A 57671-nucleotide genomic window follows, 5' to 3' on the forward strand; every position below is an offset into this window, starting at 1 on the left:
GGCGTTGAGCTGCGAGACATAGGCCATGCGCTGACGCACTGGAACCACGACATCCGCGGCAATCGGCAGAATCAGTTCGGCATTGCCCATGTCCAGCAGCCCGCGCTTGCCTTCGCGTTTGAGCACTTCCTTGGACAGCGCGGCGTACCTGCCCCAGCAAGCAACAGCCGCGACGACTTCGCCATCGACGACCCAGCCCAGGTAGTGCAGCTTGATGCCGACAAACGCCGACAGCCGCTCCACCACTTCAGGATGAGTTGCAAAACTGCCACCGAAGCGCCGCCATGCCTGTGCGTAGGCTGCCTGATCAATCTCGCTCCAGCCGCGCTCCCGCCAAACGCGAAACGCCGTCAGCATAGGTCGGTCACATGGGTCGGTTGCGGCTCGTCGCCTTCTTCGAACTCTTTGGCGTGCAAGCGTGCGTAATAGCCATTCTGCGCCAGGAGTTGAGTATGGGTGCCGCGCTCGACGATCTTGCCTTCGTCCATGACCAGAATGAGGTCGGCCTTTTCGATGGTGCTCAAACGGTGAGCGATGACCAGCGTCGTGCGGTTCTGCACCACATGATCGAGAGCCGCCTGGATATGCCGTTCCGATTCCGTATCGAGGGCCGACGTGGCCTCATCGAGAATCAACAGCGGCGCATCCTTGAGCAATGCACGTGCGATGGCGATGCGCTGACGCTGACCACCGGACAGCAACACACCATTTTCGCCGACCAGGGTTTCATAGCCCTGCGGCATCTTGACGATGAACTCATCGGCGTAGGCTTCGGTGGCCGCGCGTTTGACTTCTTCGAACGGCGCCCCGGCCAGGTCGCCGTAAGCGATGTTGTTGGTCACCGTGTCGTTGAACAGCGTGACCTGCTGGGTCACCAGGGCGATCTGCCGACGCAGGCTGCGCAGAGTGAGGTCTTGCACCTGCACATCATCGAGCAGAATCTGCCCGTGTTCCTGCTCGTGCTGGTAGAAGCGTGGAATCAGACCGGCCAAGGTGGACTTGCCACTTCCGGAACGACCGACCAGCGCGACCATTTGTCCCGGTTCGACGACGAAACTGATGTCATCAAGGACCTTCTTGTCACTGTCGGGATAACTGAAGCTGAGGTTGCGCACTTCGAGGCGACCTTGCAGGCGGTCGCGCTCGACCGTGCCGTTATCGACTTCTGCCGGCTCGTCCAGTTGCTCGAAAATGCTCTCTGCGCCTGCCACGCCCTTCTGGATCGTAGAACTGACTTCCGAGAGCTGGCGAATCGGTTTTGGCAGCAGGCCGGCCATGGTGATGTAGGCCACCAGATCACCAGGCGATGCATCACCACGAAGGTACAGGACCAGAAACATCACCACCGCCATGGCGCTATATGTCACCAATTGCAGCATCGGCGTATATACCGCACCGGTCTTGGTCATGGTCAGCTGTTTGTCGGTATTGCTCTGGCTGGCGTCGTGGAAGCGCACCTTTTCATAGGTTTCACCACCAAAGCTGCGAACCACGCGGTAGCCGTGAATCGTCTCGGAGGCAACGTGCGTGACGTTACCCATCGAGACCTGAATCTTTTTGCTCTGCTTGCGAAATTTCTTGCTGGTGCTGTTCACCATCAGGCCGATGACCGGCAGGATGGCGACCATCACCAACGTCAGCTTCCAGTTCATCCACAACAGGGTGCAGAACAGGAAAATCACCGTCATGCCCTCACGGATCACCACTTTGATCGCGTCGGTGGCCGCTCCGGTGACCATGGTCACGTTGAAGGTGATGCGGGAAATCAGGTGGCCGGAGTTGTTCTTGTCGAAATAGCTGTTGGGCAGATCCAGCAGCTTGTTGAACAGAACCACACGCAGGTCATGCACCAGGCCGAGAGAGACCCGCGCCAGAAAGTAGTTGCCCAGATACGAACCGACGCCTTGCCACACGGCAATCAGCACGATCAGCAACGGCACGCTTTCGAGCAACTGCAACTTGCCCAGATAAGGATTGCCGGGAAACAGGCTGGCCTCCGGATTAGCCAGGCCGTCGACGAAATATTTGAGGATGTAGGCAAGCATCGGTTGGGTCGATGCGAAGATCAGAAAGCCAACGATACTCAGAATGAACAGGCCGGCGTAAGGACGCACGTAAGCCAAAAGGCGGAAGTAGATCGCCAGCGTTGACTGGGCTTTCGGTTCAGGACTGCTCATGGGAATCCGCGTAAATCAGTGAGGCGGCGATGATATCACAGGCCCTTTTGCGCCGATCAACATCACCGGGCGCCAGCCATTGGGCAAGTCGGTTAAGATAGCCGGCTCACGATGGGGAGTCAGGCATGCAATCGATTGATCACAGCACTTACGAGGCACTGCGCAAGGGTGCTCAGGTACTCGAAGCCGACGGTTCCGGCGACAAGGTGCTCAGGTTGGCCGACGGTCGCATGCTCAAACTGTTTCGCCGCAAACGCCTGCTGAGTTCGGCACTGTTCTTCCCTTACGCCCAGCGCTTCGCCAACAACACCAAGGCGTTGCAGCAGCGCGACATCCTCTGCCCGAACGTGATCGCGGTTTATCGCATTCCAAGTATTCAGCGCGATGGCGTGTATTACGCACCGCTGGCGGGCGAAACCGTACGGCAATTGCAGGGCACGCCCGAAGAAACCGAGACGTTGCGCAGTCAACTGGGAGCATTCATTGCGCAACTGCACGAAAAAGGCGTGTACTTCCGGTCCCTGCACTTCGGCAATGTCGTGCAGACGCCGCAGAATCAGCTCGGATTGATCGACATCGCCGACCTGCGCTGCCAGAGGCGCGCCCTGAGCGACAGCAAGCGACTGCGCAACTTCGCCCACCTGCTGCGCTACAAACAAGACCGGCAATGGCTGCTCGGCGGCGACGCCGGGAGCACTTTTCTTGAGGGTTATCGCCAGGCATTGCCGAGCAAGCGACAAGCTGCGCTGATGGAACGCCTGCGCCTGCTGCTGAATTGAGCCTTACTTGCCGATCACCAGAATCGTCGCACCCTTGCGATTGGCGAAGCGCTCGATGATGCGCATCTTGTGCGCCACCAGCCATTGACTCAGCCACGGTTCATCACCCTTTCCCTCGATCAGGAAATAGCGATACTCATCGGCGTGCTCCGGCGACATGGCCTGCTCACGCGTGAGCGTCGGCAACACATAACCGCGCCCGGCGTAATAGCTGATGCGACCGTCTTCAAACCAGGCGCTGGCCTCAGGCTCGACGTGCGCGGACATCCAGCGCCCGGCGGCCACGTAATGGGTCTTGCCTGCGCCAGTCGAAATCACATTCGACAGCATCACCAGTAACGCCGCTACGACCAGCACTTTGGTCCAGCGCGGAAACTGCCGGGCAAATGCCGCCAGCGCCATCGCCAGCAGCGGCACGACCAGCAGATTGAGAAAGCTCAGATAACGGGCGTTCATGAATTGCTGCTTGATGAAAAACAGCATCAGCACAATGAGATACAGCAGCGCCGCCCAGGCGAAAGGACGATAGTCTCGCCAATAAACTCCCAAGACACCCCAGTTGCGACGCAGGATAAAGGGCACAGCGAACGGCCCCATCAGCTTGACGAATGTGATCGTCATCGTCGCCAGCAGGCCAAAGAACACGATGCGCCCGGCTTCATCCTGGGAATACTTGTTGATCAGCGAGTTGCCGAACTGTTCGGACAGCATCTGAAACGACTCGTAGACGCCCTGCGGTGCAATCATGTCCAGGTACAGAAGGAAGCGCGCCGACATGAAAAAACCGAAGGCCGATGCAACCAGCAGCCCTATTGCCGGCAACAGAGCAAACTGCAGCAGACGAGTGCGCTGGCCAGAGCGCCACAGACCCGGCAATTGCCACAGCCCGAGCGCCGGCAATAACAGCAATGCCTCCAGCCGGAACAGCGCAGCAGCCACGATCGCCAAGTGGATCAGACCCGCCCTGATCCAGCCGCCCAGGGCTTGCCAACGCAACGCCTGCCATAACGCCAGCGTGCAGAAAAACCAGAAACCGCATTCGCGGATGATGTCATTTCGAAAGGCATTGACCGCTGGCATCGCCAGCACAATCAGGCACGCCCAGCCGGCAAGCTCGGGAGAGGGTCGACGGATACAATCGACCATCAAGGCACTGGTGCCGGCAAAAAACAGACCGCACCAGAGATAGGCGCTCAACTCCAGCGGCAACAGCAGGAAGCGATTGGTCAGCGCCAGAAGGATGGAGAACCACGGCCAGTCGAAATGCGCCCAGGCCACGTCGGCCCCGTGCAAGACAACCTGATGGGCGATATCGATGTACAGCGCGGCATCGCGACCGACCGTTGCGGTACCCCACACGGCGATCAATGAAAGGAGAATGCTTGCCCAGAACGCGACACTGACCGGCCGCTCATCGATTACCCGAGCTGCCTTGACCGCCCATTTACTATCCGTACCTTTCACCCAGCCCCCTCAACATCACGCGCCACAGGTACGCAAAAAAACAACGATCGCTTTATTTGAACAGCAGACGCAAGGCTTTACGCATGTATGACCAGCGCCCGAGGATGCGCCAGTCGGCGCGTAACGCTTGCTTATAGAACGTTTGCGCTAAAGCATATTCGCCATGGGAATAGCAATCGCGGAACAACGACAGACAACGCTGCGCCAGATAAGCCTGGCGCAAATCATGGAACTCTTGTGGCATCCGTTGACTGGAAAAAACTTCAGCAACCACCTGTTCGGTACCCGCTGCCAGGCTCTGGCGCAGATCATGGCGCATGCTGTCGGAGTGCTTGTAAATGAGCGCCAGTGGCTGCTCGACCACCGTGCAGGGAAAGCGCGCCAACACCTGGGCAAACACCGGCAGATCTTCGACATTGCGCAGGTGCTCGGGGTAATTGCCCGGTGCGAATACCTCACGATGCATTGCGCAGGCCCCGTTGGAGATCGACACAGTCTTGTCCAGCAGATAGCCCCTGACCCGCTGTCGCACTGTGGCTGGCAAAGGCTTGACAGCCTGCAGGCTGCGCTTGCCATCGGAGAAAATCGACCAATGAGCGCCGATGATCATCTGCGTGTCAGGATGACTGGCGATGTGTTGCGATAGCGCCGCCAGAGCACCGGGAGCCATCTCGTCATCGGCATCGAGAAAAATCAGAAATTGCCCGGTGGTTTCCTCGATCCCGCGATTGCGCACTGAAGACAGCCCGCCATTGCTTTGGCGTATGGCACGAAAACGCCCGGCATGTTCGGCCAGCAACGCTTGCATTACCTCAGGCGTCGAGTCAGTGGACCCGTCATCGATAACCAGCAGATCCGCCGTCGCTTCATGCAACTGCAGCAACACCGACTCCACAGCCCGAGGCAGGGAGTCGGCGTAGTTATACGCGGGAATGACGACGCTGATCAGTGTTTCAGTCAAGACCGTTTCCTTGCACGCCTTCTTTGACGACAAGAATATCTTCCATGATCAGATATTGCAGGTCAGAGCCGAAAAACATGTTCAGCGCGTCGGTCGGCGAGCAGATCATCGGCTCGCCACGACGGTTGAGCGAAGTGTTCAGCGACACGCCGTTACCGGTGAGGTTTTCCAGCGCCTTCATCATGTCGTAGTAGCGCGGGTTGTATTCGCGCTTGAGCACTTGGGCCCGGGAAGTACCGTCTTCATGGACAACTTCCGGCACGCGGGTTTTCCATTCTTCGGCGACTTCGAAGGTGAAAGTCATGAACGGCGCCGGGTGATCGATCTTGATCATCTGCGGCGCGACGGTGTCGAGCATCGACGGGCAGAAAGGCCTCCAGCGCTCGCGGAACTTGATCTGATGGTTGATGCGGTCGGCGACACCGGCCACGCTCGGGCAACCGATGATCGAACGACCACCCAACGCGCGCGGACCGAACTCCATACGGCCCTGGAACCAGGCTACAGGGTTGCCATCGACCATGATCTGGGCGATCTGCTCGGGCATGTTGTCGAGCTTGCGCCAGGTCGGCTTGTTCTCGTGACGGGCGCAGGCGGCAATCACGTCTTCGTTGCTGTACGACGGGCCAAGGTAGACGTGTTCCATCTTCTCGACCGGCACGCCACGGGCGTGCGACACGTAAGCGGCAGCGCCGACCGCGGTGCCGGCATCGCCGGACGCAGGCTGTACGAACAGCTCTTTGATATCGTCGCGGGCGATGATTTTCTGGTTCAGCTTGACGTTCAACGCACAGCCACCGGCGAAAGCCAGTTTGCCGGTCTCCTTGAGCACGTCGCCCAGGTAGTGGTCGATCATCTGCAGCGCCAGCTTCTCGAACAGCGCTTGCATGCTCGCGGCGTAGTGGATGTAAGGCTCATCAGCGATGTCGCCTTCGCGCTTCGGACCTAGCCACTCTATCAGCTTCGGCGAGAAGTAGAAGCCTTTGCCCTTCTCCTTATAGCGACGCAGGCCGATGACGTTGGCGTAGTCGGTATTGATCACCAGTTCGCCATTCTCGAACGAGGCCAGACGCGAGAAATCATACTTGCTGGCGTCGCCGTACGGCGCCATGCCCATGACCTTGAACTCGCCGTCGAGCATCTCGAAACCGAGGAATTCAGTGATCGCACCGTACAAACCACCGAGGGAATCCGGGTCGAAGAATTCCTTGATCTTGTGAATCTTGCCGTTTTCGCCATAACCGAAAAAGGTCGTGGCGTATTCACCTTTACCGTCGATGCCGAGGATCGCGGTTTTCTCTTTGAAACCCGAGCAGTGATAAGCACTGGAGGCGTGAGCCAGGTGATGTTCGACCGGCTCGATCTTGATTTTCTTCGGATCGAAGCCCAGTTGCTCGAGGCACCAGACAATCTTGTTGCGATAGCGCTTGTAGCGACGGTTGCCCATCAGGATCGCATCGAGAGCACGATCCGGGGCGTACCAGTAGCGCTTGGCGTAATGCCAGCGGGCCTTGCCGAACAGGCTGATCGGGGCGAATGGAATCGCCACCACGTCAACGTCGGAAGGTTTGATACCGGCTTGCTCGAGGCAGAATTTCGCCGATTCGTAGGGCATGCGGTTCTTTGCATGTTTATCGCGTACGAAGCGCTCTTCCTCAGCCGCCGCGACCAGCTTGCCGTCGATGTACAAGGCTGCGGAAGGATCATGGCTAAGGGCGCCGGACAGGCCAAGAATCGTCAATGCCACAGGGGTCTAGCCTCTTTAGTCTGCATGCAGGCGCGAAGCGCCTTGAAAATTGATGTGCCCTCGCACAGGGCGAGTGACAGCTAAAGGGCGGGATTATAGCGTAAACATGACGGGAATTACCTTGTGCGAATTGCCACCTGCACGATTGGTCCGAATCAACAGGTTCAACGACTCAATAGCCGTCTCTGCGCCAGTAAATACTCAGATTTGAATCGGTAATCTGCCGATATACCGTGTAAGGCAGCGAAAGCGTATCGAACACGGCGGACAGCGGAAGATCGAACAAAACAAACGGCGCCAGCATACCCGTAGGATCGGGCGGCGCATTCAAAGTGCAAAAATCGAAGGCCACGCCACTGTAGATGCGCGGAATCGATTGGCAGTAGGTCTTCTTTTTGCGCAGGTCACGGGCAGCATCGGCGTCCCCCTGTAACACGGTTGAGACACTGCCACAGCCTGAGAGCACCACAGAAATTACGCCGAGCATCAGAATTTTTTTCATGCTCAAGATTCGCCCTCCGAGATCGTCAGGCAAATTAGCATCGAGCCCGAGCAGGGCACAGTTCATGGCTTCTGGAGAAGTCGTAGGACAGATCGCTGTATTTTGTCCGTTACTGCCCACAGACTCCGTTTCGCAGTGGACCAGGCCCATTGCAAGAACGAGCCTGCTCGTGAGAAGAACTCACCCTGCGCTGGAAACTCCCTTCGGCAACCGCTGATCAATGACTTGGTACAACGCGCTGCTTTCAGGCCAGTTGCGCATGAACCGCGCGCGATCGCGGGCGTAAGCCGGGGCGAAACTGCCGATCGATGAGTGCTGACACATCGAGTCGAGGTCGATCAGCGCCCAGCGATCCGCCTGCCAGAACAGGTTGTGGCCTTTGAAGTCGCCATGGCTGATACGCTCGGCGATCAATCGGGCAAACAGTTGATCCAGCGCCTGCAACTCGGCTTCCGGCGCCTGACCGCTCTCAACGTAGGGTGCAAAGCGCTCGATGATGTCTGGTCCCGGCAGGAATTCGGTCATCAGATAGGCACTGCGACGCAGCCAAAGGAAACGCCTTTCCAGTACCGCCAGCGGTTTCGGCGTGGCGATGCCAAGGAACGCCAGGCGATTGCCTTCACGCCAGGAATGCCAGGCCCGACTCGGGCGCCAGAAGCGTTTGAGCCAATGGGCGAAATTCTTGATGTTGTAGCGCTTGATAACCAGAGCCCGCCCGGCTATCTCGACTTTGCCGACGCTGGCCGCGCCGCCGGTCTTGTACAGGTGCCCCTGATCAAGCAAGGCGTCAGCCTGCTCAAGCACCGGCAGCATGGCCGCTTCTTCTTCACGGCGAACGGCGCGCAGGGCAAATGCGCCGCGCTGCACGGCGAACAACGTGCAGTCGCGGCCAACCTTGATCAGGTAATCCCTGAGTCGCCAGTTGCGCACCTTGTCGATCTGTTTCTGCAACGCCTCCAGCGGCAACGCATGCTCGCTGTTGCTCAGCAGGTAATACACCAGCAGTTCTTCGGTGAACGGTTCGAGTGATTTTGGCAACTGGGCGAAAAACACGCCGAGATTTTCCAGCACTTTCTGCCGGGACAAGGGCTGCCCCGCCGTTTCCGCATGAACTCCGGCGCCATCGATCAGGTACAACTGACCGCCGTGGCGCAGCAGATTGTCCAGATGCAAGTCTTCCTGCCAGAGCCCTTTGCCGTGCAGCCGACCGATAGCATCCAGTGCTTCGGCCAGAACGGCGGTCTGCTCATCGGCCAGTGCCGGCAGAGACTCGACCTCGGCCCAGGCATCACCGAGGCTCTCGGAACCCTCGAGAAATTCGAACAGCAGCCAGCCACCCTCGCCGTCCTTCAGCCCATCGGCCAATAACAGCGGCGTCGTCATGCCCTGCGCAGCGAGCAAGCGCACGCCTTGCAGCTCACGCTGAAAATGCCGCGCAGCTTTGCTGCCGACCAATAACTTGGCCAGCACCGGCCGACCGCGCCAGACACCTGCGCCAACGTAACGCTGCCCGGGCAACACCCGCAGCAGGCTGAGCAATTGCAGATCCGCCGCACCGGCGGCGTCCGCCAGGGTCACGGTCAGTGGCAGTGAAGGTGCACGCCCGGAGCGGGCCAGCTCGGACAATTGCATCAGCGGGTCTCCTTGTGGCTGCGCCGCGCTGTCAGTCGGCTCAGCCAGCTGTCGAGCAACGAGCTGTCAGTCGGCTGGTTGAGATAAGCCGCAAGCAATTGGCGCAAGTCGGCCTCGCTCCACTGCGGCGCGCGACGTTGCAACGGTTCCAGATCCTTGACCCGATCACGCATGCCGAACAGCAGCGGCCGGGTTTTCTCCAGATCGATCAGTTGCGCCTCATAGCAGTCGCCGGTGGCGCGCAGGAATATGTGCTTGGGATAGAAACAGCCATGCACCTGACGTGCACCGTGCAGCTGCCGCGCCAGCAAACCGCAAGCCCTGAGGATGGCCGAATGTTGCGCGGCACCGAGCTGTGCCCAGCGCGCCAGCAACGAATCCAGGTCACTCCAGCCATCCAGGGCGCGGGTGAGCAGAATGGCGCGCACTTCCCCGGCAACCTTGCGCTCACCGAAAAAAGCCGCCTGCAACGCCGGAATGCCCAGCTTGCGGTAACGGCTGATGTTGCGAAACTCACGGGCAAAACTGGGCTCGCCAAACGGCGCATGCAAGGTCCGCGTCAGATAATTGCTTTGGCGCTTGAGGTAATAGCCCTGGCCTTCCAGGTCCAGGCGGAACACGCTGCTCCAGCCGCCACCGGCAGTGTTGGGCTCATCCACAGCTTCAAGCTGTTTGGCCCACAGTGCGTCGAAATTGCCGAGACCGTGGCGCTCCAGCAGAGCGCGGTCCTGTACGGCAAGAAAATCAGTCATTCACGTCCCTCAAAAAATCTCACCACGTGCCGAATCCGTTTCTTGTCGGCGACATCGAGCCGATCACACTGGCGATACTGCTTATAGAAGCGCAGGCGCTGGGTATTGGACAGGTGATATTTGGCCAGTTTGTCGAGACAGGCGAGGTCCTTGGTGATCCGGTACTTGAGCCAGAAGCCACGCCAGAATTCGCCGTTGGGGCAGTCGATGAGGAAGATGCGCGCCTGATCGTCGATCAGCAGATTGCGCCATTTCAAATCGTTATGCGTAAACCGATGGTCGTGCATGGTCCGGGTGTAGCCGGCCAATTGCTGGCTGACACCGTCGACCCAGGCGCGATCCTTGAGCCGGGGATCCTTGCGCTCGGCCAGCGCCGAGAGGTCTTCGGTATTGGGCAGCTCACGGGTGATCATCGCACCCCGATCGTAGGCCGCGCCCCGCCGCTCCAGACCCCAGGCCACCACCTCGGCAGTGGGGATGCCCCACTTGGCGAAGCGCTTGAGGTTCTGCCATTCCATTTTTACCCGCGGCTTGCCGAGGTAACGGCGCAGGCCCTTACCGGCGCCGACGTAGCGTTTGACGTAGTAATTGACGCCGTCGCGCTGCACCCGAACGACTTCCGACAGCGGATCGCGGGTCAGGCGTTCGCCCTGTAACGCAAACACCGCTTCGAGGCTGCCGAAATCTTCCGCGAGTTCGCTGTACTGCGGTTCAAGTGTCCAGCCCGCCATCAGAGCGCATCCCCGTAACGCTGTTTGCGCGCGTAGAGTTTGTCGGCCTTGCCTTGCAGCCAGCTCAGCAGTGGCGCTTCTTCCGCCAGAATCTGCCGCAGCGGTTGCTGGAAGTAGCCCTTGAGGAAACGCAGTTTGTCGCGGCGGGTCAGGCCGATGTCCAGCGCGGAGAAGTACAGCGCCGCCAGATCCTTGTTGCGCCAGCGCTGAGTGATCTTTGCGCGGGTCTGGGCTCGGTGCAGATCGATCACCGAGAGTTTGAAATCCTGCGGCGTGACCGGTTTGTCGGTGTGCAACAGGAAATGGCAGATGTAGCAGTCGCGGTGATTGACCCCGGCGCGGTGCATCATCCCGGTCATCCGCGCGACTTCGGCAATCAATGCGCGCTTGAGTGTTGGCTCCGGCGGCTGCTTGCCCCAGTCAATGCTGAAGTCTTCGAGGCTGATGGTCGGCGCCAGCTCTTCGGTGACGATGAACGAATGCTGATCCGCCGGGTTGCTGCCCTTCTCACCGTAGGCGACGGCGGTCATGGTCGGCACGCCAACTTCCTGAAGGCGCTGGATGGCCTTCCACTCTTGCCCGGCGCCGAGCACCGGCAGCTTGGCGGTCAGCAGATTCTTGAAGATTTCGCCCCAACCGATGCCACGGTGGATCTTGACGAAAAAACCATGGCCGTCGACTTCCGTGCGCAATGTCCGGCGCGCTTCCAGCTCGCGGTATACCTCGCCCTGCAAGCCTTCGACTTCGGCGAACGGGTCGCGTCCGGCCCAAAGGCTTTTGAACGGTTCAGCCAGCATCAACTTCATTAAGCGTGCTCCGCCAGAATCACATCCGCCGCGTGCTGCGGCATGCTGTAGAGGTCGGCCGTCTCGGCGAAGGCCAGACCGTTGCGGCTCCAGGCCGCCCGTGCAGCGTCGTTGCTCAACATCTCGGTCAGGTATTGCGTCAGCTGCGCCTGCTCGAACGGCTCGTCGAGCACGCGCCCGGCATCGGCTTCGGCGATGTAATGGGCGTAACCGCAGACCGCACTGACCAGCACCGGCAACCCGGCCACCAGCGCTTCAAGCAGCACGGTGCCGGTGTTTTCGTTGTAGGCCGGGTGGATCAACAGGTCGGCGCCGAGCAGGAAACGCGGGATATCGCTGCGCCCTTTGAGGAAGGTCACATTGTCGCCCAGGCCCAGCGTCGCACTCTGCATCTGGAACAATTTGGGGTCATCCTGGCCGATTACAAACAGCCGGGTGCGTTTTCTCAACTCGGCCGGCAGAGCGGCCAGCGCCTTGAGGCTGCGATCGACACCCTTGGTCTTGAAGCCGGAGCCGATCTGCACCAGCAGCAACTCGTCGTCCTTGAGATTGAATTCAGCGCGGAAACCGGCGCGAATCTCGTCGGCATTCGCCGGACGCCGACGATCTTGGGCAATGCCCGGCGGCAGCAGGTGGAAACGCTCAAGCGGCGTGTCGTAGTACTTGATGAACAGTGGTTGCTGCACTTCGGAAATCATCAGCACTTCGGTCTTCGCGTCCTTGGCGAACACCGCGCGCTCGTACTCGGCGAAGTGGCGATAACGACCCCAGCGGCGATACAGCGAGTTGCGCAGGTTCTGCGCCTTGTCTTCGAAGCAGCCGTCGGCGGCGTAGTAGACGTCCAGGCCCGGCATCTTGTTGAAACCGATCAGACGATCGACCGGACGCTTGGCCAGATCCGCGGCCATCCACGCGCTGAGCTTTTTATTGCGACGGTGATTGAAGAACGCCTTGACCGGCGCTACCAGCACCTCGAAACCAGGCGGCACGTCGCCTTCCCAGATCAGCGTGTAGACGCGAATCTGATGGCCGCGCTTCTGGCATTCGAGGGCGATGCGCATGAAGTCGCGCTGCAAGCCACCGAACGGGAAATATTTGTACAGGACAAATGCCAATTGCATCAGCGCAGCTCCTCAGCCATTAACAACGTGCTCAGTCGGCTGGCGACACGCTCGGGGTTCACACGCGTGAAGCACAAAGGCTGCTCGCGTTTCAGGTCAAACTGACGGGCATCCTGCTCGGTCGGTTGATAGGTACATTTTTTCTGCATGCAGGGCGCGCACGGGAAGTCGCTGGCCAGATGAATCTGCAGCTTGCCGTAAGCGCCGGTCAGGCCCGGGTTGGTCGGGCCGAACAACGAGATGGTCGGCACATCCAGCGCAGCGGCCAGATGGCCGAGCCCGGTGTCCACTGCCACGCAGGCTTGCGCGCCGGCGAGGACTTTACCGACGCCGGCCAGATTAAGTTTCGGCAGCACTTCGGCGTGTTTGAAGCCAGCGGCGATGCGTTCGGCGCGGGCCTTTTCCTGTGGGTTGCCCCACGGCAGCTTCACGCCAACGCCGAGGTAGCCGACCCGCTCGGTCAGCTCGCGCCAGTAGAGTTCCGGCCAGTGCTTGGTGTCCCAAGTGGTCCCGTGGAGGAACACCACGTAAGCGTTCTTGCGCGGCAACTCGACCAGTCGCTCGACGTTGAGGCCGTAATCGCCGAGGCCTTTGGGCAAGTCGTAACCCAGAGCGATGGCGAATAACTGGCGTACGCGCTCGACGGCGTGCTGGCCTCGGGCGACAGCGAGTTTGCGATCGTAGAAGCGCGCAGCCACCGGCTCGCGCGCGGAAGTTTTATCGAGGCCGGCCACCGGGGCTTTGACGTAGCGGGTCAGCCAGGCACTTTTCAGCAGGCCTTGAGCGTCGATCACCAGATCGTATTTATTGGCGCGCACGCTTTGCTTGAAGCGTTTCCACTCGCCGCTGGTGATGGTTTTCCACAAACTCTTGCGCCAGCGGCGGATCGCCACCGGAATCACTTTATCGACCGCCGGGTGCCAGCTCGGAATCTCGGCGAAGCCCTCTTCCACCACCCAGTCGAACTTGATGCCCGGGATCGCCCGTGCGGCGTCGGTCAGCGCTGGCAACGCGTGAATCACGTCGCCCAGCGATGAAGTCTTGATCAGCAATACCCGCAAGTTAATGAACCTCGACCACGGAGCCCTGCAACTTCTGCAAGGCATCGTTGACCGCGTCCGGCATCAGCTGGCGCAGGCAGTTGTAATGGCCGAACCGGCAAGTTCGATCGAAGCACGGGCTGCATTCGATGCCCAGGCGCACGATCTCGACCTGCTCGGCCAGCGGCGGGGTGAAGCCCGGCGAGGTCGAGCCGTACACCGCGACCAGCGGACGATTCAATGCCGCAGCGACGTGCATCAGGCCGGAATCGTTGGATACAACCGAATCAGCGCATGACAGCAGGTCAATGGCCTCGGCCAGCGAGGTGCCGCCGCTGAGGTTGACCGATTCTTCGCGCAGGCCCGGGATCAACCGGGCGCGGATGTCTTCGCCGACCGCGTGATCGTTTTTCGAGCCGAACAGCCATACCTGCCAGCCTTCGCGGATGCGCGCTTCGGCGACCTTGGCGTAGTGCTCGGACGGCCAGCGCTTGGATTCGCCGAACTCGGCGCCGGGGCACAAAGCCAGGACCGGGCGATCAAGGGTCAGGCCGAATTTGGCCAGTGCCGCTTCGCGGGTCACCGGGTCGATTTGCAGACTCGGGCGCGGGTACGGCTTCGGCAGCTCGGCGTTCGCTTCATAGGCCAGCGCCATGAAGCGCTCGATCATCAGCGGGTAGCGTTCTTTGTCGAGAGTGCGCACGTCGTTGAGCAGGCCATAGCGGAACTCGCCACGCCAGCCAGTGCGTTTCGGAATGCCGGCAAAAAACGGCACCAGTGCCGATTTCAGCGAGTTGGGCAGCAGGATCGCCTGATCGTACTGACCGCGCAGGGACTTGCCGATGCGTCGGCGCGTCGCCAGTTCCAGCGCGCCGTGGCCGAGCGGGAAGCTCAAGGCCTTGCGCACTTCGGGCATGCGCTCGAGGATCGGCCGGCTCCATTCAGGCGCCAGCACGTCGATTGCGCATTGCGGGTGGCGTTGCTTGAGACACTGAAACAGTGTCTGCGCCATCACCATGTCACCGACCCAACTGGGCCCAACGATCAGAATATTCATGTGGTTTCCAAAAACGAACCGGGGAGGCATTTACGCCTCCCCGCCTCGATAATTCTACAAACACTGTAGATCTACTGTGGGAGCGGGCTTGCCCGCGATGGGGTCTTCACATTCAACACTATTGTCGTCTGATACTCCGCTATCGCTGGCAAGCCAGCTCCCACAGGGTTTTGCATCTGTTTCAACATCTGCATTTCAGCGCAGATTACTGTGGGTGCTGCATAAACCGCTTTCAGCTTAGCCCCATCTCTTTCCATATCCGCAAAACCTGCCGGCGTTCGTCGGCAAACTGGTCGCCCGGTATCACCCCGGCGTCCTTCTGCAAGGCCTGCCGGTGGGCGGCGGAGCGATAGGCCTTGTAGGCCTCGCGCAACAGACTGGCATCTTCGGCGGGCATCAGCCCTTCGTGTTCCAGCTCTTCCAGAATGCGGATGTTATCGGTCCAGCGCAGCAGCGGTGGATGGCTGTGCGACCACGCCAGGGCCGCGTATTGCACCATAAATTCAATATCGACGATACCTCCGGCGTCCTGCTTGAGGTCAAACGGCACGCCCGCGTCGAACGCATTCGCCGCCGTGCCGGCTGCGGTGCTGCGGGTGCCGAGGTTGTCGCGCATCTTCGCGCGCATCTCGCTGACTTCCTGCTGCAGCCTGGCCAGATCCCGTGGTTTGCCCAACACCTGCGCGCGGACTTTTTCAAAAGCCTGGCCAACATCCTGACTGCCCACCAGCACCCGCGCGCGCACCAAGGCCTGATGCTCCCACGTCCATGCTTCGTTTTCCTGATAGCGCGCGAACGCGCCGAGGGAACTCACCAGCAACCCGGAAGCACCGGAGGGACGCAGGCGCATATCCACTTCATACAGCTGGCCGGAGTTGGTCTGCGCTGTGAGCAAATGAATGATCCGCTGCCCCAAACGCGTGAAGAACTGCGCGCCGTCGATGGATTTCGGCCCGTCGGTTTCCGCCTGCGGATCGCCGTCATGGATGAACACCAGATCCAGATCGGAACCATGCCCCAATTCGATACCGCCGACTTTGCCATAACCGACAATGATGAAGCCGGGATCGCACAGCGTGCCGTCGGTGCGCAGCGGCGTGCCGTACTTGGCCACGGTCTGCCGCCAGGCCAGGGCCAGCACCTGTTCGAGAATCGCTTCGGCCAGCCAGGTCAGGTAATCGCTGACTTTCATCAGCGGAAGGCTGCCTGCAATTTCCGAAGCGGCGACGCGCAAGCGGTGCGCCAGTTTGAAATGGCGCAGGGCTTCCATTTGCTGCTCGAGGTCGTCTTCGGGAATTCGCGTCAGGCGTTCGCGCAACTCGGCCGCCAGTTCCGGCGCCAGCGGCGGCTTGAACAGCCGACCTTCGTTGAGCAATTCGTCGAGCAGCAGCGGGAAGCGCGTGATCTGCTCGGCAATCCACGGGCTCGCCGCACACAAGGTCAGCAGGCGGCGCAGCGCGCCCGGGTTTTCCGTGAGCAACACCAGATACGCCGAGCGCCGCGCCACTGCTTCCACCAGCGGCAGCACGCGCTCGAGCACCAGATCGGGATTGTCATGCTCCACCGCTTGCGCAAGCAGTCGCGGAATAAAAGCATCGAGACGCTCGCGCCCCAGCCGCTGCATCGCGCGCAATTGCGGACTGCCACGCAAACCGGCCAGCGCTTTGAGGGCTTTGCCCGCATCGACGAAACCGCCTTCCTGCAACTGCCGGCACGCGGCCTCCTCGTCCTGTTCTTCCTCCCACAGCGGCAGCCATTCACCACCGACCACCACTTCGCTTTCGCTGCCCTCTTCCTCATCGGGATCGGCGATCACCTGGGCGAAATGCCAGGCCACGCGCCCGCGCCAGTACATCAGCTGTTCGTGGAACGCCGACCAATCGGCGAAGCCCAGCATGAAGGCGATGCGCGCCTGATCCTGAGCGCTGTCCGGCAGCATCTGCGTCTGGCGATCAGCAATCGCCTGAATGGCATGTTCGGTGTAACGCAGAAACTCGTACCCTTCGCGCAATTCACTGACCACCGCCGGCGGCAGATAGCCCTGCCCTTCCAGCGTGCTCAGCACCTTTAATAGAGGACGCTGTTGCAGGCTCAGGTCGCGGCCACCGTGGATCAATTGAAAGGCCTGAGCGATAAACTCGACCTCACGAATGCCGCCGGAGCCGAGCTTGATATTGTCGGCCATGCCCTTGCGCCGCACTTCCTGCTGGATCAACTGCTTCATCGTGCGCAGCGCTTCGATCGCCGAGAAGTCCAGATAGCGCCGATAAACGAACGGCCGCAGCATATCGAGCAACTGCGCGCCGGCGACCTGATCGCCAGCCACCACCCGCGCCTTGATCATCGCGTAGCGTTCCCAGTCGCGGCCCTGATCCTGGTAATACTGCTCCAGCGCGTTGAAGCTGAGCACCAGCGCACCGGACGATCCGTATGGACGCAGGCGCATGTCGACGCGGAAGACGAAGCCGTCGACGGTCATCGGATCCAGCGCCTTGATCAGACGCTGGCCGAGGCGGATGAAGAATTCCTGATTATCCAGCGAGCGTTTCACGCCGACGGTTTCGCCGCCTTCGGGGTAGGCGAAGATCAGGTCGATGTCGGAAGACAGATTCAGCTCGACCGCGCCGAGTTTGCCCATGCCGAGGATGACCATCTGCTGCGGCTCACCGCTGCGCCGCCCGGTCGGCGTGCCGAACTGCTCGCAGTGGCGGCTGTACAGCCATTGATAAGCCTGATCGATGGTGGCGTCGGCCATGTCCGAGAGGTCGCGGCAGGTCTGCACCAGATCGGCCTGGCGGGTCAGGTCGCGCCAGATGATCCGCACCTGATGGCGTGCGCGCTGGCGGCGCAAGGCGCGGCCGAGTTCGTCTTCGCTCTGCGCGCTGTTCACGGCGGCGGCGATCTGTGCGCACAGCTCGCCGGGCGCAAACGCTCGATCAAGTTCGCCGGACGCGACCAGCGACAACAACATCAAAGGGTCACGAATGCTCTGTTCAATGACAAATTCGCTGGCGGCGCTGACGCGGGCGAATTGCGCCCAGCGCTCCGACGTCCAGTTCGACAGGCCGTGATCGTCTTCAAGGGCGGCGACGGACGTACGGAACGACTGCTCGGATCGGCTGACCAACGGCAGGAGAATGGCGGGCAGTTCGGCAAGCACGGGCAGGGTCATGGTCTATCCTTGATCGGCGTAATAAGGGCCGCTTGTAGTGAATGATGAAAACCCGCTACGTGAAGGACTGTCGAACAAAAGTTAGAAATAGCTGAAATTTCTTCTTCTTTGGCATCCAGCATCAAACTTTCACCTTATTCGGATGGAAATCGACCCGCCTTAACGATTATTCTCACAACGCAGTCGGAGGCCACAAGCCTTTCATCTGTAGTTTTACTACTCGTCTATACATTCGAAAGGCTGAAATGCCGGAAGATTTGTAGTAAAACTACACGCCGCCGGAACAACCTGTCGGCAATCCAAGAATTTTAAATCGTCTGCCCACAAGGCCAGTCGCAAACTCAGGCAACCGATTCTGGAAGCCTTTCCGCCCTGGAGCAAGCCATGCAAGACCTCGATCCCGTCGAAACCCAGGAATGGCTGGACGCCCTGGAATCGGTTCTCGACAAAGAAGGCGAAGACCGTGCTCACTATCTGATGACCCGTATGGGCGAACTCGCGACCCGCAGCGGCTCGCAGCTCCCTTACGCGATCACCACGCCTTACCGCAACACGATCCCCGTTACCCACGAAGCACGCATGCCTGGCGACCTGTTCATGGAACGCCGCATTCGCTCGCTGGTACGCTGGAACGCGATGGCCATGGTAATGCGCACGAACCTGCGAGATTCGGACCTGGGTGGTCACATCTCCAGCTTCGCTTCCAGTGCGACCCTGTATGACATCGGCTTCAACTATTTCTTCCAGGCCCCGACCGACGAACACGGCGGCGACCTGATCTACTTCCAGGGCCACACCTCGCCAGGCGTTTACGCCCGTGCATTCATGGAAGGTCGCATCACCGAAGACCAGATGAACAACTTCCGTCAGGAAGTCGATGGTCAAGGCCTGTCGTCCTATCCGCACCCTTGGCTGATGCCTGACTTCTGGCAGTTCCCGACCGTATCGATGGGTCTGGGTCCGATCCAGGCGATCTACCAGGCGCGCTTCATGAAGTACCTGGAGCACCGCGGTTTCATCCAGCCGGGCAAACAGAAAGTCTGGTGCTTCCTGGGCGACGGCGAGTGCGACGAGCCGGAATCCCTGGGCGCGATCTCCCTGGCCGGCCGCGAGAAGCTGGACAACCTGATCTTCGTCATCAACTGCAACCTGCAACGCCTCGACGGCCCGGTTCGCGGCAACGGCAAGATCATCCAGGAACTCGAAGGCGTGTTCCGCGGCGCTCAGTGGAACGTGACCAAAGTCATCTGGGGCCGTTTCTGGGACCCGCTGCTGGCCAAAGACGTCGACGGTATCCTGCAACGCCGCATGGACGAAGTCATCGACGGCGAGTACCAGAACTACAAAGCCAAAGACGGCGCGTTCGTTCGCGAGCATTTCTTCAACACGCCTGAACTCAAGGCAATGGTTGCCGATCTGTCCGACGACGAGATCTGGAAACTCAACCGTGGCGGCCACGACCCGTACAAGGTCTACGCGGCGTACCACGAAGCGGTCAACCACAAGGAACAACCGACCGTCATCCTCGCCAAGACCATCAAGGGTTATGGCACCGGTGCCGGCGAAGCGAAAAACACTGCGCACAACACCAAGAAAGTCGACGTCGACAGCCTGAAGCTGTTCCGCGACCGCTTCGACATCCCGGTCAAGGACGAAGAGCTGGAGAACCTGCCGTTCTTCAAGCCGGAGCCAAACAGCGCCGAAGCGCGTTATCTGGCCGAGCGCCGTGCCGCACTGGGCGGTTTCGTGCCGCAGCGCCGCGCGCAGAGCTTCAGCGTACCGACTCCGGATCTGGACACCCTCAAAGCCATCCTCGATGGCTCGGGCGACCGTGAAATTTCCACCACCATGGCTTTCGTGCGGATCCTCGCGCAACTGGTCAAGGACAAGGAAATCGGCCCGCGCATCGTCCCGATCATCCCGGACGAAGCCCGTACCTTCGGTATGGAAGGCATGTTCCGTCAGCTGGGTATCTACTCCTCCGTCGGCCAGCTCTACGAGCCAGTCGATAAGGACCAGGTGATGTTCTACAAGGAAGACCAGAAAGGTCAGATCCTTGAGGAAGGCATCAACGAAGCAGGCGCCATGAGTTCGTTCATCGCTGCCGGTACTTCGTACTCCAGCCACAACCAGCCGATGCTGCCGTTCTACATCTTCTACTCGATGTTCGGCTTCCAGCGTATCGGCGACCTGGCCTGGGCCGCTGGCGACAGCCGTACCCGTGGCTTCCTGATCGGCGGCACCGCTGGCCGTACCACCCTGAACGGTGAAGGTCTGCAGCACGAAGACGGTCACAGCCACTTGCTGGCCGCGACCATCCCGAACTGCCGCACCTACGATCCGACCTACGGCTACGAGCTGGCGGTGATCATTCAGGACGGCATGAAGAAGATGACCGAAGAGCAACAGGACATCTTCTACTACATCACCGTGATGAACGAGTCGTACCAGCAGCCAGCCATGCCGGCCGGTGCCGAAGAAGGCATCAAGAAAGGCATGTACCTGCTCGAGGAAGACACCCGCGATGCGGCGCACCACGTTCAGCTGATGGGCTCCGGCACCATCCTGCGCGAAGTGCGTGAAGCGGCGAAGATCCTGCGTGAAGAGTTCAACATCGGCGCTGACGTGTGGAGCGTTACCAGCTTCAACGAACTGCGTCGCGACGGCCTCGCTGTAGAGCGCAGCAACCGTCTCAAGCCTGGCCAGAAGCCTAAGCTGAGCTACGTCGAAGAGTGCCTGAACGGCCGTAAAGGTCCGGTCATTGCTTCTACCGACTACATGAAGCTGTTCGCCGAGCAGATCCGTCAGTGGGTACCGTCCAAGGAATTCAAAGTCCTGGGCACCGACGGTTTCGGCCGCAGCGACAGCCGCAAGAAACTGCGTCATTTCTTCGAAGTCGACCGTCATTTCGTGGTGTTGGCAGCCCTGGAAGCACTGGCTGACCGTGGTGATATCGAACCTAAGGTTGTGGCCGAAGCCATCGCCAAGTTCGGCATCGACCCGGAAAAACGCAACCCACTGGACTGCTGAGGAGACATTTTGTGAGCGAACTCATTCGCGTACCTGACATCGGCAGCGGTGAAGGTGAAGTAATTGAACTGTTTGTGAAGGTCGGCGACCGCATCGAAGCCGACCAGAGCATCCTGACCCTGGAATCGGACAAGGCCAGCATGGAAGTGCCGGCCCCGAAAGCCGGCGTCATCAAGAGCCTGAAAGTGAAGCTGGGCGACCGTCTGAAAGAAGGCGACGAACTGCTCGAGCTGGAAGTCGAGGGCGCCGCTGAAGCGGCCCCTGCACCTGCCGCCGCACCTGCTGCGAAAGCCGAAGAGAAACCGGCTGCGGCACCTGCTGCTGCCGCGCCTGCCGCTGCCCCTGCTGCCGCTTCGGTACAGCAAGTGCACGTGCCGGACATCGGTTCGTCGGGCAAGGCGCAGATCATCGAGATTCAGGTCAAGGTCGGCGACAGCGTCGAAGCTGATCAATCGCTGATCACTCTGGAATCCGACAAGGCCAGCATGGAAATCCCGTCGCCTGCCGCTGGCGTGGTCAAAGCCATCAGCGTCAAGCTCAACGACGAAGTCGGCACTGGCGATCTGATTCTGGATCTGGAAGTGGCGGGTGCTGCGGCCCCGGCTGCGGCCGCTCCGGCTCAGGCTGCTGCGCCTGCTGCTGCCGCTGCGCCAGCCCCGGCTGCTGCTCCGGCTGCACCGGTTGCCGACAGCGTTCAGGACATCCACGTCCCGGACATCGGTTCGGCCGGCAAGGCGAAGATCATCGAAGTGCTGGTCAAGGCCGGCGACACTGTCGAAGCCGACCAGTCGCTGATCACCCTGGAATCCGACAAGGCGAGCATGGAAATTCCATCGCCTGCCGCTGGCGTGGTTGAAAGCGTTTCGATCAAGCTCGATGACGAAGTCGGTACCGGCGACCTGATCCTCAAGCTGAAAGTCAAAGGCGCGGCCCCTGCTGCTGCCCCGGCTCCAGCTGCCGCCGCTGCTGCTCCGAGCGCTCCGGCACCTGCCGCTGCTGCTCCGGCCGCTGCACCTGCTGCTGCCGCTCCAGCCGCCGCACCGGCCAAGCCGGGCGCCAAAGTTCACGCCGGTCCTGCCGTGCGTCAACTGGCTCGTGAGTTCGGCGTCGAGCTGAGCGCCGTTGGCGCCAGCGGTCCGCACGGTCGCATCCTCAAGGAAGACGTGCAGGTTTACGTCAAGGCGATGATGCAGAAGGCCAAGGAAGCACCGGCCGCTGCTGGCGGCGCTACCGGTGGCGCGGGCATCCCGCCGATCCCGGTGGTCGATTTCAGCCGTTTCGGCGAAATCGAAGAAGTGCCGATGACCCGCCTGATGCAGGTCGGCGCTGCCAACCTGCACCGCAGCTGGCTCAACGTGCCACACGTCACGCAATTCGACTCGGCGGACATCACCGAGCTGGAAGCCTTCCGTGTAGCGCAAAAAGCCGTGGCCGAGAAGGCTGGCGTCAAGCTGACCATCCTGCCGCTGTTGCTCAAGACCTGCGCGCACCTGCTCAAGGAGCTGCCGGACTTCAACAGTTCGCTGGCACCAAGCGGCAAGGCGATCATCCGCAAGAAATACGTGAACATCGGCTTCGCCGTCGACACCCCGGATGGCCTGCTGGTGCCGGTGATCAAGAACGTCGACCAGAAGAGCCTGCTGCAATTGGCAGCCGAAGCGGCTTCGCTGGCTGAAAAAGCCCGCACCAAGAAGCTGTCCTCGGACGAGATGCAGGGCGCCTGCTTCACCATTTCCAGCCTCGGTCATATTGGCGGCACCGGCTTCACGCCGATCGTCAACGCGCCGGAAGTGGCGATCCTTGGTGTTTCCAAGGCAACCATCCAGCCAGTCTGGGACGGTAAAGCCTTCCAGCCGAAGCTGATGCTGCCACTGTCGTTGTCCTACGATCACCGCGTGATCAACGGCGCTGCAGCTGCACGCTTCACTCAGCGTCTGGGCAGCCTGTTGGGCGACATCCGCACCATCCTGCTGTAACCCAAACGGCCCTCCGGCGACGGAGGGCCGCTTGCTGCACCCTTTCGAGCGCCACACGCTCGTACCTCAACCCCGTCAATTGACGGGGCTTTTTTTTGCCTGAAATAAACCGGATCGCGGCTCTTTCCTACAACCTGCGCTGACATCGGCCACAGGTCTGGTCCACTTAACGCCAATATTTTCTGCCGCCGGCCAACTAACCTCTGCTCAGGAAAGTTGCTTCAATGCGCTCCGCTTATTTAATTCATCTTATTAAAATCTCGAACGGAATCGATCATGTTCAAACCGACTATCGGCCCCATCGTGGGCCATACCACAACTAACGAAGTGCGCATTTTCATGCGCGGCGAACAACAGGACAAAAAACGCGTATTTGCCGGAGTTCGCGCCCGCAAGGCCGGAACGGAAAAATGGTCCAACAGCGTATTTGCACTTTTGCATCCAGCCACCGATATGTCGGGCGTACTGGTATTACAGGATCTGGACGCCGATTGTGAATACGAATATCAAGCCGGCTGGTTAAGCCCGATGAATCCGGTACACACCATCGACACAGTGGTGGAGTTTCCACTGCAATGGCCGCGACAGCTCTACCGCTTTCGCACCCGCACCGCGCAAGCCAGCCAGCCCCGGGGCTTTATCGTCGGATCTTGTCGTTATCTGCGGATCACCGCGGGCATCGCTTCCTTGCCGCAACTGGGCGATCGCATCTTTGGCTCGATCAATCAACTTGTCGAGAACAGTCATCTACCCGTCAGCGCGGTGATCATGACCGGCGACCAAGTGTATGTAGATGATTTGAATATCGTTGCACCGGATCGCGAAGCCAAGGACATTCTGAAGAAGTATCGAACGGCATTCTCGCAACCGAATATTCAACGATTGATGTCCAATACATCGACTTACATGATGCTCGACGATCATGAAATAGAAGATAACTGGCCCGCCAATGCAAAAGATGCAGACAATGACTTGTATCGCAACGCCATGGCCGCTTATGAACTTTATCAAGCCAGCCACAGCCCGGTTTACGCATATAACAGCGAGGGCCAGATAGACCGGAATACCTTGAAGCATTATTGGTATCAGTTCGGCGACAGCGATATCGCCTGGTTCGTCACCGACAGTCGCACCCGACGCAACTTGTCGAAGGATGACCGGCGCATTCTCGACATCGAGCAAGATCAGGCCCTGCTGCAATGGCTGATCCATAGCCCGGCACGGGTGAAGTTCGTGGTGACCAGCGTGATGTTCTATCCCGATCGCAAGTTCAACGGTGACGATGCCTGGAAAGCTTTTCCCGAGCAGCGTCTGCGCCTGCTGGAAACCATCCGCACTCACCGGATCAAGAACGTGGTGTTCGTTTCCGGCGACGTCCATGGCTCGCTGACCAGTCGCCTGTCTCACAGCGAGGACACCGATTTCGAGGTGCACACCATCGTGTCCTCGCCGCTGCACAACAGCAAATTGCTGCCGTATGCCAAGGCTTCAACGTTTATCCTCGATCAACCGCTGGTGCGCACGGCGGCCGGGGATTATCGGCACGAGCTGACCAGTGCGGTAGTGAGTCAGGACAATTTTGCGCATGTGGTCGTTGAGGCTGATCAGATATTGGTCAATTACCATGACCGCGATGGCAAGAAGTTGCAGTCGATCAGTATGAAATTGCGTTGAAACACCAAAAGATCGCAGCCTTCGGCAGCTCCTACACAAGGCGCATTACCCTGTTGGGGCTGCGTGAAGCTGCGATCTTCTGCTCATTTCAGTTGTGCACTGGAGAAATGTTCACTGCCGCCGACATATTCTTATAGCACTTGGCCTTCATCTCTCTTGTCAGTCGGTGCCGCAATGATGCAACCTTGCCGCAGCCAACAGACAAGAGGGCGAGAGCCCGGCGCATTCAGCATATTTCCAAGCGAGTTTCCTTCATGAAGAGCCAGCCCGATGCCGCCAGCCGTATGGCGGCCGAGGTAGTGACGCAGTTGCCTGTGCCCTCGCGGCTCGGCATGCTGCGTTTCGAGCGCTTGAATGAAGCCAGTTGGGCGATGCTGTTCCTCGATCCCAACTGCGAACGCCAGTTTGGCCAGCCGGCCGTCGAGCTCTGCGCGCTGGTCGGCTCGCCCTACGCCAGCCTGATGGAGCCCGAAGCGCGCTACCAACTGCATGACGCGATCCAGCAGCAGTTGAGCAAAAGCGCGCATTACGTGGTGCGCTACACCCTGCACACCGCCGCCGGCGCGTTGAACATGCTCGAGCTGGGCGAAGCCTACAAACAGCACAACCGGCATTTGCTGCGCGGCTACCTGCTGGCCGTCGACGAGGTGTTCGACGAAACCCAGGCGCTGCCTTCGGTGGATCTGGAAACCCAGAACTCGCGCCTGCAAATCGCCCTTGAGCTGAACCAGCGTGCCCAGCAGGAACAACTGCAGCATCTGGAACGCGTACGCGCCCAGCAGGATCTGATTCTGCTGCTCGCACGCCAGCGCTACAGCACACACAACTCGCTGCAGGAAGCCGCTGAACTGATCACCCGCTGCGCCTGCGATATCTACGAGATCGACTGCGCCAGCCTGTGGAACCTCGAAGGCCAGCGCTTGCTGCCGATCTCCGCCTACCATCGCGCAACTCAGGAATACATCCTGCCGGAGCCGATCGATATCAGCGGCTTCCCCGACTACATGGAAGCCCTGCACAGCAGCCGCGCCATCGATGCAAACAACGCCATGCATGACCCGCGCACCCGCGAGATGGCCGAGGCGATGCGTCCGCGTGACGTCAACGCCATGCTCGACGCCAGCATCCGCGTCGACGGCCAGGTTGTCGGCGTGTTGTGTCTGGAACAGACCGGCGCCACTCGCGCCTGGCAGTCCGACGAAATCGCCTTTGCCGGCGAACTGGCCGACCAGTTCGCGCAGGTGATCAACAACCACAACCGGCGCACCGCCACCAGCGCCCTGCACCTGTTTCAACGCGCGGTCGAGCAAAGCGCCAACGCCTTTTTGCTGGTCAACTGCGACGGCGTAGTCGAGTACGTCAACCCGAGCTTCACTGCGATCACCCAGTACACCACCGAGGAAGTCCACGGTCAGCGCCTGTCGGAATTGCCGGCGCTGGAAAACCTCAGCGAACTGCTGTTCGACGCGCCCTCGGCGCTGGCCCAGAGCAACAGCTGGCAGGGCGAATTCAAAAGCCGCCGCAAGAACCTCGAACCGTACTGGGGCCAGCTGTCGATTTCCAAGGTCTATGGCGATAACCGTGAGCTGACGCATTACATCGGCATCTACGAAGACATCACCCAGACCAAACTCGCGCAGCAACGTATCGAGCGCCTGGCCTACACCGACAACCTGACCAACCTCGGCAACCGTCCGGCATTCATCCGCAATCTCGATGAGCGTTTCGCCCGCGACAACGATACGCCGATCAGCCTGTTGCTGGTGGACATCGACAATTTCAAGCGGATCAACGACAGCCTCGGTCACCAGACCGGCGACAAACTGTTGATCAGCCTCGCCCGGCGCCTGCGCAACAGCCTCAGCCCGAGTGGCAGCCTGGCGCGTTTTGCCAGTAACGAATTCGCCGTGTTGCTCGACGACACCGACCTTGAAGCCGGGCAGCAGATTGCCAGTCAGTTGCTGATGACCCTCGACAAGCCGATGTTCGTCGACAATCAGTTGATCAGCGTCACCGGCTCCGTCGGCCTGGCCTGCGCGCCGCTGCACGGGCGCGACCCGCAGACCCTGATGCGCAACGCCGGCCTGGCGCTGCACAAGGCCAAGGCCAACGGTAAACACCAATTGCAGGTGTTCACTGAAGCGCTGAACGCCGAAGCCAGTTACAAACTGTTCGTCGAGAACAACCTGCGCCGCGCCCTCACGCAGAACGAACTGGACGTGTTTTACCAGCCGAAACTGTGCCTGCGCAGCGGTCGCTTGCTGGGCATGGAAGCGCTGTTGCGCTGGAACCATCCGGAACGCGGCATGATTCGCCCGGACCAGTTCATCAGCGTCGCCGAGGAAACCGGCCTGATCATTCCGATCGGCAAGTGGATTGCTCGTCAGGCGTGTCGCATGAGCAAATCCCTGACCGCTGCCGGCCTGGGCAATCTGCAGGTGGCAATCAATCTGTCACCGAAACAGTTCTCCGATCCGGACCTGGTCGCCTCGATCGCCAACATCCTCAGGGAAGAAGCGCTGCCGGCCAGTCTGCTCGAACTCGAGCTGACCGAAGGCCTGCTGCTGGAAGCCACCGAAGACACGCATTTGCAGCTCGACCAGCTCAAACGCCTGGGCCTGACCCTGGCCATGGATGACTTCGGCACCGGGTACTCGTCGCTGAGCTATCTGAAGAAATTCCCGATCGACATCATCAAGATCGATCGCAGCTTCATCCATGAAATCCCCGACAACCAGGACGACATGGAAATCACCTCCGCCGTGATCGCCATGGCCCACAACCTGAAACTCAAAGTTGTCGCCGAAGGCATCGAAACCGCCGAGCAACTGGCGTTCCTGCGCCGGCATCGTTGCGACGTCGGCCAGGGTTATCTGTTCGACCGACCGATTCCGGGCGATGAGCTGATCAAAGCGCTCAAGCGCTATCCGCGTGGGCCGCTCTGCCTCTAACGCCGGCTTCTATGAAGATCCCTTGTGGGACAGTTTTGATAGTGCGAATTCCGGCATCATTCGGCACACTGGCGGTCTGACTTTTTACCTCCAACCTGACTGAGAGGAACGCTCATGGTTCTGCGCTCGGAAATTCTGGTGAACAAAAACGTGCTTCCAACCAAAGAACAAGCCCTGCCCGGCCGCGAAACCCCGATGACCCTGCCGGAAAAACACTTCGTCTTCGAAGACACCCCGCTGCTCGGTCCATTCTTTCAGGACGTCGACTTTGCAATCTTCGGTCTGGGTTGCTTTTGGGGCGCGGAACGACGCTTCTGGCAGCGCGAAGGCGTAGTCAGCACCGTGGTAGGTTACGCCGGCGGCTTCACGCCGAACCCGACGTACGAAGAAGTCTGCTCGGGCCTGACCGGCCACGCCGAAGTGGTATTGGTGGTGTATGACAAGGCTCAAGTGAGTTACGAAGAACTGCTGGCGATGTTCTGGGAACTGCACAACCCGACTCAGGGCATGCGTCAGGGCAACGACATCGGCACTCAGTACCGCTCGGTGATCTACGCGACCACCCCGGAGCAACTGGATGCGGCACTGAAAAGCAAAGACGTGTATCAGGCGGAACTGGCCAAGGCCGGTCTGGGTGAAATCAGCACCGAGATCGACCAGGCGCCGACCGTGTACTTTGCCGAGGCTTATCACCAGCAGTATCTGGCGAAAAACCCTGAAGGTTACTGCGGGATTGGCGGCACCGGCGTGTGCATGCCGAGCTAAAAGCTGCTAGCGGCAAGCTTCAAGCTGCAAGCGCTGTTTTCGCTTCAGCTTGTAGCTTGTAGCTTCATTCCGCTATTAACCAATCCATCTGCCAGCCACCCTGAGTCTGCCCCAGCTTCTTCGACAACCACGGCAGCAACTCACGCAATTCATCTTCCAGCCCCCACGGCGGATTGGCGATCGCCAGCCCGGAACCGTTCAGGCTGTTCGGCGTGTCCAGCCGATGCACCAGCAACTCGACGCGCAACAACTTCGGTGCACCCGTGCCTGCCAGGTCCTGATAGAAACGCCGCAGTGCACGCTGATCCTTCACCGGATACCAGATCGCAGCCACAGTCTGGCGCATGCGGCCGATGGCTTCTTTCATCGACGCCGCGCAACGCTGCATCTCGTCCAGTTGCTCGAACGGCGGATCGATCAGCATCACCGCGCGCTTTTCCTGCACCGGCAACATCGCCCGCGCCACGTGCCAGCCTTCGCCCAAATGGACCTTCACCCGACGATCGCCAGCCATATTGTCCTTGAGCAGCACGCCGTCTTCCGGGTGCTTCTCGTTGAGCATCACCCGGTCCTGCGGCCGCGTCAGGCGCCGCGCCAGCTCGGGCGAACCCGGGTAATAGCGCAACTGGCCATCCGGGTTCATCTCGTGCAGCACCTTCATGTAATCGGCGGTCAGCGCCGGCAGGTCCGGCTGATCCCACAACCGCGCAATGCCTTCCAGGTACTCGCCGGTGCGATTGGCCTGATCGCCCTGCAAGTCATACAGACCGATGCCGGCGTGCGTGTCGAGATAGGCAAACGGCTGCTCCTTACGCGACATCAGAGCGATGAGGCGGGTCAAGGTCAGGTGTTTGAACACATCGGCGTGATTGCCGGCATGGAAGGCGTGACGATAATTCATGGCTGCTCCTGCGAGGGCCGCAAAGTTTACCTTTTACCGGTCGGCAAGTCAGGGGTTGGCGGCCGAGCGGACAAAAAGCCTGCCCTCACCCTAGCCCTCTCCCGGAGGGAGAGGGGACTGACGGTGGCGATCTTGCGAGTTACATCGACCTGAATGATCCACGTGATCTCAGGCTTGGCCAAGCGAAGTTCACCACTGAAGTCGCAGGTCGGCGTACATCACCCAGACAACTCGGTCAGTCCCCTCTCCCTCTGGGAGAGGGCTAGGGTGAGGGGCTTTGCTTTTATGGCGTTAAACTGGCTAACCATGAACGACAGGAAGTCAAAAACTCATGCGATATCTGATCATCTGTTTACTCAGCCTTCTTAGTCCATACCTCGCCCTTGCCGACGAAACCCACATTGAACAGGCACGCCAGACACTAAAGAACTACGGGCTGAGCCACTGCATCCTGGCGCCATTCAATGAGCAATCAGCCCTGAGAAAAGACATTGCACTATCCGCCAATGCCTACTCATTCATGGGCAACGGCCTGCATTCCATCCTGCAAAACGAAGACACGCTGCAAGTGCTGCACGACCCCTATAAAGAAACACTGAGCTACGTGTTGGCGGCTTACGACCAGACATCTTCACGCAGCAAACTCTCAAATGAAAAAGTGGTGTTCCTTGCGTGCCTGAAGATCTACAACTCCGAAGCGTTCAACCGCTTTATCAAAATCCAAGATGCCTACATCTCTGACTGACCCCCCGATTTCAATCAATCAAAAGATCGCAGCCTTCGGCGGCTCCTACATGGGATAGGCGCTCACTCTGCCGAAGGCTGCGGCCTTTCGATCTTCAGGCGGGCAAGCTGCGCAAGCGCTTGCCGATGACATCGAGCACATCACAGCCATCGCGCAATGGGATGGCGCACAGCAGGGCGAAGTCGCTGAGGATCACGGAGTCGCATTCGATCGAGCCGCGCATGCACATGTTTTCCAGGACCTGGACCACGGCGCGGATGCGATGGTTGGCAGCGTCCATGAGGATGTCGAGGGGCACGTGGGTGTCGACGAACAGGCTGGGCATGTCGCTGCAATTGCCGGTGAGGGCCATGACGCGGTTGTCGGGGTGAGGCGTGATTTTTTCGTAGGGTGAATCAGTATGCATATTGGTCATTTTCCGGGCCCCATGATTGATAAACGTGAGCCGCCATCACACCTTCCTACGGGTTAGGGTGGCAGCTGTGCGCAGGAGTAGGAACCGAGCAATCATGGACCTCGGCCACGCCGAAGCGTGCCCCACGCACAGCCGCCGCGAACGATCTTACGGACTTGAACCAAGTGCCGCAAAAAGCCAACGAACTGTAACGTCATGAATGCGGGAATCCTTCACCCTGCCACCACTCTCGTGGCGACAACGAAAAGACTATCCCTGCAACTCACCACGCACCAGTTCATGAAAGCCGCCGCGATTCGAAGGAAACGTCCGAAGCGTTTGCCCCGAAATTTCACTCTGCCTCTGCCAGCAAAAACTCCAGAAGCGCCGATCGTGACGAATCTTCCGACATCGATAATTTGAAAAACTGCCCGACCTTGCAGCGCAAAACAGCCTCGGGAAACGCCTCGAACACGGCCGGTTGCTCCTCGCTCAGCCATTGCAAAGCATTGGCGATGCGTACGCTTGCATCAGTCTGCGCCAACAGCGATTGCGGCACGCTCCACCACGGAAAGACCCGCCCCGAAACCAGCGCACGGCCCCCGATTTCAATGGCCTGGCCATTGATCAAGGCTCGTGAAACGACTGGCAGCCATTGCGCGGGAATGACCTCGTCAGAGTGCAAAAGAGGCAGCAGAAACCGACCATCCCAAAAGCGAAAAAACACCGCTTTACCGTCCGGCATCAGCACTTGAGTCAGGCTGCGGAAATGTTCGACCAGCACATCCAGATCTGCCGAAGACACCGCCAACCATCCCCAATCCCGGGATTCTGTTTCCGCCACCCAACGTAAAAACTCACTGTCCGCAGCGACAATTCCCACATAGGGCATCACCGCGTCCCACTCGGCATAAATCGTCTCGGCCCAGACTGGATTCGCTGTGCCCTGCCAAGCTTTGAATGCATTGGCGTCGCTGGCGCGGCTGAAAATGGCGAACAGTTGCTCCGACGCATGCAGCGGCTGCCGTGCCAGCCATTGTTCGGGTGTCAATTCCTCACGCTGCACAAACACCATCCTTACACCGCTCACACTCTTCGCAGAAAGGCGCATCACCTTTGAGACTCATGATCTGTGCAGCAGTGAGAATCGCCGCCGGCGCAGCGGCCAGTTTCTCCGGCAACCCCGGCACCACCGGCGCAGCGCTGGTCGCCGCCATCGGCGCGCCACCCACAACAATCGGCACGCTGCTGAAAATTCCGCCGGGGCCGATGTTGATCCACTGTCCCCCGGCCTGAATCGTCGCGCTCGCGCCGCCATCAATGACCACTTGCTGGCCTGCGCTGATATGGATCTGCGCCGAGGCGCTGGTGGCCTGGCTGTTCACCCGCACCTGCCGGTCGCCGAGCACGGACAAATGATCATCCTGCCTGACTTCGGTCTGGCGCTGGCCGTGGGTGATGCGTTGCTCGTCGGCCTTGAGTTCATGGCGGGCAGTCCCTGTGACCACCACACTGCGCTGATTATCAACCTGCAACTGCTGATCGTTGAGCACATGCTGGGTCCAGTTGCGCTGGGCACGCAGGTAGATTTCCTCGGCGCCTTTTTTATCCTCGATGCGCAGTTCGTTATAACCGCCACCGCCAGGACTGCTCTGGCTGCGGAAGATACTGCGGGTCTTGTCTGCCGGCAGATCCAGCGGCACCGGGGTCGCCGCATTCGGCAGGCAACCCATGACCAGCGGCTTGTCGGCATCGCCATCAATGAAGCCGACCAAAACTTCCATGCCGACGCGCGGAATCAACACGCTGCCGTAGTGATCGTGAGCCCAACCGGTCGCGACGCGCAGCCACAAACTGGAGTGCTCGTTGAGTTCGCCATCACGATCCCAGGCCAGTTGCACTTTGACCCGGCCATATTCATCGCAATGGATTTCCAGGTCTTTCGGGCCGGTGACCACGGCAGGTTGGTAGCCCGACATGCGCGGTTTTTCCGGGCACAGCGCCGGACGAAAGACCACGTCCCACGGCGTGGCGACGAAAGTATTGCGGTAGCCCTGGAAGGATTCGCCATCGCTGGTCACCGATTCCTCCAGCACCTGCGGCTGACGCCCGCGATGCTCGACACAGGTGAGCAACCACAGATCATTCCAGTCGCTGCGCGGATGCTCGGTGAGTTGCAGGAAATGGCCGCAGACCAATGAAGACTCGTCGCTGCTGCCCTCGGCCTGACGGTAATCGGCGACGTGCCGTTCCAGCGCTCGCCGAGTCAGCTGTTTGCCGGTTTCACGATCACTGAATTGGCCGGGGAAGTGATAGTCCTCCAGCACCGGACGCTGCTCGCCGTCACTGCGACTTTCCAGTGACAGCCGTGGTTTCTCGAAATTGTAGTCGCGCCGGGTGACAACGCTGGTGCGGGTTTCCACGCGCACGTTGAACCGTTGAATCGCCGGCGCGCCCGCCGACATGCCGCTGCCCGGCAGATACAGCGTCGGCTCGGGCAGCTTGGGGAACACGGTCTGGTCGTCGCCGAACACCAGCAAATGGCCTTCGGGGCTGTGTTGAAAGTGGTAATGAATGCCGACTTCGGCACACAGGCGCTGGATGAATGCCAGATCGCTTTCGGCGTATTGCACGCAGTACTCGCGCTCCGGGTATTCGCTGCCCAGGCGAAATTCAAAGGCATCGCGCAGGATCGAATGGTCCTTGAGGATCTGCGTGACAATTTGCGGCACGCTCTGATGCTGAAAAATACGCTGGTTGATGCGATGCCCCAGATACGTCAGACGCGGGACAAGGCTGAGGTGATAGCGTGTCAGACGTTTCCCGGAATCGCCCTGCCCGACCTGATAAATCTGACCATGAATACCGCAACCCTGAGCATCGAAACTCAGAAACGCCTGACCATGCAGCAGGCTTTCCAGATCCAGGTCCGGCCGCTCGCTGACCAGTTCCAGCTCGAAGCGAAAGGGTTGGCTGATGGCTTCCCTGCCCGTGAACTCAAGGACTTTGAGGTCATGCCGGGCGCCTTCGAGGGTCAACGTGAAACGCGGTTGATTGGCAGGCGCGAACATCCGATGTCTCTCTGCAGTGTGAGGGCGGGCGATTCTGCATGAGGGGCAAGGGGTGCCGAGCAGGTGACGGGAAATTCAGATTTGCCCTACGTGGTTTGCTGAAAGGACCTTGTTAATTCGGCCGTTCGACTACAGACAATTCAATCAAACCTGCCACCCACCCTGTGGGAGCGAGCCTGCTCGCGAAAGCGGCATGTCAGTCGACACATTCATTGAATGATCAATCGCATTCGCGAGCAGGCTCGCTCCCACAATGGATTTCCACAGAATTCGAGAAATCACAGGCACAAAAAAACGGCCCGCTTCCTCTAGGAAGCGGGCCGTTTTCATGTGAGCCGAAGCTCAGTCCATCACTTGTTCAGATGGAAGTCTTTTTCCGCTGCCTCGAAACGCTCAACCATGCCGCGAGTCGGCTCACCCGCCTTGCTGACAAAGTAGATGGCCAGGCTGGCGAAGATGAAGCCCGGAATGATTTCGTACAGACCCAGCAGTTCGAAATGCTTCCAGACCACCACGGTGATCGCGCCGACCAGAATACCGGCCAGTGCGCCGTTGCGGGTCATGTCTTTCCAGACCACCGAAATCAGCACCACCGGACCGAATGCAGCACCGAAACCGGCCCAGGCGTAGGACACCAGGCCCAGTACGCGGTTTTCCGGGTTGGCAGCCAGCGCGATAGCAATCAGGGCTACCAGCAGCACCATGGCACGACCGACCCAGACCAGCTCCAGTTGCGAAGCGGATTTGCGCAGGAAGGCTTTATAGAAGTCTTCGGTCAGGGCGCTCGAGCACACCAGCAACTGGCAGCTCAGGGTGCTCATCACCGCCGCCAGAATGGCCGACAGCAGTACACCGGCAACCCATGGGTTGAAGAGGATTTTCGCCAGTTCGATGAACACGCGCTCCGGGTTCTCGGTCACAGGACCGGCGACTTCCGGGTGCGCCGAGAAGTAAGCGATACCGAAGAAGCCCACCGCAACGGTGCCGCCCAGGCACAGGATCATCCAGGCCATGGAAATGCGACGCGCCTTGGCGATCGACTTCACCGAATCCGCCGCCATGAAACGCGCGAGGATGTGCGGCTGGCCGAAGTAGCCCAGACCCCAGCCCATCAGCGAGATGATGCCGATGAAGGTGGTGCCTTTGAGCATGTCGAAGTTGCTAGGATCTTGCGCTTCGATGGCGAGGAACGTGGTGTCAACGCCGCCAGTGGCCAGCAGGACGATGATCGGCGTAAGGATCAGCGCGAAGATCATCAGCGTGGCTTGTACGGTGTCGGTCCAGCTCACCGCGAGGAAACCGCCGATGAAGGTGTAGGCAATCGTCGCCGCAGCACCGGCCCACAGCGCCGTTTCGTAGGTCATGCCGAACGTACTTTCGAACAGACGGGCACCAGCGACGATGCCGGAAGCGCAGTAGATGGTAAAGAACACCAGAATCACGATCGCCGAGATAATCCGCAGCAAGCCGCTTTTATCTTCGAAACGGCTGGAAAAATAATCCGGCAGAGTCAGGGCATCGCCGTTGTGCTCGGTCTGCACACGCAGACGGCCGGCGACAAACAGCCAGTTCAGGTAGGCACCGACGATCAGGCCGATGGCGATCCAGCTTTCGGACAGACCGGACATGTAGATGGCGCCCGGCAGGCCCATCAGCAACCAGCCGCTCATGTCGGAGGCACCGGCAGACAGCGCGGTGACGACGCTGCCGAGGCTGCGACCACCGAGAATATAGTCGGAAAGGTTGTTGGTGGAGCGATAGGCCATCAAGCCGATCAGCACCATTGCTGCGATGTAGATCACGAACGTGATCAGGGTTGGATTGCTTACGCTCATTGAGTTACGCCCTGGCTTTGTTTTTATGTAGCGGCGGTGGTGAACCGCTCGCAAACGACGACGTTTGGCAGACGATCCGGGATCCCGCGCATTTAAGACTGATGTTTCCCCAGGAAAGCCATCAGCCGATGCACCGGGTTATTCCCGGTTGCACCTTGGCGGCGAATGCTATGCAACAAAGCAAATAAGGTGCAACCAGTTTCGCGAGAATTAGTTGCACCCAGTCGGATTAATCGACAATCACCCCGTTTTTGCTCCCTTTTGTGGCAGTCATGGCTCGTTGCTAGAAGCAAAAGCACCAAGCAGGAGCAGCACTTTCGTACCAGAAATTATTTCCTGACGAGCTGCGTATTATTCCGGCAAAAAAAGGGTTGCACCCGGTTGCACCTCATTCAACGCACGGCTAATCTTGCGGCCAGCTGATGCCACGCAACTGTGGCAACCATGAGGATAAAAATATGGCTACCACCACCCTTGGGGTCAAACTCGATGACCCGACCCGCGAGCGCCTGAAGGCTGCCGCAACCTCGATTGATCGCACGCCGCACTGGCTGATCAAGCAGGCAATTTTCAATTACCTGGAAAAACTCGAGGGTGGTGCAACCCTGACCGAGTTGAACGGTTTGACCGCCAAAGACGCCGATGACGCAGGCGAAGTGCAGACCGATCACGCTCACCAATGCTTCCTCGAATTCGCTGAAAGCATCCTGCCGCAATCGGTTCTGCGTGCTTCGATCACCGCCGCCTACCGCCGCCCTGAGCCGGAAGTGGTGCCGATGCTGATCGAGCAGGCGCGCCTGCCGGCACCGATGGCCGAAGCCACCAACAAACTCGCCGCGACCATCGCCGAAAAACTGCGTAACCAGAAAAGTGCCGGCGGTCGTGCCGGTATTGTTCAAGGTCTGTTGCAGGAATTCTCCCTGTCGTCCCAGGAAGGCGTGGCGCTGATGTGCCTGGCCGAAGCGCTGCTGCGCATCCCGGACAAAGGCACCCGCGATGCGCTGATCCGCGACAAGATCAGCACCGGCAACTGGCATCCGCACCTGGGCAACAGCCCTTCGCTGTTCGTCAACGCTGCGACCTGGGGCCTGCTGCTGACTGGCAAACTGGTTTCCACCCACAACGAAGCCGGCCTGACCTCGTCGCTGAGCCGCATCATCGGCAAGAGCGGCGAGCCGATGATCCGCAAGGGCGTCGACATGGCCATGCGCCTGATGGGCGAGCAGTTCGTGACCGGCGAAACCATCGCCGAAGCGCTGGCCAATGCGAGCAAGTTCGAAGCCAAGGGCTTCCGTTATTCCTACGACATGCTCGGTGAAGCGGCACTCACCGAAGTCGACGCGCAAAAATACCTGGCGTCGTACGAACAAGCGATCCATTCGATCGGCAAAGCGTCCCACGGCCGTGGGATTTATGAAGGCCCGGGCATTTCCATCAAGCTCTCGGCACTGCACCCGCGCTACAGCCGTGCGCAGTACGAGCGGGTTATGGACGAGCTGTACCCGCGCCTGCTGTCGCTGACCCTGCTGGCCAAGCAATACGACATCGGCCTGAACATCGACGCCGAAGAGGCCGACCGCCTCGAGCTGTCGCTGGATCTGCTTGAGCGTCTGTGCTTCGAGCCGCAACTGACCGGCTGGAACGGCATCGGTTTCGTCATCCAGGCTTACCAGAAGCGTTGCCCGTACGTGATCGATTACGTGATCGATCTGGCCCGCCGCAGCCGCCATCGCCTGATGATCCGCCTGGTGAAAGGCGCGTACTGGGACAGCGAAATCAAACGCGCTCAGGTCGAAGGGCTGGAAGGCTATCCGGTCTACACCCGCAAGGTGTACACCGACGTTTCCTACATTGCTTGCGCACGCAAACTGCTGTCGGTGCCGGAAGCCATCTACCCGCAGTTCGCCACGCACAACGCCCACACCCTGTCGGCGATCTACCACATCGCCGGGCAAAACTATTACCCGGGCCAGTACGAATTCCAGTGCCTGCACGGCATGGGCGAACCGCTCTACGAGCAGGTTGTAGGCAAGGTTTCCGAGGGCAAGCTGAACCGTCCATGCCGCGTGTACGCACCGGTCGGCACCCACGAAACCCTGCTGGCGTACCTCGTGCGTCGTCTGCTGGAAAACGGCGCCAACACCTCGTTCGTCAACCGTATCGCCGACCAGTCGATTTCGATTCAGGAACTGGTGGCCGATCCGGTGGCACAGATCGAGCAGATGGCCACCGTGGAAGGCGGTTTCGGCCTGCCGCACCCGCGCATTCCGCTGCCGCGTGATCTGTACGGTGCCGAGCGCGCCAACTCCAGCGGCATCGACATGGCTAACGAACATCGTCTGGCCTCGCTGTCCTGCGCTTTGCTCGCCACTGCACACAACGACTGGAAAGCCGCGCCGATGCTCGGTTGCGCCTCCAGCAACGAAACGCCGGTCGCGGTGCTGAACCCGTCCGATCACCGCGATGTGGTCGGTCACGTTCAAGAAGCTACCGTCGAAGACGTCGACAACGCCATTCAATGCGCGCTGAACGCCGCGCCGATCTGGCAGGCCACCCCGCCGGCCGAACGTGCTGCGATTCTGGAACGTGCCGCTGACTTGATGGAAGGCGAGATCCAGCCGCTGATGGGCCTGTTGGCTCGCGAAGCCGGCAAGACCTACGCCAACGCCATCGCCGAAGTCCGCGAAGCGGTCGACTTCCTGCGTTATTACGCAGTGCAGGCGCGCAACGATTTCAGCAACGACGCCCACCGCCCACTCGGTCCGGTGGTGTGCATCAGCCCCTGGAACTTCCCGCTGGCGATCTTCAGCGGCCAGGTCGCTGCGGCATTGGCCGCCGGTAACCCGGTACTGGCCAAACCGGCTGAGCAGACTCCGCTGGTCGCCGCTCAAGCCGTGCGCCTGATGCTCGAAGCCGGCATCCCGGAAGGCGTGCTGCAACTGCTGCCGGGTCGCGGTGAAACCGTCGGCGCCGGTCTGGTTGGCGATGAGCGCGTCAAAGGCGTGATGTTCACCGGTTCCACCGAAGTCGCGCGCTTGCTGCAACGCAACATCGCCGGCCGTCTCGACAGCCAGGGCCGCCCGATTCCGCTGATCGCCGAAACCGGTGGCCAGAACGCGATGATCGTCGATTCCTCGGCACTGACCGAACAAGTGGTGATCGACGTAGTGTCGTCGGCCTTCGACAGCGCCGGTCAGCGCTGCTCGGCACTGCGCGTATTGTGCCTGCAGGAAGATTCCGCAGATCGCGTCATCGAAATGCTCAAAGGTGCCATGGCCGAAAGCCGTCTCGGCAACCCCGAGCGTCTGTCCGTGGACATCGGCCCGGTGATCGACGCCGAAGCCAAGGCCGGCATCGACAAGCACATCCAGGGCATGCGCGATAAAGGTCGCAATGTTTACCAGGTGGCGATTGCCGACAGCGAAGAGGTCAAGCGCGGCACCTTCGTCATGCCGACCCTGATCGAATTGGAAAGCTTCGACGAACTGCAACGCGAAATCTTCGGCCCGGTACTGCACGTGGTGCGCTACAAGCGCAAGGAGCTGGATCAACTGATCGGCCAGATCAACGCCTCCGGTTATGGCCTGACGCTGGGCGTGCACACGCGCATCGACGAGACCATCGCCAAGGTGATCGACAACGTCAACGCCGGTAACGTCTACGTCAACCGCAACATCGTCGGTGCCGTGGTCGGCGTGCAGCCGTTCGGCGGCGAAGGCCTGTCGGGTACTGGCCCGAAAGCCGGCGGCCCGCTGTATCTGTACCGCCTGCTGTCGACGCGCCCTAGCGACGCAATCGAGCAATCCTTCGCTCGCGGTGACGCCATCAGCGCCCCGGACGTGCGCTTGCGCGATGCCATGAGCCAATCGTTGAACGCGCTGAAAGCCTGGGCCGACAACAACAAGTTTGCCGATCTGAGCACCCTGTGCGTGCAATACGCTGCGCAATCGCAGAGCGGCATCACCCGCGTGCTGGCTGGCCCGACCGGCGAGAAAAACAGCTACGCCATCCTGCCGCGCGAGCACGTGCTGTGCCTGGCGGAAGTTGAAGGTGATCTGCTGACGCAACTGGCGGCGGTGCTGGCGGTGGGCGGTTCGGCGGTGTGGCCGGAAACCGAGCTGACCAAGGCGTTGTTCGCCCGTCTGCCGAAGGAAGTCCAGGCGCGGATCAAACGCGTTGCCGACTGGAACAAGGACGAAGTGGTGTTCGATGCCGTGCTGCATCACGGCCACTCCGACCAGTTGCGCGGCGTCTGCCAGCAGATCGCCCAGCGTGGCGGTGCAATCGTTGGCGTTCAGGGCCTGTCCCAAGGCGAGACCAACATTGCCCTGGAGCGTCTGGTGATCGAACGGGCATTGAGCGTCAACACCGCTGCGGCGGGGGGTAATGCCAGCTTGATGACGATCGGATAAAAGCAGCTGCAAGCTGCAAGCTGCAAGTAGAAGCCAACTGCTCTTACTTGCAGCTTGAAGCTTGAAGCTTGAAGCTTGAAGCTTGAAGCTTGAAGCTTGAAGCTTCCAGCTTGCGGCTTGTGCCGCCCCATCACCCTTATCTATCTTCCTTCCCCATTTTTATGGGCCTACCTAGACTGCGGCATACTTTCTTTAAGGTAGGCCGCCATGTCCGAGACGCTGCTCAGTTCCCGCAATCTGGCTTTCGAGCTGTACGAAGTCCTCGATGCCGAGGGCCTGACCCGGCGCGAGCGCTTTGCCGAGCACAATCGCGAGACCTTCGACGCCGCAATCGGCACCGCGCGCAACATCGCCGAAAAGTATTTCGCCCCGCACAACCGCAAGGGCGATGAAAACGAGCCGCGCTATGAAGATGGCCAGGCCATTCTGATTCCCGAAGTGAAACCGGCGGTGGATGCCTTTCTCGAAGCCGGATTTCTTAACGCCGCACGCAGTTTTGAAGCGGGCGGCATGCAATTACCGACCCTGCTGTCGCAAGCCTGCTTCGCGCACTTTCAGTCCGCCAACGCAGCGTCGACCTCGTACCCGTTCCTGACCATGGGCGCGGCCAACCTGATCGAGAGCTTCGGCAGCGAAGAGCAGAAACAGCGCTTCCTGCAACCGATGATCGACGGGCGTTTCTTCGGCACCATGGCCCTGACCGAGCCGCATGCCGGTTCATCGCTGTCGGACATTCGCACCCGCGCCGAGCCTGCGTCCGATGGCACCTATCGCCTCAAGGGCAACAAGATCTTCATTTCCGGCGGCGACCATCCGCTGTCGGAAAACATCGTGCACATGGTTCTGGCCAAACTGCCCGACGCCCCGCCGGGGGTGAAAGGTATTTCGCTGTTTATCGTGCCGAAGTTTCTGGTCAACGACGACGGCAGCCTCGGCCAGCGCAACGACGTGCTGCTCGCCGGCTTGTTCCACAAGATGGGCTGGCGCGGGACCACATCGACGGCGCTGAACTTCGGCGATAACGGCGAGTGCGTCGGCTATCTGGTGGGCAAACCGCACCATGGTTTGAGCTACATGTTCCAGATGATGAACGAAGCGCGGATCGGCGTCGGCATGGGCGCGGTGATGCTCGGCTATGCCGGTTACCTGTATTCGCTGGAATATGCGCGCGAACGTCCGCAAGGTCGGGTGCCGGACAGCAAGGATCCGACCACGGCGCCGGTGGCGATCATTCAGCACGCGGACGTCAGACGCATGCTGCTGACGCAGAAATCCTACGTCGAAGGCGCATTTGACCTCGGCCTGTACGCCGCGCGGTTGTTCGATGACACCACCACGCTGGAAACCGAAGCCGAACGCAAACAGGCTCATGAACTGTTGGACCTGCTGACGCCGATCGTCAAATCCTGGCCTTCGGAGTTCTGCCTCAAAGCCAACGAACTGGCGATCCAGATTCTTGGCGGCCACGGCTACACCCGTGAATATCCGGTGGAGCAGTACTACCGCGACAACCGCCTGAACCCGATCCACGAAGGCACCCACGGCATCCAGTCGCTGGATCTGCTTGGGCGCAAACTGGCGCAGAACGGTGGCGCCGGTCTCAAGCAGCTGATTCGATTGATCGCCAACACGGCCGAACGTGCCACTGCGTACGATTCGTTGACCACCCTGCGCGAACCGCTGGAAAAACTCGTGGCCCGCTTGCAAACCGTGACCATCGGCCTGCTCACCGATCTGGCCCAAGGCAAGGTCAACAGCAGCCTGGCGAACTCGGCGTTGTACCTGAAAGTGTTCGGTCACGCAGTGATCGGCTGGCGCTGGCTGGAGCAGGCGATCCGCGCCGAGGAAGGCCTGGCCAAAGGCAATTCGGCGGATGTCGACTTCTATAAGGGCAAGTTGCAGGCGGCGCGGTATTTCCTGACATGGGAAGTGCCGGGTTGCCAGCATGAGCTGGACTTGCTGGAGGCGCGGGATGATACGTGTCTGGGGATGCGGGAGGAGTGGTTCTGATCTCGATCGTGCGTAGCGGCTTATTCCCTCTTCGCAGGCAAGTCCGTTCCCACAGGGTCTCTGGGCGTGATCCCGGTGCGAGTGGCTTGCCTGCGCAGGGACCTGATCATGCATCAGCTCAGCCTGATCATATCCAGTTGCTTTGCTGCACACCCACAAAACGCTTGTCCTGTCACCTGTAAAATCTGACAGGTTCCGCCGAAGCAATGGCCGCGTATCCTTGAACCTTCATATGGTAAACCACACAACGGATACGGATATGGACGAGCTAAAGTCGACAGAAAGCGAATCTCTTGACCTCATGCTGTTGCACATAAAAATCGGCGATACGCTACGACGAGGTCAAAACGACGCGGTAGTGACCGCAAAACACTTCGCCGCCAGCGATCCCGACTACAAAATTGAAGTGTCTTTGAAAGATGAAACGCTGGTGTCTGAGCAACCTGTCTCCCATGACGTTATGCTTTGGGCTGCCAGCAAGGACGAAACGTTTGATTTCAACGGACGCAAACGCACCATAACTGCAAAAAACATTTTCGAGTCTGGCGGTCGATATCGCTGCGAACTGGTCATCGCCTGAAGCGCCCCTGAACAGAGCGCTCCGTTGAGGGGCGACGAGATTCTGGCGACCCGTCAAACCTGATTGATGGTCTTGGCAATCGTCTCGACCGTGGCGCTGACTTGCTCTTGATAACGCTCGAGTTCTTCTTTGTGCTGCTTTTTCATTTCGATCTGCTGCGAGCACAGATTCATCGCCGCCAGCACCAGCAAACGGTCGCCGATCAGCGTCGGGTATTTGCGCTTGGTGTCTTCCAGCGCTGCCTTGAGCATCATCGCCGCGTCCAGCAGGGTCTGTTCTTCCCCGGCCGGTGCCTTGATCGAATAGTCCTCGCCGAGAATGGAGATGACTTTTACCCCTGCTGTGCCGTGGTTCATGCGCTGACAGGACCGGCATTGACGCGATCAACCAGCGCCTGAATGCGCGCGGCGGTGGCGCCGTGTTTTTCTTCCTGCTCCATCAGGTTCAGTTGCAGGTTTTCGTTTTCATCCTTGGCCTGGGCCAGTTCCGTGGACAGGGTCTGGTTGGTCTGCAGCAAGGTCTGGTTCTGTTGCACCAGGTCGCTGACGAGCTGTTCCAATTGGCTGAGGGATGCTTCCAACATTTTGATCTTCCAAGCGTTTTTCAAAGGGCGCGTACGATAAAGAAAAGTCACCACGGATGCCAGGGTTAAACCGGCGCAAGGCCTTGATTTTCCTGGCGGGCAAGCGTTCTCGCGAGTTTAAAAGACTGTGATTGGTCGATCTGGTTCCTGCACTTCGTCGCACAGAGCCATCTGCGACAAATACGCACACCACCTCAAGACTTTAGTCGTATGACCGATAAGTCACCCATACAGCAGTCTCAGCCCGCATGGATGCGGCCCTTTTCGGTATCCGCCCATGTCCCTTCGCAATATGAATATCGCCCCACGGGCGTTCACCGGTTTCGCCCTGATCGGCGGCCTGATGTTGATCCTCGGCGTGTTTGCGCTGAACCAGATGAGCAAGATCCGCGCGGCCGGCGAAGACATCGCCACCGCCAGCGTGCCGTCGATCAAGGCTCTGGACGAATTCACCCAACTGACCCTGCGCCTGCGCGTGCTGTCCTATCGTTTGCTGATCAATCGCGAACCCGACGTGCAGCAGAAAACCATCGAGCTGTTCGACCTGCGCAATCGCCAGATCGCCGATGCGCAACGCGCATACGAGCCACTGATCGAAGGCCCGCAGGAGCGTGCGGCGTACGATCAGTACGTGCAATTGCTGGCGCAGTACCGTCAGCTTGAAGAACGCATGAAAACCCTGTCGCGCAACAACCAGATCGCCGAGTTGCAGCAGATGCTCAACAACGATTTGCTGAGCAACTCAGAGGCAGTCAACACCGCACTTGCGCGTCTGCTGGAGATCAATACCCAGCAAATTGCCGAGACTGATCAGGGCGCCAAGGATCAGTACTCGATGTCGTTCGATCTGGTCGTCACTCTGCTGGTGATCGCCAGCGGCCTGACCTTGCTGTTCGCCTGGCTGCTGACCGTGAGCATTACCAAGCCGATTTCCAAGGCACTCGAGGCGGCGGAAACTATCGCCGAAGGCAACCTCACCCAGCCGATCCATGTCGATGGCGAAGATGAAGCCGGGCGCCTGCTGGCGGCGATGGCGAAGATGCAATCGAAGCTGCGCGACACCCTGCAGCGCATCTCCGGTTCGGCCACACAGCTTGCGTCTGCTGCGGAAGAGCTGAACAGCGTCACCGATGAAAGTGCTCGCGGCCTGACCCAGCAGAACAACGAAATCGAGCAGGCCGCCACTGCGGTCAATGAGATGACCAGCGCCGTCGAAGAAGTCGCGCGCAACGCGGTCAGCACTTCGGAAGCCTCGAAAAACGCCACTACTTCGGCGGGCGACGGTCGTGATCTGGTGCAGGAAACCGTCAGCGCCATCGAACGCATGAGCGCCGACGTGCAGAGCACCGCGTCGCTGATCGGCGACCTGGCCAATGAATCCCGCGACATCGGCAAGGTGCTCGACGTGATTCGTGGCCTCGCCGATCAGACCAACCTGCTGGCATTGAACGCAGCGATCGAAGCGGCGCGCGCCGGTGAGGCCGGGCGTGGTTTCGCCGTAGTGGCGGACGAAGTGCGCGCACTGGCCCATCGCACCCAGCAGTCGACCAGCGAGATCGAGCGGATGATCGGCAGCATCCAGAGCGGCACCGAACACGCCGTGGATTCGATGCGCAACAGCACCGAGCGCGCCGAATCGACCTTGAATATCGCCCGTGGTGCCGGAATGTCGCTGGACACCATCAACAGCGCCATCGTCGAAATCAACGAGCGCAACCTGGTTATCGCCAGCGCTGCCGAAGAGCAGGCGCAGGTAGCGCGGGAAGTCGATCGCAATCTGGTCAACATCCGCGATCTGTCGGTCCAGTCGGCGACCGGCGCCAATCAGACCAGCGCAGCGAGCAATGAGCTGTCGCGGTTGGCACTGGATCTGAACAACATGGTTGGGCGGTTCAGCCTGTAACACACCTCACTGGAGCTTCCCCTGTGGTGAGGGGATTTATGCCCGTTGGGTGGCGAAGCCGCCCCAAAAGCAGCGTATGCGGTTCCCTCTAAGGATCCGCGTACAGCGGTTTTACGACGGCTGCGCCGCCGAACGGGGATGAATCCCCTCGCCACAGTCATCACTCGCCGCATTTCCAGAGTGATTCTGCACAAAAGCTTTTTGACAGCATCACATTTCAACAGGTTAGAATCGCTGGCACGCAGACTGCATGGTCAGTTTGTGCCTCGTCTTTACGCTTCTGGAGTACTGCCTTTGAATGCGACGACCATCAACAGCCTGTTCTTGATCGGCGCGTTGCTGGTAGGCGCAAGCATTCTTGTCAGTTCTCTTTCTTCACGTCTCGGCATTCCGATTCTGGTCATCATTCTCGCGGTCGGCATGGCTGCCGGGGTCGATGGTGGCGGTATCATTTTCGATAACTACCCGACGGCCTATCTGGTCGGCAACCTCGCCCTGGCAGTGATCCTGCTCGACGGCGGCTTGCGTACGCGGGTGTCGAGTTTCCGCGTGGCCTTGTGGCCGGCGCTGTCGCTGGCCACGGTCGGGGTGTTGATTACCACCGGGCTGACCGGCATGGCCGCTGCGTGGCTGTTCGACCTCAATCTGATTCAGGGCCTGCTGATCGGCGCCATCGTCGGCTCGACCGACGCCGCTGCGGTGTTCTCGCTGCTCGGCGGTAAAGGCCTCAACGAACGAGTCAGCGCCAGTCTGGAAATCGAATCCGGCAGCAACGACCCGATGGCGGTGTTTCTCACCGTGACCCTGATCGACATGCTCGCCAGCGGCGAAACCGGCCTGCACTGGAGCCTGCTGACCCACTTGATCCGCGAGTTCGGCATCGGTGGCGTGATCGGTCTGGGCGGCGGCTGGGTGATGCTGCAACTGGTCAATCGCATCAATCTCGCCGCCGGGCTCTATCCGATCCTGATCATTGCTGGCGGTCTGGTGGTGTTCGCGCTGACCAACGCCTTGCATGGCAGCGGCTTCCTTGCTGTCTATCTGTGCGGTCTGGTGATCGGCAACCGCCCGGTGCGCAGCCGCCACGGCATTCTGCACATGCTCGACGGCATGGCCTGGCTGGCGCAGATCGGCATGTTCCTGGTGCTGGGCCTGCTGGTCACGCCCCACGATCTGCTGCCGATCGCCCTGCCCGCCCTCGGTCTGGCGCTGTGGATGATTCTGTTCGCGCGGCCGATGTCGGTGATGGTCGGCCTGCTGCCGTTCAAGGCCTTCCACGGTCGTGAAAAAGCCTTTATTTCCTGGGTCGGCCTGCGCGGCGCGGTGCCGATCATTCTCGCGGTGTTCCCGCTGATGGCCGGGCTGCCGCAAGCGCAGTTGTATTTCAATCTGGCGTTCTTCATCGTGTTGGTGTCGCTGCTGGTGCAGGGCACGAGCCTGCCGTGGGTGGCCAAGCTGCTCAAGGTGACGGTGCCGCCGGAACCCGCGCCGATTTCCCGGGCGGCACTGGAAGTGCACGTCACGAGCGAGTGGGAGCTGTTCGTTTACAAGCTCGGCGCCGAGAAATGGTGCATCGGCTCGCCCCTGCGTGAGCTGAAAATGCCCGAAGGCACACGCATCGCGGCGCTGTTTCGTGGTCAGCAACTGCTCCATCCGTCGGGTAGTACGGTGCTGGAAGTCGATGATTTGCTGTGTGTTATTGGCCATGAATACAACTTGCCGGCCCTCGGCAAACTGTTCAGCCAGGCACCGCAACGCGGCCTCGATCTGCGTTTCTTCGGCGACTTCGTGCTCGAAGGAGACGCCCAGCTTAAAGCGGTTGCAGCGCTGTATGGCTTGCCGGCCGAAGGCATCGATCCGGACATGACCCTGGGTGCGTTCATTGCGCAAAAAGTCGGGGGTGCTCCCATCGTCGGCGACCAGGTGGAGTGGAACAACACCCACTGGACGGTGGCGGTCATGGACGGGAACAAGATCGGCAAAGTGGGCGTCAGATTCCCCGAAGGAAGTCGCCCGGGCCCCGGACTCTTCCTCTAAACTGCTCCCACTCTCACTTGCTTGACCGGTCTCTATGCCTACCCTGCGCTCCTTTTTCGCCGCGGCCCTGCTGGGCCTCAGTCTTGTCGTCGGCCCGCTGCATGCTGCCGAACCACCGTCCAGCGATGCCGTGCAGGCCAGCCTCGACAAGCTGGCCGACAGCAAACTGCCGGACGCCGACAAGAAGACCCTGCAGACCGTCCTGCAGAACACCCTCAATCAGCTGAACAACCAGCGTGATTACGAGCAGAAACTGATCGATCTCAAGCGTCAGTTGGCGAACGCGCCGAAGCAGACGATTGAAAACACCCGCGAACTGAGCCGCCTCAAGGCCACCGCGCCAGTGCCGGTCGCGCAGCGTTTTCCGAAGGAGTCGATTCAGCAACTGGAGCAGATCCTTACCGATCGCTCGACCCAGCAGAGCGATCTGCAAAAAGCCCTGGCCGAAGCCAACAGCCTGATCATCACCGCGCAGACTCGCCCCGAGCGCGCTCAGGCGGAGATTTCCGCCAGCCAGACGCGCATCCAGCAGATCAACACCATCCTCAAATCCGGCAAGGACACCGGCAAAACGGTCACCGCCGAACAGCGCGACCAGTTGAACGCCGAACTGGCCGCACTCAATGCGCTGATTCCGCTGCGCCGCCAGGAACTGGCCGGCAACACCCAGTTGCAGGATCTGGGCAATGCCCAGCACGACTTGCTTTCGGAGAAATCCGACCGCCTCGACCGCGAGATCCAGGAACTGCAAACCCTGATCAACCAGAAGCGTCTGGCGCAGTCGCAGGAAACCGTTACCCAGCAATCGATCGAGGCGCAGAAGGCAGGCGGCAGCAGCCTGCTGGCAAGCGAGAGCGCGACCAACCTCAAGCTTTCCGACTATTTGCTCAAGAGCACCGACCGTCTCAACGAAGTCACGCAGCAGAACCTGCAGACCAAACAGCAACTCGACACCCTGACCCAAAGCGATTCGGCGCTGGACGAGCAAATCAACGTGCTCAAGGGCAGCCTGCTGCTGTCGAAAATTCTCTATAAACAGAAACAGGCGCTGCCGCACCTGAAAGTTGACCGCGACCTTGCCGACCAGATTGCCGATATTCGCCTGTATCAGTTCGATGTCAGCCAGCAACGCGAGCTGCTGAGCAACCCGGCGACTTATGTCGACAACTTGCTGGCCACGCAGCCGCCGGAGCAGGTCACCCCGCAACTGCGCAAAAGCCTGCTCGATCTGGCCAACACCCGCGCTGATCTGCTCGAGCGGCTGAACCGCGAGTTGAGCGCGATGCTCAATGAATCGATCACCCTGCAGCTCAACCAGAAACAATTGCTGAGCACCGCGCAAAGCCTGCGCGCGACCCTCGACGAACAGATGTTCTGGATCCCCAGCAACAAACCGCTGGATGTGGAATGGATGCGCGGCGTGCCCGAGCGCCTGGAGCGGCAGGTCAACACCCTGCCCTGGGCGTCGAGCCTGAGCGAACTGGCTGACGGCCTGACCCAGCGGCCATTGCTGTTCCTGCCATTGGCGCTGCTGATCGGCGCCCTGTTGTGGCGACGCAAGGCCCTGTACGGACGCCTCAACAAGGTTCACCAGGACATCGGCCACTTCAAGCGCGACAGCCAGTGGCACACGCCGCAGGCGATTCTGATCAACATCCTGTTGGCGATGCCGGTGGCGCTGGGTCTGGCGCTGTGCGGCCTGGCCTTGCAGATCGACGCGCGCGGGCAGAACGCCAACATGGGCGCGGCGCTGTTGCAGATGGGCCAGGCCTGGCTGGTGTTCTACACCGCGTACCGGATTCTTGCGCCGGGTGGCGTGGCGGAATTGCACTTCCGCTGGGAGAAGCCGCAGGTCGAGTTCCTTCAGGGCTGGGTGCGTCGATTGGGCCTTGTGGTCATGGCGCTGGTGGCCGTGGTGGCCGTCGCCGAATTGCAACCAGCGGCGCTGGCCGATGACGTGCTCGGCATGCCGGTGGTGCTGACCTGCTACGCCTTGATGGCATGGCTGCTCAGTCGCCTGCTGATCAGCAGCCCGACGCACCAGAACGCTTCGCTGTTCCGCAAAGCCGTCGGGGTGATGTTCACCCTGCTGCCGATCGCCCTGTTTGTTGCGGTGTGCTTCGGCTACTACTACACCGCGCTGAAACTCAGCGATCGCTTGATCAACACCTTGTATCTGCTGATGTTCTGGCTGGTGATCGAGGCGACCTTCGTGCGTGGCCTGAGCGTTGCGGCGCGGCGTCTGGCTTACCAGCGCGCACTGGCCAAACGCCAGGCGGCGAAAGAGGCCGGCGACGGCGAAGCGGTGATCGAAGAGCCGACGCTGGATATCGAAAAGGTCAACGAGCAGTCCCTGCGCCTGATCCGTCTGGCCCTGCTCGGCGGTTTCATCGCGGCGCTGTACTGGGTCTGGTCGGACCTGATTTCGGTGTTCTCGTATCTGGATAACATCACCCTCTACGAATACACCAGCGGCACCGGCGCCAACATGAGCATGGTGCCGATCAGCATCGGCGACATGCTCGGCGCGCTGATCATCATCGGCATCACCTTCGCGCTGGCGCGCAACTTGCCCGGGCTGCTCGAAGTGTTCGTGCTGTCCAAACTCAATCTGGCCCAGGGCAGCGCTTATGCGACAACCACGCTGCTGTCCTACGTGATTGCCGGAGTCGGTTTCGTCACCACCCTGTCGACCCTCGGCGTCAGTTGGGACAAGTTGCAGTGGCTGGTGGCGGCGCTGTCGGTAGGCCTCGGTTTCGGTATGCAGGAGATCTTCGCCAACTTCATCTCCGGCATCATGATCCTCTTCGAACGCCCGGTGCGGATCGGCGACACCATCACCATCGGCAACCTCTCGGGCACGGTGAGCAAGATCCGCATCCGCGCCACGACCATCACGGATTTTGACCGCAAGGACATCATTGTCCCGAACAAGACGTTCATCACCGGGCAACTGATCAACTGGTCGCTGACCGACACCATCACCCGCGTCACTTTGAAACTGGGCGTCGATTACGGCTCGGATCTGGATCTGGTCAAGGAACTGCTGCTCAAAGCAGCCCGGGAGAACCCGCGTGTACTCAAAGAACCGGAGCCGCACGTGTACTTCCTCAACTTCGGCGAAAGCACCCTCGACCACGAACTGCGCATGCATGTGCGCGATCTCGGTGACCGCAACCCGGTGCTGGATGAGGTCAACCGCTTCATCAATCGCGAGTTCAAGAAGCAGCACATCAACATCTCGTTCCGGCAGATGGAGGTTTATCTGAAGAACCTGCACGGCCAGGAATACAAGATGGTGCCTGTGGAACCCGAGAACAAAACCATCGTGCCGATCGTCGACGGGCAGAAACCGTTGCCGGAACCGCCACCGAGCAAACTCGACTAACCGACATGGTCCCAGCAGAATGCTCGGACATTCTGCTGGAGCCGGCCCGTGAAAGCCCTCGACGAACTGACTTTCGACAACCGCTTCGCCCGCCTGGGCGACGCGTTCTCCGCGCACGTGCTGCCCGAACCGATCGACAATCCGCGTCTGGTGGTCGCCAGCCCGGCCGCTCTGGCCTTGCTCGATCTCGATGCGGCCAGCGCCGAAACCGAAGAATTCGCGCAACTGTTTGGCGGCCACAAGCTGTGGGCCGACGCCGAGCCACGGGCGATGGTGTATTCCGGCCATCAGTTCGGCGGTTATACCCCGCAACTGGGCGACGGGCGCGGTCTGCTGCTGGGCGAGGTGTACAACAACGCCGGCGAGCATTGGGACCTTCACCTCAAGGGCGCCGGGCAAACGCCCTTTTCGCGCATGGGCGATGGCCGCGCGGTGCTGCGCTCATCGATTCGCGAGTTTCTCGCTTCCGAAGCGCTGTACGCGCTGAACATTCCGTCTTCGCGGGCCGCCTGCGTGATTGGCTCCGACACGCCGGTCTGGCGGGAAAAGCAGGAACGCGCGGCGATGGTGCTGCGTCTGGCGCCGAGCCACATCCGCTTCGGCCACTTCGAATATTTCTACTACACCAAGCGCCCCGAGCAGCAGAAACAGCTCGGCGAGCATGTGCTGGCGATGCACTTCCCCGAATGCCTCGAACAACCGGAACCGTATCTGGCGATGTTTCGCGAGATCGTCGAGCGCAACGCCGAGCTGATCGCCAAGTGGCAGGCTTATGGCTTCTGCCACGGCGTGATGAACACCGACAACATGTCGATCCTCGGCATCACCTTCGACTTCGGCCCGTTCGCCTTCCTCGATGACTTCGACGCGCATTTCATATGCAATCACTCCGATGATCAGGGCCGCTACTCGTTCAGCAATCAGGTGCCGGTGGGCCAGTGGAACCTCAGCGCGCTCGCCCAGGCACTGACGCCGTTCATCAGCGTCGAGGCCCTGCGCGAAACCCTCGGCTTGTACCTGCCGCTGTTCCAGGCGCACTATCTCGACCTGATGCGCCGCCGCTTCGGCTTCACCACCGCCGAGGACGACGATCAGCACCTGCTGGAAAACCTGCTGCAACTGATGCAGAACAGCGGCGTCGACTACACGCTGTTCTTCCGCCGCCTCGGTGAAGAGCCAGCCGAACAGGCCATCGCCCGCCTGCGCGACGATTTTGTCGATATCAAAGGCTTCGATGCCTGGGGCGAACGCTACGTCGCCCGGGTCGGCCGCGACGGCAATGCCGATCAGGCACAACGCCGCGCACGGATGCATGCCGTCAATCCGCTGTACATCCTGCGCAATTATCTGGCGCAAAAGGCTATTGATGCGGCGGAACAAGGGGATTATGCCGAGGTACGCCGACTGCATGCGGTGCTGAGCAGACCGTTCGATGAGCAGCCGGGAATGGAAAGTTACGCCGAGCGGCCACCGGAGTGGGGAAAGCATTTGGAGATCAGTTGTTCTTCGTAGGCGCTTCAGCTTAGCGGGTCGATTGCACTGATTACACGGTCGACGATGTCAGACATTGTCACGTCATCCAGTCGCTCGATGAATTTGGCCGTGCCGTCTCGTACCCGTTGTTCTATGTCAAAACTGCGAACCTGATTACACACCGCTACACCATTGGTTTCGTGGCCAGTAATGGCGACCGCCAAACCCATATTCCGGCTGAAATTCCCACCGCTAGTAACAGGCACCGTCATGCTCACGCCCAATGCGTTGATCTCTCTGGGCGTGATCACCACAAAGCGATGTCTGTTCATCATCTCCCGCCCCGCCACTGGGTTTGGATCAATCCAGTAAACGTCACCCCGCTGAGGGGGCTGTCGGCGCACCATCAACCCAGCTCCCGGCCGACAGAATCACCTTCAAGGGTCTCGCTAGTCTGGGCGTTAAGTTTCTGCAATTCTTCTGCGCCTTCGAGTAGCTCTGACAAACTATAACGCTTACGCGTATCGGCTACGGCTGGACGAGCAATCAGTTCGCCATCGACCACATTCAGCTCTAGCTGTGCGCCAACCTCCAGATGCAACAACTTTAAAAGCGTGGGCGGAATCGTAATGACGGCAGCGCCGCCTTGGCGGCGTATCTTGGAAGTTACGGACATTATGTCGCTCCGATTTGATGCATAGGAATCATCGCCTCCTGGATTAGTGCAACAAAAGTAGCACACAGATAAAGACAAAGCGATCTCCTCACGACAAGCGTAAAACGCCGAATTGGTCTTCAGACTAGCCATCGATCCCGGAACGGTTTTGAGAAAAATGTGAGCAGTTGCGACATTGATAAGTTGGCAGATCGACTCCAAATCAGTTCTATAGACTGCCTATCAGAGAACCAATCATGACCACCCCACTCCTCATCCCCTGCCCCTCCTGCAACGGCGTCAACCGCATTCCAGCCGAGCGTCTCGCCGATCAACCCAAGTGCGGACGCTGCAAATCTGCGGTACTGCTGAGCAAGCCTTTCGAACTCAAGCAAGGCGATTACGCCAGCCAGATCAAGGGGGATCTGCCGTTGCTGGTGGATGTCTGGGCGGAGTGGTGTGGGCCGTGCAAGTCGTTTGCGCCGGTGTTCGAACAGGCTGCGGCGCAGCTGGCGGGCAAGTGTCGGCTGGCCAAGCTCGACAGCGAAGCGAATCAGCAGTTGTCGGCGCAGTTGGGGATTCGCTCGATTCCGAGTCTGATTCTGTTTAAAAACGGCAGGGAAGTGGCGCGGCAGAGCGGTGCGTTGCCATTGCCGCAGTTGATGGCATGGCTGCGTAGCCAAGGCATCTGACCCAACACAGACCACCCTGTGGGAGCGAGCCTGCTCGCGAAGGCGGTCGATCATTCAGCGCCGATGTTGAATGTGCCGGCCTCTTCGCGAGCAGGCTCGCTCCCACAGGATTAGCGTGTGAGTCGGGGAATCAGTGGTCTTCCAGCAGATTGTGCAGTTCCACAAACTGCTGCGTCAGCTTGTGCCGTGGATCGAGGTGGATCAGCGGCATGCTGGCCTGGTGCGACTCGCGCATACGCACCGAACTGCTCAGGTACACCGGCAATACCGGCAAGCCTTCGGCAATCAGCTCATCGAGAATCTGCTGTGGCAGGCTGGCCCGCGCCTGAAACTGATTGACCACGATGCCTTCGACTTCCAACCCTTCGTTGTGGTCATCCTTCAACTCTTCGATCTCGGCGATCAGGCCGTACAGGGCCTGACGTGAAAAGCTGTCGCAGTCAAAGGGGATCAACACTCGATCCGCGGCAATCAGCGCCGATACCGCGTAGAAATTCAGTGCTGGCGGGGTATCGAGATAGATCCGGTCGTAGTCTTCCGATAGCTCATCGAGCAACTTACGCAGCTTGTTGATCTTGTGCTTGGCCTCGAGCTTGGGCTGCAGGTCGGCCAGTTCGGCGGTGGCGGTGATGATGTGCAGGTTGTCGAAAGGGGTTTCGTAGATGTCCGCCTGATTCTTTTTCGAGAACGGCCCTGAAGACAGGGTCTGTTTGAAGAAATCGGCGATGCCCATCGGAATGTCATCGCCGGTGAGCCCGGTCAGATACTGAGTGGAATTGGCCTGGGCATCGAGGTCGACCAACAACGTGCGATAACCCTCGCTGGCGCTGACCGCCGCCAGATTGCAGGCGATGCTGGATTTGCCCACGCCACCTTTCTGATTGAACACCACGCGCCGCATGACCAAACCTCCGTGTATCAAAGAATGACCGAGTGTAGTTGGCGGTGACCGCGCTTCGCTACCTTCACGGACATGGACTACGCCGTCAGGTGTAAAAATCGACGCCCAGGCATGGAAAAAACCGCCAGCCATCCCAGAGACACCTGACAGACACGCCGCGTCAAATCTGGATAATGGCCAAGTGATAGCCATGCAGCGAACCGCTCGGTACATTTTGTTGGGCAAAATGTAACCAACATTTGCTACACACCCGTCGCACCGGGATAATGCGCGCCACCCGGCGCCCTGCGCCAAGCCAAGCCTGCTGCGGCGCTGGCGACTCAACGCGTCAACGAAAGCCCGCAGGGGCGGGATGAATGTCCGTGATCAACTTCAACATCGCCCAATGGCGCGCGTGGGCCCCGGGGCTCGACAGCGTGGACGCCTGGCAGGCCTGGAGCCGACAACCGGTCGTGCTGCAGAGCAGTGATGCCGCGCCCGATGTGTCGTTTCTGCCGGCCATGCAACGCCGTCGCCTCAGCCGCCTGGCGCGGATGGCCTTCAGCGTTGGCTGGCCGCTGGCCGAAGGCCGGGACCATCTGCCACTGGTGTTCGTCTCGCGGCACGGCGAAACCCCACGCACGTTTGAAATCCTCCGCGATCTGGCCACCGAACAGCCGTTGTCGCCGACCCAATTCAGCCTTTCAGTGCATAACGCGATCATCGGTTTGTGGTCGATCACGCGCGGTGAAACCAGCGAAATGACCGCCCTCGCCGCTGCTGGCGACGGCCTTGAACACGGCATGCTCGAAGCAGCGGCACTGCTTGATGAAGGCGCCCCGGCCGTGCTGCTGGTGATCACCGAAGAGCAACCGCCCGAGGCGTACTCGCAGTGGGTCGATGACGTGCCGTTCCCTTACGCGCTGGGTTTATTGCTCACGCCCGGTACCGACTGGCGGCTGACCCTGAACAGCAGCACCGAAACCCGGTCCAAGGCGCACTGGCCGCACGCGCTCAACCTGCTGCGAACCCTGCTCGGCCAGCAACCTGACTGCCAACATGCGTGGAAAAATCGTGTATGGACCTGGCATCGCAACCCGTGACCGCCAAACACCGCGACGCCTACTACTGGCGCCTGCTGGCCACTGCTGCGAGCTTCGCCCTGTTCGGGCTCGGCGGGCTGTGTCTGCGCCTGCTGGTATTTCCGCTGCTCGGCTGCCTGCCCGGTGACGCGCTGGTCCATCGCCTGCGCGCGCGGCGTACGGTCAGTCGCTTGTTCTGGTTTTTCGTGCGTTTCATGGCCCGCACCGGCGTGCTCACTTACAACATCGAGGGTGCCGAGCGCCTCGGCCGACCTGGGCAGATGATCATCGCCAACCACCCGTCGCTGATCGATGTGGTGTTTCTCATCGGTCTGGTGCGCCACGCCAATTGCGTAGTGAAGAAAACCCTCTGGGAAAACCCGTTCACCCGTGGCCCGCTGCGCCGTACCGAGTACATCAGCAACGACGGCAGCATGGATATGCTCGACGCCGCCGCGCAGTCGTTGCAGGACGGCCAGACCCTGATCATCTTCCCCGAAGGCACCCGCACCCAGCCGGGTCAGGCGCCGGCCTTTCATCGGGGGGCGGCGGCAATTGCCCTGCGCGGTGCGAAAATCGTTACCCCGGTGATCATCAAGGTCAGCCCGACCACCCTGACCAAAGCCGAGCCGTGGTATCGCATCCCCCATCGCCGCGTGCACTTCAGTTTTCGCGTGGGGGCCGATATAGACCCACAGACCTTCGCCGCGCAAGGCCCCGCACCGCAGGCCTCGCGCAAGCTCAACGATTATTTGCATGACTATTTCATTAAGGAGCTCGCCGCAGATGAGCGATCAGAACACCGCTAGCCTGGTGCGTGACATCAAACTGCTGATCATCGACGCCTTGGGCCTCGAAGACATCAGCCCCGAGGACATCGGCGACGAGCAGACATTGTTCGGCGAAGGCCTCGGCTTGGATTCGGTGGACGCGCTGGAACTGGGCCTGGCGATCCAGAAAAAATACGGCATCAAGATCGACGCCGATGCCAAAGACACTCGCAACCATTTCACCAACGTGGCCAGCCTTGCGGCATTCGTCACGGCAAAACAGGCAGCTTGAGACCGGACCATGCAAACTCGTGACGATATCTTCAACACCCTGCGCGATGCCCTGGTCGAGCTGTTCGAACTGGATCCGGCTCGTGTAAGCATGGACGCCAATCTGTATCAGGATCTGGAAATCGACAGCATCGATGCGGTCGACCTGATCGATCACATCAAACGCCAGACCGGCAAGAAAATCGCCGCCGAAGAATTCAAATCGGTGCGCACCGTCGGTGACGTGGTCGAGGCGGTGTTCCGTCTGGTTCAACCGGCCGCATGAGCCGACTGATCGGCCTGGGCCTGCTGCTGGCCGGTCTGCTGTACCCCTTTGCGGTGTATTTCGGCATGGAGCATTTCGCCCCGTGGCAATTTGCACTGCTGCTGGGCAGCCTGTGGCTGGCGCGCGCTCTGACCGGCGAACGCAAGCCCGGCAGCCTGTGGATGGCGTGCGTGGCGATGGTGTTCTGCCTGCTGCTGGCGGTGTTCGACAGCCCGCAGCTGCTGCGCTGGTACCCGGTGCTGATCAGCGCATTCATGCTGGTGCTGTTCGGCGCCAGCATGAAATACGGCCCGCCAATGGTCGAGCGTCTGGCGCGCTTGCGCGAGCCGGAGCTGCCGCAGGTTGCCATTCGCTATACGCGCAAGGTCACGCTGGCCTGGAGCGTGTTTTTCTTCTGCAACGGTTTGTGCGCTGCGCTCCTCACCCTGTGGGCGCCGCTGGATTGGTGGATGTTGTACACCGGCCTGATCTCCTATGGATTGATCGGCCTGATGTTTGCCATTGAATGGCTGATACGACAACGGGTAAGAGGCCGTACATGAATTGGATAAAACTTGAGCAGCTGTTGCTCAAGGCACTGCCGGCACGGGCGATCTGCCAGGCGCCGGCCCTCGATCACACGCAACTGCGAGCGCAGGCCTTGAGCGTCGCCGCGGGTCTGCAAAGCCGAGGCGTGAAAAGGCTGGCCGTGCATCTGGAAGATGCCGCCGACCTTGCCATCGCCCTGCTCGCTGCCTGGCGTGCCGGCGCCAGCGTGTTGCTGCCGGCGGATCTGCAAGCGCAGACGCGTCAGCGCTGGTCGCAGGAAGTCGATCTATGGCTGACCGATCAACCCGGCGACGCCCAGTTGCACGACTTCACTCAGCCCGGGCTGCCCGGTGCAGAACTGAATCTCGATCAATGCCGCCTGAGCCTGTGCACTTCCGGCTCCAGCGGCGAGCCCAAGCGCATCGACAAGACCTTGCGCCAGTTGGCCAACGAGGTCGAAGCGCTGGAGCAGTTGTGGGGCGCAGACCTCGGTGAAGCCTGCATCATCGGCAGCGTCGCCACGCAACACATCTATGGCCTGCTGTTTCGCGTGTTGTGGCCATTGTGCGCCGGGCGCCCGTTCGTGCGCCGGCAACTGGCCTTTTCCGAAGACTTGCAGCGCGCCAGCCGCGAATACCCGGCCTTCGCCTGGGTCGCCAGCCCGGCGCTGCTCAAGCGCATGGGCGACAACCTCGACTGGCCGGCCCTGAGCGCGGTGCGCCGGGTGTTTTCCTCCGGGGGCGCGTTGCCGTCGGAAGCGGCGCAAAGCCTGCACCAGCGCTTGCAGCAATGGCCGACGGAAATCCTCGGCAGCTCGGAAACCGGCGGCATCGCCTGGC

At 60.2% G+C, this 57671-nt stretch carries 46 protein-coding genes (2 of these 46 running past the window's edge); 21 read left to right on the forward strand and 25 right to left on the reverse strand.

What is annotated here, in order from left to right:
• Positions 1-357, reverse strand: the 5' end (the start) of a protein-coding gene (locus tag J5M66_RS07625; RefSeq protein ID WP_207807704.1) for a GNAT family N-acetyltransferase. Its footprint begins 540 nt before the window's first position; only the first 357 of its 897 coding nucleotides appear in the window; its start codon is at positions 355-357; the stop codon falls past the left edge of the window.
• Positions 351-2177 carry a lipid A export permease/ATP-binding protein MsbA gene (gene msbA, locus J5M66_RS07630; RefSeq protein WP_130899579.1) on the reverse strand — a complete coding sequence of 609 codons (1827 nt, stop codon included), beginning with the start codon at positions 2175-2177 and terminating at the stop codon, positions 351-353. Before msbA ends, J5M66_RS07625 begins: the two co-directional genes overlap by 7 nt.
• Positions 2178-2302: 125 nt before the next feature.
• On the opposite strand from msbA, the gene J5M66_RS07635 reads away from it, so the two are divergent.
• Positions 2303-2956 carry a lipopolysaccharide kinase InaA family protein gene (locus J5M66_RS07635; protein WP_122508553.1) on the forward strand — a complete coding sequence of 218 codons (654 nt, stop codon included), beginning with the start codon at positions 2303-2305 and terminating at the stop codon, positions 2954-2956.
• A 3-nt stretch (positions 2957-2959) separates the two neighbouring features.
• On the opposite strand, the gene J5M66_RS07640 is transcribed toward J5M66_RS07635, so the two are convergent.
• From J5M66_RS07640 to J5M66_RS27155, 13 genes are all read right to left on the reverse strand, one after another.
• The gene (locus tag J5M66_RS07640) at positions 2960-4420 is read right to left on the reverse strand and encodes a hypothetical protein (RefSeq protein ID WP_207807703.1); all 1461 of its coding nucleotides are present in this window, start codon (positions 4418-4420) and stop codon (positions 2960-2962) included.
• A 52-nt stretch (positions 4421-4472) separates the two neighbouring features.
• On the reverse strand, positions 4473-5381 hold the full coding sequence (locus tag J5M66_RS07645) for a glycosyltransferase family A protein (RefSeq protein WP_130899577.1): 909 nt from the start codon (positions 5379-5381) through the stop codon (positions 4473-4475).
• The gene (locus tag J5M66_RS07650) at positions 5374-7128 is read right to left on the reverse strand and encodes a carbamoyltransferase (protein WP_130899576.1); all 1755 of its coding nucleotides are present in this window, start codon (positions 7126-7128) and stop codon (positions 5374-5376) included. The genes J5M66_RS07645 and J5M66_RS07650 overlap by 8 nt, the downstream gene beginning before the upstream one ends.
• A 172-nt stretch (positions 7129-7300) precedes the next feature.
• On the reverse strand, positions 7301-7636 hold the full coding sequence (locus J5M66_RS07655) for a YceK/YidQ family lipoprotein (protein WP_122508680.1): 336 nt from the start codon (positions 7634-7636) through the stop codon (positions 7301-7303).
• A 174-nt stretch (positions 7637-7810) separates the two neighbouring features.
• Positions 7811-9262: a lipopolysaccharide kinase InaA family protein gene (locus tag J5M66_RS07660; protein ID WP_207807702.1), complete on the reverse strand. Its 1452-nt coding sequence runs from the start codon at positions 9260-9262 to the stop codon at positions 7811-7813.
• Positions 9262-10014: a lipopolysaccharide kinase InaA family protein gene (locus tag J5M66_RS07665; protein ID WP_122881207.1), complete on the reverse strand. Its 753-nt coding sequence runs from the start codon at positions 10012-10014 to the stop codon at positions 9262-9264. The genes J5M66_RS07660 and J5M66_RS07665 overlap by 1 nt, the downstream gene beginning before the upstream one ends.
• Positions 10011-10745, reverse strand: coding sequence for a lipopolysaccharide kinase InaA family protein (locus J5M66_RS07670; RefSeq protein WP_160769214.1), 735 nt, complete (start codon positions 10743-10745; stop codon positions 10011-10013). The genes J5M66_RS07665 and J5M66_RS07670 overlap by 4 nt, the downstream gene beginning before the upstream one ends.
• Positions 10745-11551, reverse strand: a complete 807-nt coding sequence (gene rfaP / locus J5M66_RS07675) for a lipopolysaccharide core heptose(I) kinase RfaP (RefSeq protein ID WP_207807701.1) — start codon at positions 11549-11551, stop codon at positions 10745-10747. The genes J5M66_RS07670 and rfaP overlap by 1 nt, the downstream gene beginning before the upstream one ends.
• Entirely contained in the window at positions 11551-12672 is a 1122-nt protein-coding gene (locus J5M66_RS07680; protein WP_207807700.1) for a glycosyltransferase family 4 protein, read from the reverse strand. The genes rfaP and J5M66_RS07680 overlap by 1 nt, the downstream gene beginning before the upstream one ends.
• Complete coding sequence (gene waaC, locus J5M66_RS07685) at positions 12672-13733, reverse strand: lipopolysaccharide heptosyltransferase I (RefSeq protein WP_130899572.1); 1062 nt, start codon at positions 13731-13733, stop codon at positions 12672-12674. The genes J5M66_RS07680 and waaC overlap by 1 nt, the downstream gene beginning before the upstream one ends.
• Position 13734: 1 nt before the next feature.
• Positions 13735-14769, reverse strand: a complete 1035-nt coding sequence (waaF, locus tag J5M66_RS07690) for a lipopolysaccharide heptosyltransferase II (RefSeq protein WP_122881210.1) — start codon at positions 14767-14769, stop codon at positions 13735-13737.
• A gap of 232 nt (positions 14770-15001) precedes the next feature.
• Positions 15002-17941, reverse strand: a complete 2940-nt coding sequence (glnE, locus tag J5M66_RS07695; RefSeq protein WP_207807699.1) for a bifunctional [glutamate--ammonia ligase]-adenylyl-L-tyrosine phosphorylase/[glutamate--ammonia-ligase] adenylyltransferase — start codon at positions 17939-17941, stop codon at positions 15002-15004.
• Complete coding sequence (locus J5M66_RS27155) at positions 17938-18063, reverse strand: hypothetical protein (protein WP_256584330.1); 126 nt, start codon at positions 18061-18063, stop codon at positions 17938-17940. Before J5M66_RS27155 ends, glnE begins: the two co-directional genes overlap by 4 nt.
• A gap of 262 nt (positions 18064-18325) precedes the next feature.
• On the opposite strand from J5M66_RS27155, the gene aceE reads away from it, so the two are divergent.
• The 5 genes from aceE to msrA all read left to right on the forward strand — a co-directional run bounded on the left by aceE (position 18326) and on the right by msrA (position 28337).
• Positions 18326-20971 carry a pyruvate dehydrogenase (acetyl-transferring), homodimeric type gene (gene aceE, locus J5M66_RS07700; RefSeq protein ID WP_024011316.1) on the forward strand — a complete coding sequence of 882 codons (2646 nt, stop codon included), beginning with the start codon at positions 18326-18328 and terminating at the stop codon, positions 20969-20971.
• Between the two features lie 11 nt (positions 20972-20982).
• Complete coding sequence (gene aceF / locus J5M66_RS07705; RefSeq protein ID WP_136492370.1) at positions 20983-22947, forward strand: dihydrolipoyllysine-residue acetyltransferase; 1965 nt, start codon at positions 20983-20985, stop codon at positions 22945-22947.
• 276 nt (positions 22948-23223) lie between these two features.
• On the forward strand, positions 23224-24621 hold the full coding sequence (locus J5M66_RS07710; RefSeq protein ID WP_207807698.1) for an alkaline phosphatase D family protein: 1398 nt from the start codon (positions 23224-23226) through the stop codon (positions 24619-24621).
• A 254-nt stretch (positions 24622-24875) separates the two neighbouring features.
• The gene (locus J5M66_RS07715; RefSeq protein ID WP_207807697.1) at positions 24876-27572 is read left to right on the forward strand and encodes a GGDEF and EAL domain-containing protein; all 2697 of its coding nucleotides are present in this window, start codon (positions 24876-24878) and stop codon (positions 27570-27572) included.
• A 114-nt stretch (positions 27573-27686) separates the two neighbouring features.
• A complete protein-coding gene (msrA, locus tag J5M66_RS07720; RefSeq protein WP_129998224.1) occupies positions 27687-28337 on the forward strand; it encodes a peptide-methionine (S)-S-oxide reductase MsrA in 651 nt (216 codons plus the stop codon).
• Positions 28338-28401: 64 nt separating this feature from the next.
• Here the strand turns inward: msrA and rlmJ are convergent, their stop codons facing one another.
• A complete protein-coding gene (gene rlmJ, locus J5M66_RS07725; RefSeq protein WP_207807696.1) occupies positions 28402-29238 on the reverse strand; it encodes a 23S rRNA (adenine(2030)-N(6))-methyltransferase RlmJ in 837 nt (278 codons plus the stop codon).
• Between the two features lie 331 nt (positions 29239-29569).
• On the opposite strand from rlmJ, the gene J5M66_RS07730 reads away from it, so the two are divergent.
• Positions 29570-29983: a hypothetical protein gene (locus J5M66_RS07730; RefSeq protein ID WP_207807695.1), complete on the forward strand. Its 414-nt coding sequence runs from the start codon at positions 29570-29572 to the stop codon at positions 29981-29983.
• Between the two features lie 94 nt (positions 29984-30077).
• Here J5M66_RS07730 and J5M66_RS07735 read toward each other — a convergent pair whose 3' ends face one another.
• From J5M66_RS07735 to putP, 4 genes are all read right to left on the reverse strand, one after another.
• A complete protein-coding gene (locus tag J5M66_RS07735) occupies positions 30078-30398 on the reverse strand; it encodes a hypothetical protein (RefSeq protein ID WP_207807694.1) in 321 nt (106 codons plus the stop codon).
• 331 nt (positions 30399-30729) lie between these two features.
• The gene (locus J5M66_RS07740; RefSeq protein WP_207807693.1) at positions 30730-31443 is read right to left on the reverse strand and encodes a DUF4123 domain-containing protein; all 714 of its coding nucleotides are present in this window, start codon (positions 31441-31443) and stop codon (positions 30730-30732) included.
• Entirely contained in the window at positions 31433-33448 is a 2016-nt protein-coding gene (gene tssI, locus J5M66_RS07745; protein ID WP_207807692.1) for a type VI secretion system tip protein TssI/VgrG, read from the reverse strand. The genes J5M66_RS07740 and tssI overlap by 11 nt, the downstream gene beginning before the upstream one ends.
• A gap of 350 nt (positions 33449-33798) precedes the next feature.
• Entirely contained in the window at positions 33799-35283 is a 1485-nt protein-coding gene (gene putP, locus J5M66_RS07750; protein ID WP_016772011.1) for a sodium/proline symporter PutP, read from the reverse strand.
• Between the two features lie 458 nt (positions 35284-35741).
• Between putP and putA the strand changes: the two genes are divergently transcribed.
• From putA to J5M66_RS07765, 3 genes are all read left to right on the forward strand, one after another.
• The gene (gene putA / locus J5M66_RS07755) at positions 35742-39695 is read left to right on the forward strand and encodes a trifunctional transcriptional regulator/proline dehydrogenase/L-glutamate gamma-semialdehyde dehydrogenase (RefSeq protein ID WP_207807691.1); all 3954 of its coding nucleotides are present in this window, start codon (positions 35742-35744) and stop codon (positions 39693-39695) included.
• A 207-nt stretch (positions 39696-39902) separates the two neighbouring features.
• The gene (locus J5M66_RS07760; RefSeq protein ID WP_136492376.1) at positions 39903-41705 is read left to right on the forward strand and encodes an acyl-CoA dehydrogenase; all 1803 of its coding nucleotides are present in this window, start codon (positions 39903-39905) and stop codon (positions 41703-41705) included.
• A gap of 259 nt (positions 41706-41964) precedes the next feature.
• Positions 41965-42285: a hypothetical protein gene (locus J5M66_RS07765; RefSeq protein WP_125925738.1), complete on the forward strand. Its 321-nt coding sequence runs from the start codon at positions 41965-41967 to the stop codon at positions 42283-42285.
• Positions 42286-42338: 53 nt separating this feature from the next.
• Here the strand turns inward: J5M66_RS07765 and J5M66_RS07770 are convergent, their stop codons facing one another.
• Both J5M66_RS07770 and J5M66_RS07775 read right to left on the reverse strand, forming a co-directional pair.
• Positions 42339-42641 carry a cell division protein ZapA gene (locus tag J5M66_RS07770; protein ID WP_130887668.1) on the reverse strand — a complete coding sequence of 101 codons (303 nt, stop codon included), beginning with the start codon at positions 42639-42641 and terminating at the stop codon, positions 42339-42341.
• On the reverse strand, positions 42638-42868 hold the full coding sequence (locus J5M66_RS07775) for a hypothetical protein (protein WP_016772015.1): 231 nt from the start codon (positions 42866-42868) through the stop codon (positions 42638-42640). The genes J5M66_RS07770 and J5M66_RS07775 overlap by 4 nt, the downstream gene beginning before the upstream one ends.
• 277 nt (positions 42869-43145) lie before the next feature.
• On the opposite strand from J5M66_RS07775, the gene J5M66_RS07780 reads away from it, so the two are divergent.
• The 4 genes from J5M66_RS07780 to selO all read left to right on the forward strand — a co-directional run bounded on the left by J5M66_RS07780 (position 43146) and on the right by selO (position 51708).
• Positions 43146-44771: a methyl-accepting chemotaxis protein gene (locus tag J5M66_RS07780; RefSeq protein ID WP_016772016.1), complete on the forward strand. Its 1626-nt coding sequence runs from the start codon at positions 43146-43148 to the stop codon at positions 44769-44771.
• A gap of 294 nt (positions 44772-45065) precedes the next feature.
• Positions 45066-46808, forward strand: a complete 1743-nt coding sequence (locus J5M66_RS07785; RefSeq protein ID WP_207807690.1) for a potassium/proton antiporter — start codon at positions 45066-45068, stop codon at positions 46806-46808.
• Positions 46809-46842: 34 nt separating this feature from the next.
• Positions 46843-50196 carry a mechanosensitive channel MscK gene (gene mscK / locus J5M66_RS07790; RefSeq protein WP_076565278.1) on the forward strand — a complete coding sequence of 1118 codons (3354 nt, stop codon included), beginning with the start codon at positions 46843-46845 and terminating at the stop codon, positions 50194-50196.
• Positions 50197-50244: 48 nt separating this feature from the next.
• A complete protein-coding gene (gene selO / locus J5M66_RS07795) occupies positions 50245-51708 on the forward strand; it encodes a protein adenylyltransferase SelO (RefSeq protein ID WP_207807689.1) in 1464 nt (487 codons plus the stop codon).
• A gap of 5 nt (positions 51709-51713) precedes the next feature.
• Here the strand turns inward: selO and J5M66_RS07800 are convergent, their stop codons facing one another.
• Together J5M66_RS07800 and J5M66_RS07805 are read right to left on the reverse strand one after the other, a co-directional pair.
• Positions 51714-52076 carry a type II toxin-antitoxin system PemK/MazF family toxin gene (locus J5M66_RS07800; RefSeq protein ID WP_041477600.1) on the reverse strand — a complete coding sequence of 121 codons (363 nt, stop codon included), beginning with the start codon at positions 52074-52076 and terminating at the stop codon, positions 51714-51716.
• Positions 52076-52345: a PbsX family transcriptional regulator gene (locus tag J5M66_RS07805; RefSeq protein ID WP_207807688.1), complete on the reverse strand. Its 270-nt coding sequence runs from the start codon at positions 52343-52345 to the stop codon at positions 52076-52078. Before J5M66_RS07805 ends, J5M66_RS07800 begins: the two co-directional genes overlap by 1 nt.
• 236 nt (positions 52346-52581) lie before the next feature.
• Here J5M66_RS07805 and trxC point away from each other — a divergent pair, with 236 nt between their 5' ends.
• On the forward strand, positions 52582-53016 hold the full coding sequence (trxC, locus tag J5M66_RS07810) for a thioredoxin TrxC (RefSeq protein ID WP_207807687.1): 435 nt from the start codon (positions 52582-52584) through the stop codon (positions 53014-53016).
• Between the two features lie 130 nt (positions 53017-53146).
• Here trxC and J5M66_RS07815 read toward each other — a convergent pair whose 3' ends face one another.
• On the reverse strand, positions 53147-53917 hold the full coding sequence (locus J5M66_RS07815) for a ParA family protein (RefSeq protein WP_016772022.1): 771 nt from the start codon (positions 53915-53917) through the stop codon (positions 53147-53149).
• Between the two features lie 356 nt (positions 53918-54273).
• Here J5M66_RS07815 and J5M66_RS07820 point away from each other — a divergent pair, with 356 nt between their 5' ends.
• The 6 genes in view from J5M66_RS07820 to J5M66_RS07845 are tightly spaced (at most 9 nt apart) and all read left to right on the forward strand, a layout consistent with a single transcriptional unit that may run on beyond the window.
• The gene (locus J5M66_RS07820) at positions 54274-54999 is read left to right on the forward strand and encodes a beta-ketoacyl synthase chain length factor (RefSeq protein WP_207807686.1); all 726 of its coding nucleotides are present in this window, start codon (positions 54274-54276) and stop codon (positions 54997-54999) included.
• Positions 54975-55787 carry a lysophospholipid acyltransferase family protein gene (locus J5M66_RS07825; RefSeq protein WP_110602643.1) on the forward strand — a complete coding sequence of 271 codons (813 nt, stop codon included), beginning with the start codon at positions 54975-54977 and terminating at the stop codon, positions 55785-55787. The genes J5M66_RS07820 and J5M66_RS07825 overlap by 25 nt, the downstream gene beginning before the upstream one ends.
• Entirely contained in the window at positions 55765-56040 is a 276-nt protein-coding gene (locus J5M66_RS07830) for a phosphopantetheine-binding protein (protein WP_016772025.1), read from the forward strand. The genes J5M66_RS07825 and J5M66_RS07830 overlap by 23 nt, the downstream gene beginning before the upstream one ends.
• 9 nt (positions 56041-56049) lie before the next feature.
• On the forward strand, positions 56050-56304 hold the full coding sequence (locus tag J5M66_RS07835) for an acyl carrier protein (RefSeq protein WP_016772026.1): 255 nt from the start codon (positions 56050-56052) through the stop codon (positions 56302-56304).
• Complete coding sequence (locus J5M66_RS07840; RefSeq protein WP_123444000.1) at positions 56301-56846, forward strand: hypothetical protein; 546 nt, start codon at positions 56301-56303, stop codon at positions 56844-56846. Before J5M66_RS07835 ends, J5M66_RS07840 begins: the two co-directional genes overlap by 4 nt.
• On the forward strand, positions 56843-57671 hold the 5' end (the start) of the coding sequence (locus J5M66_RS07845; protein WP_207807685.1) for an acyl-CoA synthetase family protein. The gene runs 851 nt beyond the window's last position; the window shows 829 of its 1680 coding nt (coding positions 1-829); the start codon lies at positions 56843-56845; its stop codon lies beyond the right edge, outside the window. Before J5M66_RS07840 ends, J5M66_RS07845 begins: the two co-directional genes overlap by 4 nt.

The organism is Pseudomonas sp. 67(2021) (assembly GCF_017491835.1).
GTDB lineage: Bacteria > Pseudomonadota > Gammaproteobacteria > Pseudomonadales > Pseudomonadaceae > Aquipseudomonas > Aquipseudomonas atacamensis.

What these genes read in the sequence shown, in the direction of transcription:
- msbA (WP_130899579.1), bottom strand. Translation starts at nt 2,177, where the DNA reads ATGAGCAGTCCTGAACCGAAAGCCCAGTCAACGCTGGCGATCTACTTC.
- J5M66_RS07635 (WP_122508553.1), top strand. Translation starts at nt 2,303, where the DNA reads ATGCAATCGATTGATCACAGCACTTACGAGGCACTGCGCAAGGGTGCT.
- J5M66_RS07660 (WP_207807702.1), bottom strand. Translation starts at nt 9,262, where the DNA reads ATGCAATTGTCCGAGCTGGCCCGCTCCGGGCGTGCACCTTCACTGCCA.
- J5M66_RS07665 (WP_122881207.1), bottom strand. Translation starts at nt 10,014, where the DNA reads ATGACTGATTTTCTTGCCGTACAGGACCGCGCTCTGCTGGAGCGCCAC.
- J5M66_RS07670 (WP_160769214.1), bottom strand. Translation starts at nt 10,745, where the DNA reads ATGGCGGGCTGGACACTTGAACCGCAGTACAGCGAACTCGCGGAAGAT.
- rfaP (WP_207807701.1), bottom strand. Translation starts at nt 11,551, where the DNA reads ATGAAGTTGATGCTGGCTGAACCGTTCAAAAGCCTTTGGGCCGGACGC.
- J5M66_RS07680 (WP_207807700.1), bottom strand. Translation starts at nt 12,672, where the DNA reads ATGCAATTGGCATTTGTCCTGTACAAATATTTCCCGTTCGGTGGCTTG.
- waaF (WP_122881210.1), bottom strand. Translation starts at nt 14,769, where the DNA reads ATGAATATTCTGATCGTTGGGCCCAGTTGGGTCGGTGACATGGTGATG.
- glnE (WP_207807699.1), bottom strand. Translation starts at nt 17,941, where the DNA reads ATGACCCTGCCCGTGCTTGCCGAACTGCCCGCCATTCTCCTGCCGTTG.
- J5M66_RS27155 (WP_256584330.1), bottom strand. Translation starts at nt 18,063, where the DNA reads ATGCTGGATGCCAAAGAAGAAGAAATTTCAGCTATTTCTAACTTTTGT.
- aceE (WP_024011316.1), top strand. Translation starts at nt 18,326, where the DNA reads ATGCAAGACCTCGATCCCGTCGAAACCCAGGAATGGCTGGACGCCCTG.
- J5M66_RS07710 (WP_207807698.1), top strand. Translation starts at nt 23,224, where the DNA reads ATGTTCAAACCGACTATCGGCCCCATCGTGGGCCATACCACAACTAAC.
- J5M66_RS07715 (WP_207807697.1), top strand. Translation starts at nt 24,876, where the DNA reads ATGAAGAGCCAGCCCGATGCCGCCAGCCGTATGGCGGCCGAGGTAGTG.
- msrA (WP_129998224.1), top strand. Translation starts at nt 27,687, where the DNA reads ATGGTTCTGCGCTCGGAAATTCTGGTGAACAAAAACGTGCTTCCAACC.
- rlmJ (WP_207807696.1), bottom strand. Translation starts at nt 29,238, where the DNA reads ATGAATTATCGTCACGCCTTCCATGCCGGCAATCACGCCGATGTGTTC.
- J5M66_RS07730 (WP_207807695.1), top strand. Translation starts at nt 29,570, where the DNA reads ATGCGATATCTGATCATCTGTTTACTCAGCCTTCTTAGTCCATACCTC.
- J5M66_RS07735 (WP_207807694.1), bottom strand. Translation starts at nt 30,398, where the DNA reads ATGACCAATATGCATACTGATTCACCCTACGAAAAAATCACGCCTCAC.
- tssI (WP_207807692.1), bottom strand. Translation starts at nt 33,448, where the DNA reads ATGTTCGCGCCTGCCAATCAACCGCGTTTCACGTTGACCCTCGAAGGC.
- putP (WP_016772011.1), bottom strand. Translation starts at nt 35,283, where the DNA reads ATGAGCGTAAGCAATCCAACCCTGATCACGTTCGTGATCTACATCGCA.
- putA (WP_207807691.1), top strand. Translation starts at nt 35,742, where the DNA reads ATGGCTACCACCACCCTTGGGGTCAAACTCGATGACCCGACCCGCGAG.
- J5M66_RS07760 (WP_136492376.1), top strand. Translation starts at nt 39,903, where the DNA reads ATGTCCGAGACGCTGCTCAGTTCCCGCAATCTGGCTTTCGAGCTGTAC.
- J5M66_RS07765 (WP_125925738.1), top strand. Translation starts at nt 41,965, where the DNA reads ATGGACGAGCTAAAGTCGACAGAAAGCGAATCTCTTGACCTCATGCTG.
- J5M66_RS07770 (WP_130887668.1), bottom strand. Translation starts at nt 42,641, where the DNA reads ATGAACCACGGCACAGCAGGGGTAAAAGTCATCTCCATTCTCGGCGAG.
- J5M66_RS07775 (WP_016772015.1), bottom strand. Translation starts at nt 42,868, where the DNA reads ATGTTGGAAGCATCCCTCAGCCAATTGGAACAGCTCGTCAGCGACCTG.
- J5M66_RS07780 (WP_016772016.1), top strand. Translation starts at nt 43,146, where the DNA reads ATGTCCCTTCGCAATATGAATATCGCCCCACGGGCGTTCACCGGTTTC.
- mscK (WP_076565278.1), top strand. Translation starts at nt 46,843, where the DNA reads ATGCCTACCCTGCGCTCCTTTTTCGCCGCGGCCCTGCTGGGCCTCAGT.
- J5M66_RS07800 (WP_041477600.1), bottom strand. Translation starts at nt 52,076, where the DNA reads ATGGTGCGCCGACAGCCCCCTCAGCGGGGTGACGTTTACTGGATTGAT.
- J5M66_RS07805 (WP_207807688.1), bottom strand. Translation starts at nt 52,345, where the DNA reads ATGTCCGTAACTTCCAAGATACGCCGCCAAGGCGGCGCTGCCGTCATT.
- trxC (WP_207807687.1), top strand. Translation starts at nt 52,582, where the DNA reads ATGACCACCCCACTCCTCATCCCCTGCCCCTCCTGCAACGGCGTCAAC.
- J5M66_RS07815 (WP_016772022.1), bottom strand. Translation starts at nt 53,917, where the DNA reads ATGCGGCGCGTGGTGTTCAATCAGAAAGGTGGCGTGGGCAAATCCAGC.
- J5M66_RS07820 (WP_207807686.1), top strand. Translation starts at nt 54,274, where the DNA reads ATGTCCGTGATCAACTTCAACATCGCCCAATGGCGCGCGTGGGCCCCG.
- J5M66_RS07825 (WP_110602643.1), top strand. Translation starts at nt 54,975, where the DNA reads ATGGACCTGGCATCGCAACCCGTGACCGCCAAACACCGCGACGCCTAC.
- J5M66_RS07830 (WP_016772025.1), top strand. Translation starts at nt 55,765, where the DNA reads ATGAGCGATCAGAACACCGCTAGCCTGGTGCGTGACATCAAACTGCTG.
- J5M66_RS07835 (WP_016772026.1), top strand. Translation starts at nt 56,050, where the DNA reads ATGCAAACTCGTGACGATATCTTCAACACCCTGCGCGATGCCCTGGTC.
- J5M66_RS07840 (WP_123444000.1), top strand. Translation starts at nt 56,301, where the DNA reads ATGAGCCGACTGATCGGCCTGGGCCTGCTGCTGGCCGGTCTGCTGTAC.